53 protein-coding genes and 1 riboswitch (2 of these 54 only partly in view) are annotated in these 57257 nt (G+C 69.2%); of the genes, 37 read left to right on the top strand and 16 right to left on the bottom strand.

Annotation, left to right across the window (positions count from 1 at the left end; genetic code table 11):
• Both AC0685_RS13270 and AC0685_RS13265 read right to left on the bottom strand, forming a co-directional pair.
• Window positions 1–170, bottom strand: partial view of an MlaE family ABC transporter permease gene (locus AC0685_RS13270; protein ID WP_020630757.1) — the beginning only. It extends 625 nt beyond the left edge of the window; 170 of the gene's 795 nt are visible here — the first part of the coding sequence; it begins with the start codon at window positions 168–170; the stop codon falls past the left edge of the window.
• 441 nt (window positions 171–611) lie between these two features.
• Window positions 612–1616, bottom strand: a complete 1005-nt coding sequence (locus AC0685_RS13265) for an LLM class flavin-dependent oxidoreductase (RefSeq protein ID WP_478225729.1) — start codon at window positions 1614–1616, stop codon at window positions 612–614.
• Between the two features lie 165 nt (window positions 1617–1781).
• Between AC0685_RS13265 and AC0685_RS13260 the strand changes: the two genes are divergently transcribed.
• The gene (locus AC0685_RS13260; RefSeq protein ID WP_478225728.1) at window positions 1782–5597 is read left to right on the top strand and encodes an nSTAND1 domain-containing NTPase; all 3816 of its coding nucleotides are present in this window, start codon (window positions 1782–1784) and stop codon (window positions 5595–5597) included.
• Window positions 5598–5855: 258 nt separating this feature from the next.
• Here AC0685_RS13260 and AC0685_RS13255 read toward each other — a convergent pair whose 3' ends face one another.
• Window positions 5856–7970, bottom strand: a complete 2115-nt coding sequence (locus AC0685_RS13255; RefSeq protein WP_478225727.1) for a HelD family protein — start codon at window positions 7968–7970, stop codon at window positions 5856–5858.
• Window positions 7971–8092: 122 nt separating this feature from the next.
• On the opposite strand from AC0685_RS13255, the gene rsmD reads away from it, so the two are divergent.
• The 14 genes from rsmD (at window position 8093) to AC0685_RS13185 (ending at window position 18840) form a co-directional block, all read left to right on the top strand.
• Entirely contained in the window at window positions 8093–8647 is a 555-nt protein-coding gene (rsmD, locus tag AC0685_RS13250) for a 16S rRNA (guanine(966)-N(2))-methyltransferase RsmD (RefSeq protein WP_034323500.1), read from the top strand.
• Window positions 8648–8700: 53 nt separating this feature from the next.
• Window positions 8701–9183, top strand: a complete 483-nt coding sequence (gene coaD, locus AC0685_RS13245; protein ID WP_478225726.1) for a pantetheine-phosphate adenylyltransferase — start codon at window positions 8701–8703, stop codon at window positions 9181–9183.
• A 99-nt stretch (window positions 9184–9282) separates the two neighbouring features.
• On the top strand, window positions 9283–9975 hold the full coding sequence (locus AC0685_RS13240; protein WP_478225725.1) for a ribonuclease domain-containing protein: 693 nt from the start codon (window positions 9283–9285) through the stop codon (window positions 9973–9975).
• Window positions 9976–10044: 69 nt separating this feature from the next.
• Window positions 10045–10560: a SigE family RNA polymerase sigma factor gene (locus tag AC0685_RS13235; RefSeq protein ID WP_478225724.1), complete on the top strand. Its 516-nt coding sequence runs from the start codon at window positions 10045–10047 to the stop codon at window positions 10558–10560.
• Window positions 10560–11330, top strand: coding sequence for a hypothetical protein (locus AC0685_RS13230; RefSeq protein ID WP_478225723.1), 771 nt, complete (start codon window positions 10560–10562; stop codon window positions 11328–11330). Before AC0685_RS13235 ends, AC0685_RS13230 begins: the two co-directional genes overlap by 1 nt.
• Before the next feature lie 126 nt (window positions 11331–11456).
• Window positions 11457–12182, top strand: a complete 726-nt coding sequence (locus AC0685_RS13225) for a DivIVA domain-containing protein (RefSeq protein ID WP_034323487.1) — start codon at window positions 11457–11459, stop codon at window positions 12180–12182.
• A gap of 268 nt (window positions 12183–12450) precedes the next feature.
• Complete coding sequence (locus AC0685_RS13220) at window positions 12451–13068, top strand: YceD family protein (protein ID WP_478225722.1); 618 nt, start codon at window positions 12451–12453, stop codon at window positions 13066–13068.
• A 72-nt stretch (window positions 13069–13140) separates the two neighbouring features.
• The gene (gene rpmF / locus AC0685_RS13215; protein ID WP_005160412.1) at window positions 13141–13323 is read left to right on the top strand and encodes a 50S ribosomal protein L32; all 183 of its coding nucleotides are present in this window, start codon (window positions 13141–13143) and stop codon (window positions 13321–13323) included.
• A 15-nt stretch (window positions 13324–13338) separates the two neighbouring features.
• Window positions 13339–14085 carry a ribonuclease III gene (rnc, locus tag AC0685_RS13210; protein ID WP_034323482.1) on the top strand — a complete coding sequence of 249 codons (747 nt, stop codon included), beginning with the start codon at window positions 13339–13341 and terminating at the stop codon, window positions 14083–14085.
• Window positions 14086–14196: 111 nt separating this feature from the next.
• The gene (locus tag AC0685_RS13205) at window positions 14197–15552 is read left to right on the top strand and encodes a polysaccharide lyase 6 family protein (protein WP_478225721.1); all 1356 of its coding nucleotides are present in this window, start codon (window positions 14197–14199) and stop codon (window positions 15550–15552) included.
• A 174-nt stretch (window positions 15553–15726) separates the two neighbouring features.
• Window positions 15727–16587 carry a bifunctional DNA-formamidopyrimidine glycosylase/DNA-(apurinic or apyrimidinic site) lyase gene (mutM, locus tag AC0685_RS13200; RefSeq protein WP_478225720.1) on the top strand — a complete coding sequence of 287 codons (861 nt, stop codon included), beginning with the start codon at window positions 15727–15729 and terminating at the stop codon, window positions 16585–16587.
• A 67-nt stretch (window positions 16588–16654) separates the two neighbouring features.
• Window positions 16655–17095 (top strand): helix-turn-helix domain-containing protein, encoded by a 441-nt coding sequence (locus tag AC0685_RS13195; protein WP_034323476.1) that lies wholly within the window; start codon window positions 16655–16657, stop codon window positions 17093–17095.
• Window positions 17096–17659 carry a hypothetical protein gene (locus tag AC0685_RS13190; RefSeq protein ID WP_340683366.1) on the top strand — a complete coding sequence of 188 codons (564 nt, stop codon included), beginning with the start codon at window positions 17096–17098 and terminating at the stop codon, window positions 17657–17659.
• The gene (locus tag AC0685_RS13185) at window positions 17656–18840 is read left to right on the top strand and encodes an MAB_1171c family putative transporter (RefSeq protein ID WP_478225719.1); all 1185 of its coding nucleotides are present in this window, start codon (window positions 17656–17658) and stop codon (window positions 18838–18840) included. The genes AC0685_RS13190 and AC0685_RS13185 overlap by 4 nt, the downstream gene beginning before the upstream one ends.
• On the opposite strand, the gene AC0685_RS13180 is transcribed toward AC0685_RS13185, so the two are convergent.
• The 4 genes from AC0685_RS13180 to AC0685_RS13165 are packed head-to-tail and all read right to left on the bottom strand — an operon-like array spanning window position 18837 to window position 21162.
• Window positions 18837–19187: a DoxX family protein gene (locus tag AC0685_RS13180; RefSeq protein ID WP_478225718.1), complete on the bottom strand. Its 351-nt coding sequence runs from the start codon at window positions 19185–19187 to the stop codon at window positions 18837–18839. The two genes, AC0685_RS13185 and AC0685_RS13180, sit on opposite strands and share 4 nt — an antisense overlap.
• 27 nt (window positions 19188–19214) lie before the next feature.
• Window positions 19215–19904 carry an ABC transporter permease gene (locus AC0685_RS13175; RefSeq protein ID WP_478225717.1) on the bottom strand — a complete coding sequence of 230 codons (690 nt, stop codon included), beginning with the start codon at window positions 19902–19904 and terminating at the stop codon, window positions 19215–19217.
• Window positions 19901–20788, bottom strand: a complete 888-nt coding sequence (locus tag AC0685_RS13170) for an ABC transporter ATP-binding protein (RefSeq protein ID WP_478225716.1) — start codon at window positions 20786–20788, stop codon at window positions 19901–19903. Before AC0685_RS13170 ends, AC0685_RS13175 begins: the two co-directional genes overlap by 4 nt.
• Entirely contained in the window at window positions 20785–21162 is a 378-nt protein-coding gene (locus AC0685_RS13165) for a GntR family transcriptional regulator (protein WP_034323460.1), read from the bottom strand. The genes AC0685_RS13170 and AC0685_RS13165 overlap by 4 nt, the downstream gene beginning before the upstream one ends.
• Window positions 21163–21324: 162 nt before the next feature.
• Between AC0685_RS13165 and AC0685_RS13160 the strand changes: the two genes are divergently transcribed.
• The 3 genes from AC0685_RS13160 to aspS all read left to right on the top strand — a co-directional run bounded on the left by AC0685_RS13160 (window position 21325) and on the right by aspS (window position 24497).
• Window positions 21325–21648, top strand: a complete 324-nt coding sequence (locus AC0685_RS13160) for a PadR family transcriptional regulator (RefSeq protein ID WP_478225715.1) — start codon at window positions 21325–21327, stop codon at window positions 21646–21648.
• Complete coding sequence (locus AC0685_RS13155) at window positions 21645–22892, top strand: DUF1700 domain-containing protein (protein ID WP_478225714.1); 1248 nt, start codon at window positions 21645–21647, stop codon at window positions 22890–22892. The genes AC0685_RS13160 and AC0685_RS13155 overlap by 4 nt, the downstream gene beginning before the upstream one ends.
• 351 nt (window positions 22893–23243) lie before the next feature.
• On the top strand, window positions 23244–24497 hold the full coding sequence (aspS, locus tag AC0685_RS13150; protein ID WP_478225713.1) for an aspartate--tRNA(Asn) ligase: 1254 nt from the start codon (window positions 23244–23246) through the stop codon (window positions 24495–24497).
• Between the two features lie 51 nt (window positions 24498–24548).
• Here aspS and AC0685_RS13145 read toward each other — a convergent pair whose 3' ends face one another.
• Window positions 24549–25073 (bottom strand): YflT domain-containing protein, encoded by a 525-nt coding sequence (locus AC0685_RS13145; protein WP_034323444.1) that lies wholly within the window; start codon window positions 25071–25073, stop codon window positions 24549–24551.
• Window positions 25074–25301: 228 nt separating this feature from the next.
• On the opposite strand from AC0685_RS13145, the gene AC0685_RS13140 reads away from it, so the two are divergent.
• From AC0685_RS13140 to AC0685_RS13085, 12 genes are all read left to right on the top strand, one after another.
• Window positions 25302–26666, top strand: coding sequence for a glutamine synthetase family protein (locus AC0685_RS13140; RefSeq protein ID WP_478225712.1), 1365 nt, complete (start codon window positions 25302–25304; stop codon window positions 26664–26666).
• Complete coding sequence (locus AC0685_RS13135; protein ID WP_478225711.1) at window positions 26647–27360, top strand: gamma-glutamyl-gamma-aminobutyrate hydrolase family protein; 714 nt, start codon at window positions 26647–26649, stop codon at window positions 27358–27360. Before AC0685_RS13140 ends, AC0685_RS13135 begins: the two co-directional genes overlap by 20 nt.
• Entirely contained in the window at window positions 27357–28718 is a 1362-nt protein-coding gene (locus tag AC0685_RS13130; RefSeq protein ID WP_478225710.1) for an aldehyde dehydrogenase family protein, read from the top strand. Before AC0685_RS13135 ends, AC0685_RS13130 begins: the two co-directional genes overlap by 4 nt.
• 3 nt (window positions 28719–28721) lie before the next feature.
• Window positions 28722–29489: a 3-oxoacyl-ACP reductase gene (locus AC0685_RS13125; protein WP_478225709.1), complete on the top strand. Its 768-nt coding sequence runs from the start codon at window positions 28722–28724 to the stop codon at window positions 29487–29489.
• A gap of 257 nt (window positions 29490–29746) precedes the next feature.
• Window positions 29747–30109: a four-helix bundle copper-binding protein gene (locus tag AC0685_RS13120; protein WP_478225708.1), complete on the top strand. Its 363-nt coding sequence runs from the start codon at window positions 29747–29749 to the stop codon at window positions 30107–30109.
• A 178-nt stretch (window positions 30110–30287) separates the two neighbouring features.
• A riboswitch (glycine riboswitch) is annotated at window positions 30288–30381 on the top strand.
• Window positions 30382–30523: 142 nt separating this feature from the next.
• Window positions 30524–33355, top strand: coding sequence for an aminomethyl-transferring glycine dehydrogenase (gene gcvP / locus AC0685_RS13115; RefSeq protein WP_478225707.1), 2832 nt, complete (start codon window positions 30524–30526; stop codon window positions 33353–33355).
• An 8-nt stretch (window positions 33356–33363) separates the two neighbouring features.
• Window positions 33364–34455: a glycine cleavage system aminomethyltransferase GcvT gene (gene gcvT, locus AC0685_RS13110; RefSeq protein ID WP_478225706.1), complete on the top strand. Its 1092-nt coding sequence runs from the start codon at window positions 33364–33366 to the stop codon at window positions 34453–34455.
• Between the two features lie 17 nt (window positions 34456–34472).
• On the top strand, window positions 34473–34850 hold the full coding sequence (gene gcvH, locus AC0685_RS13105) for a glycine cleavage system protein GcvH (RefSeq protein ID WP_125673314.1): 378 nt from the start codon (window positions 34473–34475) through the stop codon (window positions 34848–34850).
• Between the two features lies 1 nt (window position 34851).
• On the top strand, window positions 34852–36120 hold the full coding sequence (glyA, locus tag AC0685_RS13100; RefSeq protein WP_478225705.1) for a serine hydroxymethyltransferase: 1269 nt from the start codon (window positions 34852–34854) through the stop codon (window positions 36118–36120).
• Complete coding sequence (gene lipA, locus AC0685_RS13095; RefSeq protein ID WP_478225704.1) at window positions 36117–37118, top strand: lipoyl synthase; 1002 nt, start codon at window positions 36117–36119, stop codon at window positions 37116–37118. Before glyA ends, lipA begins: the two co-directional genes overlap by 4 nt.
• A 16-nt stretch (window positions 37119–37134) precedes the next feature.
• Window positions 37135–38508: an L-serine ammonia-lyase gene (locus AC0685_RS13090; RefSeq protein ID WP_478225703.1), complete on the top strand. Its 1374-nt coding sequence runs from the start codon at window positions 37135–37137 to the stop codon at window positions 38506–38508.
• Between the two features lie 88 nt (window positions 38509–38596).
• Window positions 38597–39319 (top strand): FadR/GntR family transcriptional regulator, encoded by a 723-nt coding sequence (locus AC0685_RS13085; RefSeq protein ID WP_016336365.1) that lies wholly within the window; start codon window positions 38597–38599, stop codon window positions 39317–39319.
• Here the strand turns inward: AC0685_RS13085 and AC0685_RS13080 are convergent.
• Together AC0685_RS13080 and AC0685_RS13075 are read right to left on the bottom strand one after the other, a co-directional pair.
• Window positions 39293–40963, bottom strand: coding sequence for a SulP family inorganic anion transporter (locus AC0685_RS13080; RefSeq protein WP_478225702.1), 1671 nt, complete (start codon window positions 40961–40963; stop codon window positions 39293–39295). The two genes, AC0685_RS13085 and AC0685_RS13080, sit on opposite strands and share 27 nt — an antisense overlap.
• Before the next feature lie 4 nt (window positions 40964–40967).
• Window positions 40968–41297 carry an ArsR/SmtB family transcription factor gene (locus AC0685_RS13075; protein ID WP_007031391.1) on the bottom strand — a complete coding sequence of 110 codons (330 nt, stop codon included), beginning with the start codon at window positions 41295–41297 and terminating at the stop codon, window positions 40968–40970.
• Between the two features lie 100 nt (window positions 41298–41397).
• Between AC0685_RS13075 and AC0685_RS13070 the strand changes: the two genes are divergently transcribed.
• Complete coding sequence (locus tag AC0685_RS13070) at window positions 41398–43338, top strand: transglycosylase domain-containing protein (RefSeq protein ID WP_478225701.1); 1941 nt, start codon at window positions 41398–41400, stop codon at window positions 43336–43338.
• A gap of 226 nt (window positions 43339–43564) precedes the next feature.
• Here AC0685_RS13070 and AC0685_RS13065 read toward each other — a convergent pair whose 3' ends face one another.
• Both AC0685_RS13065 and AC0685_RS13060 read right to left on the bottom strand, forming a co-directional pair.
• Window positions 43565–44221, bottom strand: a complete 657-nt coding sequence (locus AC0685_RS13065; protein ID WP_478225700.1) for an O-methyltransferase — start codon at window positions 44219–44221, stop codon at window positions 43565–43567.
• A gap of 32 nt (window positions 44222–44253) precedes the next feature.
• Window positions 44254–45081 (bottom strand): ABC transporter ATP-binding protein, encoded by an 828-nt coding sequence (locus AC0685_RS13060; RefSeq protein WP_478225699.1) that lies wholly within the window; start codon window positions 45079–45081, stop codon window positions 44254–44256.
• Window positions 45082–45210: 129 nt separating this feature from the next.
• Here AC0685_RS13060 and AC0685_RS13055 point away from each other — a divergent pair, with 129 nt between their 5' ends.
• Complete coding sequence (locus AC0685_RS13055; RefSeq protein ID WP_478225698.1) at window positions 45211–46527, top strand: aminotransferase-like domain-containing protein; 1317 nt, start codon at window positions 45211–45213, stop codon at window positions 46525–46527.
• A 70-nt stretch (window positions 46528–46597) separates the two neighbouring features.
• On the opposite strand, the gene AC0685_RS13050 is transcribed toward AC0685_RS13055, so the two are convergent.
• From AC0685_RS13050 to AC0685_RS13040, 3 genes are all read right to left on the bottom strand, one after another.
• Entirely contained in the window at window positions 46598–48406 is a 1809-nt protein-coding gene (locus tag AC0685_RS13050; protein ID WP_478225697.1) for a hypothetical protein, read from the bottom strand.
• 113 nt (window positions 48407–48519) lie between these two features.
• Complete coding sequence (locus tag AC0685_RS13045) at window positions 48520–50493, bottom strand: SDR family oxidoreductase (RefSeq protein WP_478225696.1); 1974 nt, start codon at window positions 50491–50493, stop codon at window positions 48520–48522.
• Between the two features lie 58 nt (window positions 50494–50551).
• Window positions 50552–50770, bottom strand: a complete 219-nt coding sequence (locus AC0685_RS13040) for a hypothetical protein (protein WP_478225695.1) — start codon at window positions 50768–50770, stop codon at window positions 50552–50554.
• 195 nt (window positions 50771–50965) lie between these two features.
• Between AC0685_RS13040 and AC0685_RS13035 the strand changes: the two genes are divergently transcribed.
• Complete coding sequence (locus AC0685_RS13035; RefSeq protein WP_478225694.1) at window positions 50966–52195, top strand: NAD(P)/FAD-dependent oxidoreductase; 1230 nt, start codon at window positions 50966–50968, stop codon at window positions 52193–52195.
• 34 nt (window positions 52196–52229) lie between these two features.
• On the opposite strand, the gene AC0685_RS13030 is transcribed toward AC0685_RS13035, so the two are convergent.
• Entirely contained in the window at window positions 52230–53477 is a 1248-nt protein-coding gene (locus tag AC0685_RS13030; RefSeq protein WP_478225693.1) for a Bcr/CflA family multidrug efflux MFS transporter, read from the bottom strand.
• A gap of 231 nt (window positions 53478–53708) precedes the next feature.
• Here AC0685_RS13030 and AC0685_RS13025 point away from each other — a divergent pair, with 231 nt between their 5' ends.
• The 4 genes in view from AC0685_RS13025 to AC0685_RS13010 are tightly spaced (at most 38 nt apart) and all read left to right on the top strand, a layout consistent with a single transcriptional unit that may run on beyond the window.
• Complete coding sequence (locus AC0685_RS13025; RefSeq protein ID WP_478225692.1) at window positions 53709–54569, top strand: fumarylacetoacetate hydrolase family protein; 861 nt, start codon at window positions 53709–53711, stop codon at window positions 54567–54569.
• A complete protein-coding gene (locus AC0685_RS13020) occupies window positions 54569–55870 on the top strand; it encodes an enolase C-terminal domain-like protein (protein WP_478225691.1) in 1302 nt (433 codons plus the stop codon). Before AC0685_RS13025 ends, AC0685_RS13020 begins: the two co-directional genes overlap by 1 nt.
• The gene (locus tag AC0685_RS13015) at window positions 55867–56625 is read left to right on the top strand and encodes an SDR family NAD(P)-dependent oxidoreductase (RefSeq protein ID WP_478225690.1); all 759 of its coding nucleotides are present in this window, start codon (window positions 55867–55869) and stop codon (window positions 56623–56625) included. Before AC0685_RS13020 ends, AC0685_RS13015 begins: the two co-directional genes overlap by 4 nt.
• A gap of 38 nt (window positions 56626–56663) precedes the next feature.
• Window positions 56664–57257 carry the 5' portion of a sugar ABC transporter substrate-binding protein gene (locus tag AC0685_RS13010; protein ID WP_478225858.1) on the top strand. It continues 432 nt past the right edge of the window, so only the first 594 of its 1026 coding nucleotides appear in the window; it begins with the start codon at window positions 56664–56666; the stop codon falls past the right edge of the window.

The following is a 57257-nucleotide window of genomic DNA, read 5'->3' as shown; positions in this document are numbered from 1 at the left end:
GGCAGGATCGACACACTCGCGATGAACCAGAACTGCTGGATCAGCTCGCGCGCCTGGAACGGCCGCCGGAAGGTCAGGCGGACGACGTCGAGGCCGAGTGAGTAGAGCCTGCCGGTCTCCCGGATCGCACCCGCGCCGGGGAATGAGGGTGCGTTAGTCCGGACGCCCACGCCGACCCTCCCGTTTTCCGGGCACGGCGAATACACCCCAGCTTGCGCAATTCCTTTGCTCCGAATGGCGGAACGGAATCGTTGAACAGTATCAACGGGGTGTTACCGTGCTGTTTGCTACTGGTCGGTACGCTAATCACGCGCCTGCCTGGTGACAAGAACTTCGGTGTGATCAAGACGTCACGTCCTGGTAACCGGAGAATTCTTGTTCCTTTTTGACAAAGGCGGGCTCGGGCCTTGTCCGTTCTTTCGTGTCCGGTGGCGCGCTGGTCCATTCGTGGCGCGGCGGCGGCTCTCGATCGATCCTCGAGGTCGGCGGCGACCGGTGCTGCCTCGCGCGCACTGGCGGGGCGGCTGCGCACCCACGTGTCGCTTGTCCGTGAAGGCCTCCTTGCCTACCCTCAAGGTAGGCAAGGAGGCCTTCACGGCGAGACAGAAGCCTCAGCGCGCCAGTTCGGAGACCAGCTCGTACGACCGCACCCGGTCCGCCTGGTCGTGCACCATGGTCGTGATCATCAGCTCGTTCGCGCCCGTGTCGGCCAGCAGGGTCTCGAGTCCCTTGTGGACCGTCTCGGGCGAGCCGATGATGCTGCTCGCGGCCCGGTCCTCGATGAACACGCGCTCGATGTCGGTGTACGGGTAGGCCGCGGCCTCTTCCGGCGTCGGCAGCGGAATGGGGCGGCCCTTGCGCAGGCTGAGGAACGTCAGGCCGCTGGGGGCGGCGAGGTACTGGGCGCGCTCGTCGGTCTCGGCGGCCACCACGGAGACGCCGAGCATCACGTACGGCTCGTCGAGGACGTCCGACGGTTTGAACGAGTCGCGGTAGAGCGCCACGGCGGGGAGCGTGTTCTCGGCGCTGAAGTGGTGCGCGAACGAGAACGGCAGGCCCAGTTCGCCCGCCATCCGCGCGCTGAAGCCGCTCGACCCGAGCAGCCACACCGGCGGCTTGTTGCCTTCGGCGGTGACGGCGGTGACGGCGTTGACGGCGCGCTGGTCGGAGTGCTCGAAGTAGGCCAGCAACTCCGCGAACTGCTGCGGGAAGTTCTCCGCGGTGAGCCCGCCGGGGCCGCGCAGCGCCAGGGCGGTCCGCTGGTCGGTGCCCGGGGCGCGCCCGATGCCGAGGTCGATCCGGCCGGGGTGGAACGCCTCCAGGGTGCCGAACTGCTCGGCCACCACCAGCGGCGCGTGGTTCGGCAGCATGACCCCGCCGGAGCCGACCCGGATGCGTTCGGTGGCGGCCGCGACCTGGCCGATCATCACGGCGGTCGCGGAGCTCGCGATACCGGGCATGTTGTGGTGCTCGGCGAGCCAGTACCGGTGGTAACCGAGGGCTTCGGTCCGGCGCGCGAGGTCGAGAGTGTTGCGCAGCGCGTCCGCGACACCGCCTCCGGCCACGACGGGCGAGAGGTCGAGCACGGACAGCGGGATGTCAGGCAAGGAGGTCACGCGTCGGTACAACGCCGCGGACCCGCGATCCCTTCCCGCACCTGTCGGTCGATCGAAATTAACCGACTCGATGTACCCGGTACGCGGCGGAGTCCTCCTGTTTCCAGGGTACGGTTGCCCCCTAATACGAGCGTGGGAAAACCACTGAAAAGAAAGGATTAAAGGGTGCCGCGTCCGGAACGACCGTTGGACCCCGGGGACGATCCGTTGCTGGGGTTCGCCGCCGATCTCCGGCGTCTGCGGGAGAAAGCCGGGAATCCGACGTACCGGGAGCTGGGCAGGCGCGCCCACTACTCCGCCGGCACCCTCTCCGAGGCCGCCGGCGGGAAGAAGATGCCCAGCTTGGCGGTCACGTTGGCCTATGTCCGGGCGTGCGACGGCCCCGAGGAGGAGTGGGAGGCCCGATGGCACGACGTGACCGAGCGGACGCGTGCCGGAGTCGGTGATTCACCGATTGTCCCGGCGAATGGGGAATCGGTCCCTTATATTGGTCTGGCCGCATTCGGGCCGGAGGACGCGAGCCGATTCTTCGGGCGCGAACGACTTGTCGAAAAACTCGTCAGCAGACTTTCGGGTCAACGATTCTTGGCCGTTCTGGGTGCTTCGGGTTCGGGTAAGTCGTCCTTGCTCAGGGCAGGCCTCCTTCCCGCGCTCGCCGAGACCTCCGTCACCCTGCTGATGACCCCGGGTTCACGGCCGTTGCAGGAGTGCGCCGTCCAGTTCGGCGCCGCGCTCGGGCTCGCACCCGGCGGGCTGCTCACCGAGTTCACCGACCATCCCCGCAACCTCGGCCTCGCCGCCCGTCAGCTGGTCGCCGACCGCGAGGGCGACGTCGTGCTGGTCGTCGACCAGTTCGAAGAGGTCTTCACACTCTGCCAGGACGCAGACGAACGGACGGCGTTCCTGTCGGCGCTGCTCACCGCGACGACCGAGCCGGAGAGCCGGGCCAGGGTCGTCCTCGGCATCCGCACCGACTTCTACACCCACTGCGCGCGGCATCCCGAGCTGGTCGAGGCCATGCAGGACGCGCAGATCCTCGTCGGCCCGATGAGCACCGAGGAGCTGCGGCAGGCCATCTCGCGGCCGGCGATCGACGCCGGGTACCGCGTCGAGAACGCGCTGGTCTCACGGCTCGTCGCCGACGCGACCGGGCAGCCCGGTGTGTTGCCGCTGCTCTCCCACGCACTGCTGGAGACCTGGCGCCGCCGTCATGGCAACACCCTCACCCTCACCGGCTACGAGTCCACCGGCGGGATCGAACGGTCGGTCGCGCAGACCTCCGAGCACACCTTCACCGCGCTGACCGAACACCAGCAGCGGCTGGCGAACCAGATCTTCCTGCGGATGACCGCGCTCGGTGAAGGCACCGAGGACACCAAACGCCGCATCACCCGCGACGAGGTGGACGCCGACGACCCGGACGTCGCCGTCGTGCTGGACAGGCTGGCGTCTTCGCGGCTGGTCACGCTCGACGACAACGGCATCGAGATCGCGCACGAGGCGCTGATCCGGGGCTGGCCGCGCCTGCGCGAGTGGCTCGCCGAGGACCGTGAAGGCCTGCGTGTGCACCGCCAGCTCACCGAGGCGACCGACGCTTGGGAATCCGTCGGCCGCGACGACGGCTGGCTCTACCGCGGCGCGCGGCTGGCCATCGCCAGGGAGTGGGCGGGGGAGCACGACAGCGCGCTTTCCCAGCGTGAGCGCCGGTTCCTCGAGGCGAGCGTCGCGATCGAGAACCACGAGCAGGCTGTCGCCCGGCGCCGCACCCGGCGGCTGCGTCAGCTGGTCGCGCTCCTGGCCGTGCTGCTCGTGCTGGCGACGGCGGCGATGGTGTACGCGGTGCGCGCCGAGCAGACCGCGACCAGCCAGCGCAACAGCGCGCTCGCGCAGAAGGTCGCCGGGCAGGCCATCGAGATGCGGACGACGAATCCGGCGCTGGCCGCGCAGCTCGCGCTGGCGGCGTACCGCGTCGATCCGAGCGTGGACACCCGCGGCAGCGTGCTCGGGATGTTCGAGTCGCCCTACTCGACCAGGGTCCGCGGGCACGGCCACCGCGTCAACGCGACCGCCCTGCGCGGCGACGGCCAGGTGATGGTCACCGGCAGCTGGGACCAGACGGCCAAGCTGTGGGACATCAAGGATCCCCACCGCCCGAACGAGCTGGCCACGCTCTCCGGGCACACCGCCAACGTCAACTCGGTGTCCTTCAGCGCCGACGGCGCGACGGTCGCGACGGCGGGCTGGGACAAGACCGCGCGACTGTGGAACGTCGCCGAACCGGCGAAACCCGGGCCGGGCGTACTGGTGGGGGAGCATCCGAGCCGGGTCAACGCGGTGGCGTTCAGCCCGAAGGCGGCGGTGCTCGCCACCGCGGACGGCGATGGCACGGTGCGCCTGTTCGACGTCCACGGTCCCGCGAAACCGGTGCTCGCGGCCACCCTCACCGGGCACACCGGCAACGTCAACGGTCTCGCCTACGCCCCCGACGGGCGGACGCTCGTCTCGACCGGCGCCGACAAGACCGCGCGGTTGTGGGACGTCGCCGACCCGCTCAAGGCCAGGCCACTCGGCGTGGTGAGCGGGCACACCGCGGGTATCCACTCCGCGGCGTTCAGCCCGGACGGCCGGACGCTCGCCACCGCGAGCATCGACCAGACCGCGCGCCTGTGGAACGTCGCCGATCCGATGGCGCCGTCACCGCTGGGGACGACGGCCGCGCACAAGACCATCGTGCGGTCCGTGGCGTTCAGCCCCGACGGGACGACGCTGGCCACGACCGGTTTCGACCGCGCCGCGCGGTTGTGGGACATCGCCGATCCGGCGAAGCCGCGCGAGAAGCCGGCGCTCGTCGGGCATACCGCGGCCGTGGTCTGGGCGGTGTTCTCCCCGGACGGCCGCACGCTGGTGACGGCGAGCGACGACCAGACGGTACGGATGTGGGATCTGCCGGGTCCCGCGATCAGCGGTCCCGCGAGGTCGGCGTGCCGGGCGGTGTTCAGCTCCGACGGGAAGCTGCTGGCCACCGGCAGCCAGGACGGCGTGGTGCGCCTGGTCGACGTCTCCGACACCCGGAATCCGCGTGAGGTGGGCAAGGTCGCGGGCTTCGGCCAGGGCGTCTGCGGTCTCGCCTTCAGTCCGGACGGGCGGACGCTCGCCGCCGGCTCCTGGGACCACACCATGCGGCTGATCGACGTCACCGACCCGCGCAAGCCGGTCGACACCGGCGTCTTCTACCGCCCGTCGGACGAGATCGACCCCGTCGCGTTCAGTCCGGACGGCCGGACGCTCGCGACCGCGGGCAGCGGGCACACCGTGAAGCTGTGGGACGTCGCCGACATCCGGCGGCCGGTCGAACTCGCGACCCTCACCGGACACGAGGACGACGTCCATTCGATCGCGTTCAGCCCGGACGGCCGCATCCTGCTCAGCGGTGGCTGGGACCACACCGCCCGGCTGTGGGACGTCTCGATGGCGAAGGCGCCGAAGTCGCTTTCGGTATTGAAGGGGCACTCCGACACGGTGTTCTCGGTCGCCTACAGCCCGGACGGCAAACTCGCCGCGACCGGGAGCGCCGATCGCACCGGCAGGCTGTGGGACGTGGCGAATCCGGCTGCCCCGCGGGAGGCGGCGCTGCTGGCCGGGCACACCGACAACGTCATCTCGGTCGCCTTCAGCGGGGGCGGGAAGACCTTCGCGACCGGCAGCTACGACCGGTCCGTGCGACTATGGGACGTCTCCGATCCGGGAGCCGTCCGCGAATCGGCGAACCTGACCGACGACGTCGACCGGGTCAACGCCGTGGCGTTCGCCCCCGACGGGCACACTCTCGCGGGCTCGGTCGCGGACGGCAGTGTGCGGTTGTGGGAGACCAGCCCCGAACGGGCCGCCGAACGCATCTGCGCGACCGTGTACCCGCGGATCACGGCGGAAGAGTGGGAACAACACCTGCCGGGGCTCGATTACCGGCCTCCGTGCCCGTGACCACGGCCGATTCGTTGTTCGGCGTTGTTGTTCGGTGAGATCGCCGTGACACCGAACAACGAACAGGCGCTAGAAATACCCCTGGACGTGCGATGCGTCCCCACATCGTTCACTCACCGGGGGTCTGAAGGGCTCCTTCAGGGCATTCACCAGTGTCCTGAAGGAGCCCTTCAGCTTTTTCGCGCACGCGTTTAGTCCTCTGGATGCGGTAGTTGCACGCGCAACTACCGCATCCAGAGGACTAAACGCGTGAGGGGGTCAGGCGGCCGGGATCCAGTCCGGGTTCGAGGCCAGGACGGTCAGCTGCTGGGTCGCGCGGGTCAGCGCGACGTACAGCACCCGGCGTCCGGTGGTCGACTCCGTGATGAGATCGTTGGGCTCCACCAGGACGACGGCGTCGTACTCGAGGCCCTTGGAGTCGAGGCTGCCGACGACCTTGAGCCGCTCGTCCGACAGCCCGTCGAGCCAGCCCTCGACCTCGGGCACCCGGTCCATGGCGGTGATCACGCCGACGGTGCCTTCGACGACACCCAGCATTTCCTTCACCGCGGTCTGCGTCGCCGCCTCCAGCCCGGCGGCCTCGACGGGCCGGACCTCCGGCGTGATACCGGTCTGCCGCACCGCGCGCGGGAGCTCGTCGGCCTCCGCGTGCCCGGCGACGACCTTCGCGGCCAGGTCGAAGATCTCCGCCGAGTTCCGGTAGTTGGTGCGCAGGGTGAACCGGCGCCGCGTCGTCTTGAGCCCGAAGGCCTGGTCCCGCGCCATCGCGGCCTCGGCCGGATCCGGCCACGAACTCTGCACCGGGTCGCCGACCACGGTCCAGCTCGCGTACTTGCCGCGCCGCCCGACCATCCGCCACTGCATGGGCGAGAGGTCCTGCGACTCGTCGACGACCACGTGCGAGTACTCGTCGTAGTGCTCGGGCCGGGTCGGGGCGCCGCCGCGTTCCGGGTTGACCTCGACGTTCTGGCGGGTCCGGCGGCTCTTGGGCGGCGGGCCGATCAGGACGCGCAGCTCGTCGAGGAGCGCGACGTCCGCGATCGTCCAGCCGCGCGAGCGATCGGCGAAATCGGCCGCGAGCATGCTGATCTCGCCGCGGTTGAGCAGGCCTTTCGCCGCGGACGCGAGCCGCTTCTCGTCGCCGAGCCACCGCAGGATCTGCGCCGGGTACAGGATCGGCCACCAGACCACCAGGAACCGGTGGAATTCGATGCGCTCACCGAGTTCGGTGATCAGCTCGGCCTTGTCGATCTGACGGCCGTCGTCCTTCGCGTGCTGCTCGGCCTTCGCGGCGAGCGCGTCGAGCAGTAGTTCGGCGGCGCGGATCCGCGACCGGTTCGGCGGCCCGCCCGCGGTGTGCACCTTGCGGCGAACCTTGTCGAGCTCGCGCGCGTTGAGCCGCAGCACCTCGCCGCGGTAGACGATCTTCATGTCCTCCGGCGCGGCTTCCGGCGTGTCCCGCAGCGCGCGCAGCAGGATCTTGCGCATCCGCAGCGATCCCTTGATCGCCGCAAGCGGCGCCGGGTCCTGGCGGGTCGCTTCGAGACCGTCGAGGACCTCGCCGAGCGCGCGCAGTTCGACGTTCGTCTCACCCATCGACGGCAGCACCCGCGAGATGTAGCTGGTGAACACCCCGGACGGGCCGATCACCAGCACGCCCGCGCCGCCGAGCTGGCGCCGGTGGCGGTAGAGCAGGTACGCCGCGCGGTGCAGCGCGACCGCGGTCTTGCCGGTGCCGGGGCCGCCGGTGATCTCCGTGACCCCGCGCCACGGCGCCCGGATGACCTCGTCCTGCTCCTTCTGGATGGTGGCGACGATGTCCCGCATCTTCTCGCCACGCGACCGCCCGAGCGCGGCCATCAACGCGCCTTCGCCGACGATCTGCATGCCGTCGGGGACCGCGTCCGCGATCAGGACGTCGTCGTCGACGTCGAGCACGGTCTGGCCGGAGCACCGGATCACCCGGCGCCGGACGACGTCCATCGGCTCCTCGGCCGTCGCCTGGTAGAACGCCGCGGCCGCGGGCGCACGCCAGTCGGTGACGAGGTTGTCGAACTCGGCGTCGCGGATGCCGAGGCGGCCCACGTAGATGTGGTCGTTGTCGAGGTGGTCGAGCCTGCCGAACACCAGCCCCTCGTACTCCGCGTCGAGGGTCTGGAGGGTCTGATTGGCGTGGTACACCATCATGTCCCGTTCGAACAGCATGGACGCCTGCTCGAAGATGGCTTCCCGCCCGGCGCCATGGCCGATCTCATAGCCCTTGGTACGCATGGCCTCAGCCTGGGCTCGCAATTCGGCGAGCCGGGTGTAGACGGTGTCCACATGGGCTTGCTCGATGGCGATCTCGGCCCGTCTGACCCGAGGTTCGGACACGCAACGCTCCTAAACGCTTCTATCGCCTCCGAGGGCGAAGGACGACTCTACGCGAGCTGGGCGGCGGCTTCACCAAGTCCCGGCCAACGTCACGGCGGAAGGCGTTGAGGCACGATGCACGCATGACCAGGATCGTGGCGGGGACCGCGGGCGGCAGGCGGCTGAAGGTCCCGCCGAAAGGCACGAGGCCCACGTCGGAACGCGTGCGCGAGGCGCTGTTCAACGCGCTGGAGGTCGCCGGCGAGCTTCAGGGTGCCCAGGTCCTCGACCTTTACGCCGGTTCGGGCGCGCTCGGGCTGGAGGCGTTGTCCCGCGGCGCGTCCGGCGCGCTGTTCGTCGAGTCGGACCGGCGCGCGGTAGAAGTGCTCAAGGGGAACGTCGCCGCGCTGGGGCTCGGCGGCGCGGTCCGGGCCGGGGCCGTCGAGTCCGTCGTGGCCGCGCCGGCGCCGGAAACGTTCGACATCGTCCTCGCCGATCCGCCCTACGCTGTGGATTCCACCCGTCTGGGGGAGGTCATGGCCGCGCTCGCGGCGGGCCGGTGGGTCACGGACGGCGCGCTGGTGGTGATCGAGCGGGCCGCTAGGGACGGCGAGCCGGACTGGCCGCCGGGCTTCGAGCCGATGCGGACGAAGCGCTACGGCGACACCGCGCTCTACTGGGCCGAATATCAGGTGTGACGCAGAACGCGCAGAACGCGCAGGACGATCCTCGCCTTGGTAGCGTCCGCGCCATGCGGCGTGCGGTCTGTCCCGGGTCCTACGACCCGGCCACCAATGGACATCTCGACATCATCGAGCGGGCGGCGAAGCTGTTCGACGAGGTCGTCGTCGCGGTGGGGGTGAACAAGAGCAAGAAGGGCCTGTTCACCACCGAGGAGCGGATGGACATGCTTCGCGAGATCACCGCGAAGCTGCCGAACGTCCGCGTCGGCTCGTGGCAGGGACTCCTGGTCGACTACTGCCGCGAGAACGACATCATCGCGGTCGCGAAGGGGCTGCGATCGGTCAGCGACTTCGACTACGAGCTCCAGATGGCGCAGATGAACCGCGAGCTGACCGGGCTCGAAACGCTGCTGATGGCCAACAACCCGGCGTACGGATTCGTGTCGAGTTCGCTGGTCAAGGAGGTCACCGCGCTCGGCGGCGACATCGAGCACCTGGTGCCGCCGATAGTGTTCAAACGCCTCTCGGAGAAGTACTCCGAACGAGGTTGACCCGAACGGCCGAAGCCGTTGGTCGGGCGTTGGTGAGCGGGGATGAAGAGTTCATCTCGGCGCCTTCTGGTGAATACACGATCGGGTTACGGTCCGAAAATGACCAACAAACGATCGCGGATCGCCGCCGCGCTGCTCGTTCTGCTTGTCACGTTCTTCGGCGGGCTGAGTGCCGCGCAGGCCACGGCCGCCCCCGTCTCGGTCCAGCAGAACCCGTGCGGGGATCTCACCGGGTTCAAGCACGTGTCGCTGTCGTCGCTGCCCGCCGAGGCGACGACGACCTACGACCTCATCCAGAAGGGTGGCCCGTTCCCGTACCCGGACAAGGACGGCACGGTCTTCTCCAACCGCGAGAACATCCTCCCGAAGTGCGCGTCGGGCTACTACCGCGAGTACACGGTCCCGACACCGGGCTCGCCCGATCGCGGTGCGCGCCGCATCGTCACCGGTAACGCCGGTGAGCACTTCTACACCGCCGACCACTACAAGACCTTCTCCGTGATCGACGCCGACGGCACCCCGGCGCCGTCCTGCGGCGACACCTCGAAGCTGACGAAGATCGGCTACTCGACGCTGTCCTCCGCGGCGAAGTCCGTGGTGGACAAGGCTCGCGGCGGCGCGACCGGCACGGTCTACGAGAACCGCGAAGGTGTCCTGCCGTCGTGCGCTTCCGGCTACTACCAGCTGTTCCCGGTGGGCACGAGCGACCGCGTGATCTCCGGCAAGGGCGGTGAGATCGTCTATACGCCGGACCGCTACGCGACCTTCAAACTGGTGAACCTCGCCGGCTGATCCGCCCCCGTGCAACATTTCGTGCCTCCCCGTCCGTGAGATACACCGGAACACGGACGAGGAGGCACGATGCGGTCTGGGGATGACGCGAGCTTCAGGGAGTTCGCCAGGGGCAAGGCGCTACCGCTCAGGCGGACGGCGTATCTGCTCTGCGGCGACTGGCATCTCGCGGAGGATCTGGTCCAAACCGCGCTCATACGCCTTTACCGGGTCTGGCCGAAGGTCCGCCGGAAAGGGCCCGTCGACAACTACACGAGGCAGATCCTGATGCGCTGCTGGCTCGACGAGCGGCGACGACCATGGCGGAGCAGAGAGAACCGCGACGGCGTCGTCCCCGAAGAGCCCGTGGCCCCGGCCGATGCCGGGATCTCGGATTCGCTGCTTCGCGCCCTCGCCGAAGTTCCCCCGAAACAGCGCGCCGCCGTCGTGCTGCGCTACTGCGCCGATCTCCCGGTCGCGGAGGTCGCCGTCGCGCTGCGCTGTTCGGAAGGGACGGTCAGGAGCCAGGCCGCGCGAGGACTCGACGTCCTGCGCGCGGCCCTGCAGAGACAGCACGACGAGGCTGTCTCCGGGAGGAGCGCGTGATGGACGAACTCGAAAACAGGCTGCGCGGGATCACATTGGCCGAGCCCCCGCTCGGTTTCGACCCGGACGAGGTCGCCGGGACGGCGGCGAAGAAGGCGCGGAATCGGCGAGGGATCCTCGCCACCGGGGCCGCGACGCTGGCGGTGATCGCGGCGGCGGTGGTGTTCGTGGCGCCGGCGAACGAGCCGGTGGAAGTGGCGCCGGCCGCCGCGCCGCTCAGCCGGGTGGAGCAGAAGGCGCGTGATCTCCGGCATCTGAAGGAAGTGCTGCCGGGCATCCTGGTCGACGCCAAGGACATCGACGTCCGTGACTTCGTGCAGGTGAACGACTGGGACCTGATGACATCGGAGGTCAGGTACACCGACGCCGCCGGGGTGAAACGGCAGCTCAACCTGACCATCAGCGGTCCGGTGACCACAAAGGAGGGCTATCCCCGCGAAGGCCGCTGCGATCTGGGGAAGAGGGCCGATGCCATCGGGCCCGACCGGAAGCCGACGCGGTGCGAAGAGCTCGTGACCCCGGCCGGGATACCGGTGGTCATCTCCGAGACCACGCGCAAGAACCCGGATCAGGTGGGGGAGCCGACCGTGGTCGGCCAAGGCTTTTCCACCGGGAAGGTGGTCGGCCGCAGCGCGATCGCCTGGCCGTCGGGGGGAGGTTCGGTCAACGTGATCGACCTCGGTTCGTGGGATTCGCCGGACGCCGGACCGGCGCTCACCGACGAGCAATTGATCAAGCTCGTCACCGACCCGGCCTTCACCTTCCGGTGATCATGGCGCGCGGTACCGGCGGGGACACGCCCGGTACCGCGCGCTTTCACCCCTTACGGCGGTGATGAGGGCAAACTGATCTCAGGGAATGTGGGGATCGCTGTAGCAGTAGGTAGGGAGTGGGCCGTGTACCGGGTTTTCGAGGCGCTCGACGAGCTCGTCACCATCGTGGAGGAAGCCCGCGGCGTGCCGATGACCTCCAGTTGTGTCGTCCCGCGTGGGGACACCCTGGAACTGCTCGACGACATCCGCGACGCGCTGCCGGGCGAGGTGGACGACGCCCAGGACGTCCTGGACAAACGTGATCAGCTGATCCAGACCGCCCGCACCGAAGCGGCGGAGACGATCACCACGGCGAACACCGAGGCCGACCGCACGGTCGCCGACGCGCAGGCCGAGGCCGAGCGCATCCTCGCCGACGCCCGCGCCCGCGCCGAGCAGATGATGAGCGACGCGCACGCCGAGGCCGAGCGCATGGTCGCCGCCGGGCAGGCCGAGTTCCAGAACCTCACCGACCGCTCCCGCGCGGAGTCGGAGCGGATGATCCAGGCGGGCCGCGACGCCTACGAGCGCGCCATCGAGGACGGCCGCGCCGAACAGGCCCGGCTCGTCGCCCAGACCGAGGTCGTCCAGGCCGCGCACGGCGAGGCGGCCCGCATCGTCGACGAGGCGCACGTCGAGGCCGACAAGCAGCGCGGCGACTGCGACGCCTACGTCGACGGGAAGCTTGCCGAGTTCTCCGAACTGCTGGCGACCACGCTGCGGACGGTCGACTCCGGGCGCAACCACCTCCGGTCCCCGGTCAACCTGCCGGGCAACAGCCGGACGTCGCTGTACGACTACCAGTCCTGATCGCTCAAGTACTTGAAGGCTCCCTCCACGCGCTAGAGCCGGCTCGGGAACCCTGCGACACCAGTTCGACAGCTGTTCATCGCCCATGCCAGCGGCGGCGCTCGACGAACTTTCGCCACCGCACCGCGCCGCGCTGCTGGTTCATTTGGCAACGGAGGTGGTGAAGGCCTCCTTCCTTACCTTGAGGGTAGGTAAGGAGGCCTTCACGGCACTTCCGAGCTCCGGCCGCCCGAAAGTGAGTGGCGGTACCTGCGTACCCTGGTGACCGATGTCTGAGAACAAGTCGCCGCAGGCCAGGCCTGCGCAACTGGACGACCGGAACCCGTGGGTGCTCGACACCCGCGAACTCGGCCGTCATGCCGGCCTGAGCAAGGCCGTCCAACGGTCGATCCCCGTCGAGACCGCGCTCGGTGTGCCCGACGTCATCACCATCGACGCCGGTTCCACCCTCGGACTCGACCTGATGCTCGAGTCCGTCGTCGAGGGTGTGCTCGTCAGCGGCACGGCGTCCGCCGTCGCGACGGGGCACTGCTCGCGGTGCCTCGACCCGATCACCGAGGACGTCGAGGTCGACCTGACCGAGCTCTTCGCCTACCCCGGCTCCGCGACCGAGGAGACCACCGACGAGGACGAGATCCCGCGCCTGGTGGACGACCGGATCGACCTCGAGCCGACGGTCCGTGACGCGGTGGTGCTGGCACTGCCGCTGGCCCCGCTGTGCGCCGAGGACTGCCGGGGACTGTGCACCGAATGCGGTGTCAAGTGGGCCGATCTCGAGCCCGGGCACGGGCATGAGAAGATAGACCCTCGGTGGGCCGCGCTGGTCGATCGTTTCGATGACGAAACGGGCGATGACCAGGCCGATGGCCCCGGAAAGCAAGCCTGACGAGCACCAGCTCGTTCCGGAGAAGCAAGTTCGCTCGCGACCGCGGGCAGACCGTCTGAAGGAGATCTACTCGTGGCCGTCCCGAAGCGGAAGATGTCGCGATCCAACACCCGCGCGCGCCGCAGCCAGTGGAAGGCGGCTCCGGTTCAGCTGGTGCCCTGCTCCAACCGCGCCTGCAAGCAGCCGAAGCTCCAGCACATCGCGTGCCCGGCCTGCGGCCAGCACAACGGTCGCCAGGTCGTCGAGCCCGCCTGATCGGCAGCTGACGACATGGGGGGCAAATCTGCCGGTGGACCACCCGCGGACCCCGCACCACTGCTCGAAGCTCTCGGGATCACGATCGAACCCGAGCTGCTGACGCTGTCGCTGACCCACCGTTCTTATGCCTATGAGAACGGTGGGTTGCCGCCGAACGAGCGTTTGGAGTTCCTCGGCGACGCGGTGCTGGGCCTGGTCGTCACCGACCACCTCTACAACACCCATCCCGAACTGGCCGAGGGACAGCTCGCGAAGCTCCGGGCCAGCGTGGTCAACATGCACGCGCTGGCCAGGGTCGCGCGCGGCCTCGGTGAGGGCGGGCTGGGCAAGCACCTGTTGCTGGGCAAGGGCGAAGAGCTCACCGGCGGCCGGGACAAGGCGAGCATCCTCGCCGACGGGCTCGAAGCCGTCATCGGCGCCGCGTACCAGCAGCACGGCATCGACGTCGCGCGCAAGCTCGTGCACCACCTGTTCGACGACCTGCTCGCCGAGGCGCCGCTGCGTGGCGCCGGCCTGGACTGGAAGACCAGCCTCCAGGAGCTGACGGCGTCGGCCGGGCTCGGCGTGCCCGAGTACAAGGTCGAGGACACCGGGCCCGATCACCGCAAGGAGTTCAGCGCCACCGTCCTCGTCGGCGGGCGTGAACTCGGCTACGGCTCGGGAACGACCAAGAAGGAAGCCGAGCAGAAGGCCGCCGAGACGGCCTGGCGACAGCTTTCGGCCGAGCTCGACGTCGACCAGCCGCCGAAGACGACCTGAGTCCTCCTCAGCGGGACGGTTCGTTGACGCACGAGCCGGTGAATCAGTAACGTCATCGCAGTCCGCCGCCACTGACGCGACCGTTCAGGTCGCCCGTCGAGAGGTCGGCGGATGCGTGTTCTCTGCCTTGTCACAGCGACGGCTTTGGCGCTGGTGACAGGTCCTGCCACTGCTTCGGGTGCTCAGGTCGTCCGGGTGACGTCGCTGAGCGCGTTGCAGTCCGCGATCGACAAGGCCGCTCCCGGCGACGAGATCCGGCTGGCCGACGGCAGCTATTCGGCGGGTTCGGCCATCGCGATCAAACGGTCGGGGACGGCGAACGCGCCGATCACGATCACCGCGGAACACGTCGGCAAGGCCGAGATCAAGGGATCGATGGGGTTCTCGTTCTCCTCCGGGGCCTCGCATGTCGTGCTGCGCGGGTTCAAGCTCCGGCACGGTGGATCGCTGAGCGTGCCGGTGGGCAGCACGCACAACCGGCTGACCAGGCTCGACGTCCAGCTCACCGGCGGCGGCAACTGGGTCACCCTCAACGGCGACGACACCGAGTTCGACCACAACGTGCTGCAGAACCGCACCACCCAAGGTGTCTTCCTCCAGGTGCTCGGCCCGGCGAAGGACATGGCGAAGCGGGTGCATGTGCACCACAACCACTTCTCCAACCACGGGTTCACCGGTGCGAACGGTGGCGAGTCGATCCGGTTCGGGCTGAGCCACCACCAGAAGTACAAGGCGGGCGGGATCGTCGAGTACAACCTGTTCGAGAAGGCCGACGGGGATTCCGAGGCGATTTCCGTGAAGTCGTCGGACAACGTCATCCGGTACAACACGATCCGCGACAGCCGCGGTTTCCTCGTGCTGCGCCACGGCGATCGCAGCGTGGTGGAGGGGAACATCCTGCTGGGCCGGTCCGGGATCCGCTTCCACGGCAACGACCACAAGATCGTCAACAACTACGTGCACACCACGGCGAACCGCGGGATCGTCTTCGGCTCGGGCAACGAGGCGGACAGCGGACCGGACAGCAAACTCCACGACCGGCCCGACCGGGTCGTGGTCGCGTACAACACCGTCGTCGGGACCACGGACGTCGTCCACGGCGACGGCGGTGACTTCAAACCCAAGGACTGCGTGCTCGCGAACAACGTCCTGCAGGGGACGGGAAAGCTCGTGACCATGCCGGGCGGTTCGGTCGTGAAGTACGAGGGGAACATCGCCTGGGGCGGGCCGGCGGGGATGCCGTCCGGGTACCGGTCGGTCGACCCGAAGCTGGTGCGGGACGGGTTGTACCGCCTGTCGTCCGGGAGCCCCGCGGTCGACGCCGGTGTCGGTTCCTACCCGTACGCGGGCATGGATTTCGATCTGCAGAAGCGATCCGGGAAGTACGACGTCGGGGCCGACGAGCTGCTGCCGGGCGGGGCGCGGAAGGCACTGACGAAGGCGGATGTCGGGCCGCTCGCCCCCTGACCCCGCTCCATACCGGTACCTCGCCCGCTTTACGCGCCGCGGTGGCGACCGTGGCGGCGGCGAAGGTAGCGAAGGCCTCCTTCCCTACCTTCAGGGTAGGTAAGGAGGCCTTCACGGACCGACCCCACGAGCCACTTACGAGGTGATACGAGGGCCGATGGGAGAATCGACGGCATGCCCGAACTCCCCGAGGTCGAGGTGGTCCGTGCCGGGCTCGAGGCGCATGTCTCCGGCCGGACGATCACCGAGGTCGAAGTTCTCCACGCCCGCGCGATCCGCCGCCACGAACTCGGCGCCGAGGACTTCGGCGGACGGCTTTCCGGGGTGAAGATCACCGCCGCCCGCCGACGCGGCAAGTATCTCTGGCTGGAGCTCTCCGACGGCCAGGCCATGCTCGCGCACCTCGGCATGAGCGGTCAGATGCTCGTCCAGCCCGAGGGCGCACCCGACGAGAAGCACCTTCGCGTGCGGTTCCGCTTCGCCGACAACGGGCCGGAGTTGCGCTTCGTCGACCAGCGGACCTTCGGAGGGCTCGCGCTCGCGGAACTCACCGAAGTCGACGGGACGGCCTTGCCGGGCACCATCGCGCATATCGCCCGCGACCCGATGGATCCGCGGTTCGACCTCGATCAGGCCGTCCGCGCGCTGCGGTCGAGGCGGACCGAGCTCAAACGCGCCCTGCTCGACCAGACCCTCGTCTCCGGGATCGGCAACATCTACGCCGACGAGGCACTCTGGCGCTCCAAGCTCCACTGGGCCCGCCCGACCGACAGGCTCACCGCCGCCCATGGCCGCGCCGTGCTCACCGCCGCCAGCGACGTGATGGCCGAGGCGCTGGTCGCCGGCGGGACGTCGTTCGACGCGCTTTACGTCAACATCAACGGCGAGTCCGGCTACTTCGACAGGTCACTCGACGCCTACGGCCAGGAAGGACTGCCCTGTGGCCGGTGCGGGACGGCCATCCGGCGCGACCCCTTCATGAACCGGTCGTCGTTCTCCTGCCCGCGATGCCAGCCGAAGCCGCGCGCGAGGTGAAAACTGTCGTGTACGCCGTGGGCGTCGCGTCAACTAGCATGAACGGGCACGACATGTAGGGAGTGGGATGGTGGCCGCGACCGAGCCCGGTAAGACGACGCTCGCCGAGAAGATCGACAAGCTGTTCCAGATCGTGCTGAGACCCGATCGCGAGCCGTACAGCCACGAGGAGGTCGCCAAGGCCTGCCGCGAGGCGACCGGCGAGAGCTTCTCGACGACGTACCTGTGGCAATTGCGCACGGGGCGTCGCGACAATCCGACGAAACGCCATCTCGAGGCGCTCGCGCAGTTCTTCGGCGTCTCGCCCGCGTACTTCTTCGACGACGAGCAGAGCGCCAAGATCGCCGAGGAACTCGCGCTCCTCGGCGCCCTTCGCGACGCCGGTGTCCGCGACGTCGCGCTGCGGGCCGTAACGCTTTCCCCCGACGGACTCGACACCATCAGCGACATGATCGACGCGATCGCCCGCAGGGAATCCGGACGGGGCGGCCCGAAGAAGGAGTCGTGAGTGGACCGCCGTCGTAAGGAGTTGTGGCGCCGCTGCCGGAGTCTCGCCGACGGCGTCACCCTTCCCGAACCCTTCGACGCCGAGTCCTTCGTCGCGGACCTGGCGGCCGAACGCGGCCGCCCCATCGAATTGATGCAGGTCAGCGTTCCTTCCAGCGGCCCGTGCGGGCTGCTGATGAGCACGGAACGCGCGGACTACATCCTGTATCCGACCAACACCACCGCGCTGCACCGGCGGCACATCCTGCTGCACGAGGTCGGCCACCTCTTGTGCGGCCACGTCGGCTCGGACGCCGGGGCCGACGGGATCGTGCTCGACGCCGCCGCGGGAAAGACCCTCATGCCGAACCTGTCACCCGAACTCGTCCGCCGTGTCCTCGGCCGCACGAGCTACAGCGCCGTCGAGGAGCAGGAGGCCGAACTGCTCGCCAGCCTCCTCGCGCACCGTGTCGCGCGGACCGTGATGCGCGGCGCCGCGCGTCCCGACGAGAGCGGGAGCGATCTCGCCGGCGGGATGGCGAGGGTCGACGACCTCTTCGGCAGCCGGAAACGGCGCCTGCCGTGACCGAAACCATCGCGTACCTCTGCTGCGTGGTGGCTTTCGCGGGCTTCGGCTACAAGCTGATCCAGGCCCGCCACACCCAGCCGGCGCGGCGGATGTGGTTCCTCTCCGCCTTCGGGATGTGCATCGCGGGCGGCATCATGCTGCTCACCCCGGCCATGGAGAACGCCGTCGGCGTGGAAGAACCCATGGGCAGCCTCCTGAACCTCGGGGCGGACCTGCTCAAGATCGGCGCGATGGCGTTCGCGGTCGCGTTCGCGCGTTCGCTGAAACTGGGGGAGGGCAAGCGGATCGGGTGGCACGCGGTGCTTTCCTGGGCCGTGGTGGTCGCCGAAACCGCGCTCTTCTTCCTGTCCGACAGCTACCGGGTAGGCGACCACACCGCAGCCGGTCCGGGCAGGCTCGGCTGGTTCGTCGCGTACAACGTCCTTTTCCTCGTCTACGGCCTGATCAGCCTGCTGACCTTCTCCATCGTCTTCGCCCGTTTCGCGCGTCATGCCGATCCCGGCCCGCTTCGCATCGGGCTGTGGCTGCTCGTCGGTGGCGGGGTTTCCGCGCTGGGCTGGACATTCTGGGACGTCGACGACATCTGCATCCTCGCCACCACCGGTGCGGTCGACGCCGGTGAGGACACGTTCTCGGCGATCCTGGCGGCGCTGAGCGTCGGGCTCGCCGGGGCGGGCGCGACGCTCAGCGTGTGGGGGCCCGCGCTGGCCACGCCGTTCCGGCTGATCGGCGCGTACCGGACGTATCGCCGGATCGAACCGCTGTGGGCCGCGCTGCGCGAAGCCGTCCCGGGAATCGCGCTGGATCCAGGCCCCGGTATGCCGGGTGGCGTCGAATTCGCCTTGTACCGCAGGGTCATCGAGATCCGGGACGGCCATCTCGCGCTGCGGCCCTACTTCGATCCGGACGTCCCGCCGGTCGCGGAAGCCGAAGCACGCGAGGCGAAGATCCCCGAAGCCCGGATCGCCGCGACGATCGAGGCCGCGGCCTTGGCCGCCGCGCTCGTCGCCGCCGAGGCGGGCCGCCGGTACGCCCCCGACGACGTTCCGGCGACCTACCTCGACGAGCCGGACATCGCCACCGAAGCGGCGTGGCTGGTGGAGGTCACGCGAGCCTGGCGGCGGTCCATTGTGGTCGGACGCATTCGCGAACGGACCCGGGAAACCCTTACGGTCTAAGCAATGATCGCGGTGACGGCGGCCGCCGCCGAGACCAGCGCGAGCCAGCCCGGCGGGGCGACGTCCTTGATCCCGTCGCCCGCCCGCACGTGGGAGACCACCGCCCCGATCAGCAACGCCACCAGGCCGATCGCCGCCGCGACCCCGAGCGGCCGCCAGAAGAACCCGGCCACCAGACCCGCCGCCCCCGCGAGTTCGAGCGCGCCGATCCCCTGGATCGCCCGGACCGAGAAGCCGAGCCTCTCGGTCCGGGAGACCAACGCCGGCTGACGCAGGACCTTCGCCACCCCCAGTACGGCGAAGATCGCGGCCAGCAGCACCGACAGCACCACATGAGTCACGGCCATTACGGAACTCCTTGGTGTTGAAGGACTTCAGACGGTGACGCGGCGCATCGTCGCGAACCCGCCCGCCCCGGCGAGGCAGACCAGCAGCGCGATCACCCCGGTCACGCCGCCGACGGTCAGCGTGCTGAAGAACGTGCCGAGTTTCGGCCAGGAATCGGTCCAGCTGAGCAGCAGCACCCCGCCTACCAGCATCAGGACCTGCGCGGCGGTGAACAGGGTCACGCCCAGGACCGCGGCGCGCCGGTAGATCAGGCCGTACCACATGCCGTAGACGAACATCAGCGTCAGCAGCACGAACGACGTGAGCAGGGTCAGGTACCAGGAACCGTCGAGCAGCCAGGGCACCCGGAAGTAGTTGAGGCCGAGTCCCCAGCCGCCGGTCGCGTTCTCGATCGCCTGGAACACGACGATCCCCACCGCGTACAGCGCGGACAGCCCGGCGACCAGGAGGATCGTGCCCAGATAGTACGACCGCCTCGACACGCCCAGCGCGAGCCCGAACGGCAGCGACTTCGTCATGCTCAAGGCACCGCAGACGAACATGAACACGTACAGCGTGAACAGGCCGCCGGAGTAGTTCTCCTCGGGTGTCTCGGGGATCACCGCGAAGATGGTGAGATTCACCAGGAACGCGAAGAACGTGACGCCGACCGGGAGGACCAGGAACTGGAGCCGGTCCACCAGGTGGTAGCGCGCGACGTTGACCAGGGTGTTCATGCGGACGCCTCCTCTGCGGCCTGTCCGTTGGAGGTGTGCACCATCAGTTGCTGCAAGGAAAGCGGCTCGAGTTTCAGGTGCAGGGCCGTCGCCTTCGCCTTCGAAGCGGCGTCGAGCGCGTCGGCGACGGTGACCGAAGCCCGCGAACCGATCTTGCGGCGGTGCAACACCCGGCGCCCGGTGACGAAGTCGTCCACCGCGAGGGCGGGACCCGAGACCGTGACGGCCGAGCCGCGCAGTTCGTCGGCCGCCGCGTCGAGGACGACGCGGCCCTTGTCGATCATCACCACGTGCTCCAGCAGATCGGCCACTTCGTCGATCAGGTGCGTGGAGAGCAGGATCGTGCGCGGATGGGCCGAGTAGTCGTCGAGCAACCGGTCGTAGAACAGTTGGCGCGCGACGGCGTCGAGACCCGCGTACGGCTCGTCGAGCAGCGTGAGTTCCGCTCGCGCCGCGAGTCCGATCGTGATGGACAGCGCCGAGCGCATCCCTCGCGAGAGCTTCTTGATCGGGCGCTTCGTCGGCAGGTCGAAATCGCGGAGCAGCGTGTCGGCGAGTTCCGCGTCCCAGTTCGGATAGAACCACGACGCGGCCGAAAGCGCGTGCCGCACCTTGAAATCCGGGAACTGCTGGTCTTCGCGGACGAGCACCAGGCGCTTCAGCACCCGCTCGTTTTCCACCGGGCTCTCGCCGAACACGCGGACCGAGCCCGCGGTGGCGAACTCCTGCGCGGTGACGATGCGCAGGAAGGTGCTCTTGCCCGCGCCGTTGCGGCCCAGCAGGCCGGTGATCTTGCCTTCTTCGATGTCGACCGAGACATCGCCGAGCGCGAGATGGTCGCCGTAGCGCCGGGTCAGGCCGGTGGTCGAAATGGTCGGCGTCATGCGGCGGGTCCTCCGTTCCGGTGTCCGTTCCCGCGGATGAGCGAGATCAGGGTTTCGTCGTCGATGCCGAGGCGTCGCGCTTCGCTGAGCATCGGGTCGAGGTACTGCTCGGCGAACCGTTGCCGCCGGTCGGTGAGCAGCTTCTGCCGCGCCCCGGCGGCGACGAACATGCCGATACCGCGCCGCTTCTCGAGCAGGCCGTCATCGGCGAGCACGTTGATCCCCTTGGCCGCCGTCGCCGGATTGATCCGGTAGAAGGCGGCGAGTTCGTTGGTTGACGGCACGCGTTCCCCCTCGGCCAGGCTTCCCTCGGCGATGTCGTCGGCGATCTGTTCGGCGATCTGCACGAACAGGGGTGTTCCTTCGTCGAGCACGACACCTCCGTCCCCAGTCTTCGAGCACCTCATTGGTGCGGTGGTTCATTACTGGACTAAGTAACCCATGAACCACCCCTTCGACGCAAGTCGCCTCCGCCGTGCGCACTACTGTGCAATGCGTGGTACCTTCTGTTGCGTAAGACTGGGAGGGACGCGACTGTGGAGATCAGTCAGCTACTAAAAGGCGTGCTGGACCTCGCCGTTCTCGCGGTGCTTCGCGGAGAGGACGGCTACGGCTACGACGTGCTCCGAAGACTTCGCATCGCGGGGTTGCAGGAAGTGGGCGACGCTTCGGTGTACGGGACTCTTCGGCGCCTGTACAAGGCAGGCCTGCTGACGTCCTATGTGGTGCCGAGCGAGGAAGGCCCGCACCGCAAGTACTACAGCCTCAACGAGCCGGGTCGCCAGCGGCTCGAAGAGTCGGGGCAGACCTGGCGCACTTTCGCCACGACGATGAACAGCCTGTTGGGAGAGGCAGTATGAGCACGCAGAATCCGACCGCCGTGCGGGTGTATCTGGCGAGGGTCAGGAGCGCGCTCGCCGACCTGCCGGAGAGCGAAGTCGAGGAGATCCTTGAAGACGTCCGGCCTCATCTCGCCGAGATGGAGGCGGAACTGGGGGACAATCCCAAGGTCGAAGCCTTGATCGAGCGTCTTGGCAGCCCGGAGAGCTACGCCGCCGAGCTGCGGGCCTCCGGTGGCTACCCGCCGCGTCCGCCCGACGCGGGCGGCAAAACCACCGTGCTGAAGGCGAAGACCGGGATCGGCGGAGCGCGGTTCGCGTTCTGGGGCCTGCTGTTCTCGGTCTGCGGCTTCGCGTTGTTCGGCTTCGCGGCCGCGGTGTGGGTGCGGGTGGATCCGTTGCTGGGCCTGCTTTTCGTCGCGCCCGTGCTCGCGATCAGCGTCGCCTACGTGGTCCGCAACGGCGTCGCCCCCATCGCGGAACTGCCTGAAGTGGCCAAGCTCCGCGAGATCGCGAACTCGTTCCAGAACGACCGGAACAGCAAGGGGCTCACCTACTTCCGCATGCTCAAGCCGGCGTGGTGGCTACTGTGCGCGGCGGTACTGGTCATCTTCGGCTTGTTGCTCGTGCTCCGCGACACCGAAGCCGTGCTGCTCATGCCGCTGATGCTGTTGGCGGCCGTGGCGGTGGTCTGGGCAGGCTCGAAGCTGAAGACCGACCGGCGGCTGCTGTGGCTGGCCGTGCCGATTTCGGCGTTCGTCGTCGGCAGCATGCTCGGCGGTGCGGGCGCGGCGGTCGACCTGATCGCGAAGCGGTCCTACGGTGGCGGCTCCTACAACAGCGGTTACACGCCCAACTACAACGACAACTATGGCAATCCGCAGTTGATGTACGGCAGCCAGGAGGTGGAGAACATCTACGCGTTCGACGCCGAGGGCAAACCGCTGACCGAGATCTACCTCTACGACGAGGACGGCCGTCCGCTCAGCACGACCAGGTACGCCTGTGAGCGCAGCACGGGCGAGAAGCGGAAGGCCGGCGACGACAACCGCTACCCGCGTCCGCGGGTCGAGCGAGGAGTCCGGGACAGCGAAGGAAACCTCGACGGCTACAACGGTTCGCACGGTTACTGTCTGGAAAGGACGGACGTGCCCTTCAGCGCGGCGATCCCCAAGGCCGTGCCGGTGCCGCCGACTTCTCAGGCCGCTCCGCCGTCGTCCACCTCGGTGGCACCGCCGTCGAACTCCACCCAGCCGACGCGCTAGGTGGCCCGGGTGGAGGCGGACGCCGGGGGCCGCCTCCACCCGAAATGCGGATGCGGGGGAGACCCCGGGAGACGTAACCTCCGGGGCAACGCGTCGACGGAGACGAGTAGCCGAGGGACCACGCGAGCCCCAGAGAGCCGCCGGTAGCTGGGAAGGCGGCCTCGTGCCTTCGGTGAAGACCCTCCCGAGTGCGGGGAGGAACGGCGTCCGCGCCCCATGCCCCGCCGTCCGGCCCTCGTCACGGGCCTTCGAGGCCGCCGTTCCCTGGCGGCGGCGAAAGTGCGGTGGTACCGCGAGTTCCCTTCTCGCCCGCACTCCCAAGGGGTCGCGCACATCCGTACAGGAGTTGTGATGATCTCGCGTGTCCTCGCCGCCGACCTGCCCCGGCACGTCGGCGGCCGTGTCCGCATCGCCGGCTGGGTGCACCGCCGGCGCCGCCTGAAAACCGTCACCTTCCTGGTGATCCGGGACCGTTCCGGACTCGTCCAGGTGGTCCTCGCCGAATCCGGTGGCCCGCCCGAGGAAACCGTCGTCGAGGTCGAGGGGCTCGTCACCGCGAATCCGCAGGCGCCGGGCGGCGTCGAACTCACGGAGCCGTCCGTCAGGCTGCTTTCCGAACCGGCCGAACCACCGCCGTTCGACCTCTACCGGCCCTCGGTCCCGGCGGCGTTGCCCACGGTACTGGACAACGCCGCCGTCGCGCTGCGGCATCCGCGGCTGAAGGAGGCTTTCACGGTCGCGGCGGCGAGCGTCGCCGGGTTCCGGTCGGTACTGGACGGACTCGGGTTCACCGAAACCCATACGCCCAAGATCGTTTCGTCGGCCACGGAATCCGGCGCGAACGTCTTCGGTATCGACTACTTCGGCGAACGGGCCTTTCTGGCGCAGTCGCCCCAGTTCTACAAGCAGGCCCTGGTCGGGGTCTTCGAACGGGTCTACGAGGTCGGCCCGGTCTTCCGCGCCGAACCGCACGACACCGCGCGGCATCTGGCGCAGTACACCAGCCTCGACGCCGAACTCGGTTTCATCGACGACCACCACGACGTCATGACGGTGCTGCGGGAGGCCATCGCCGGGATGGCCGCCGCGGTTCCGCAGGCGGAAGTCGTGGTGCCGGAGGAGATTCCGGAGATCCACTTCGCGGAAGCCCAGGAGCTGATCGCATGGCTGTCGGGCGAGGACCCTTGTGGCGAGCCCGACCTCGCGCCCGCGCACGAGCGGCTGCTTTCGGAGTGGGCGCTGCGCGAACACGGATCGGAATTCCTGTTCGTCACCGGCTATCCGATGGTGAAGCGGCCGTTCTACACGCATCCGGACCCGGCGCGGCCCGAGTACTCCAACAGTTTCGACCTGCTTTTCCGTGGGCTGGAACTGGTGACCGGCGGGCAGCGGCTGCATCGGCACGCGGACTATGTCGCCGCGCTGGCGGCGCGCGGTGAGTCCGCCGAGCCGTACCAGGACTACCTGGCGGTTTTCGCGTATGGGATGCCGCCGCACGGCGGGTTCGCGCTCGGTCTCGAACGCTGGACGGCCCGGCTGCTCGGGCTGCCCAACGTCCGCCAGGCGACGCTGTTCCCGCGTGACCTGCACCGCCTGACCCCGTAAAGCCACGAGCCGGCACCTCGTGCTGAGGTGCCGGCTCGCGTGGGGTGAGGCTCAGTGGTTGAACGCGCTCCTGGCGGCCAGGTCGGCCAGCAGGGCGCGGCCCTTCTCGGCGTTGCGCGGCTGGGCCAGGACGTCGTAACGCCGGGCGACCAGCTGGCTCTGCGAGATGAACCCGCGCTTGTTCTTCGAAGCCGCGTATCCCAGCGCGCCGAACAGCAGGTTGAACCCGATACCGCCGACGAGGCCGACGAGGATCGGCACCAGCCCGGCGCCCGGGTTCAGCAGGCTCAGCACGAGGCCGAGGAACATACCGAACATCGCGCCCGACAGCGCCGAGCTGGTCAGCACCTTGCTCCAGCCCATCCGTCCGGCGATCCGCTCGACCAGGACCGGCTCGACACCGACGATCGTGACGTCCGTGATCGGGAAGTCCGTTCCCGCGAGGTGGTCGACGGCACGCTGCGCTTCGGAGTACGACTCGTACGAGCCGATCGGCCACCCACTGGGCATCGTCGGGAGCTGAGCCCGCCCCTGGGGCTCGGTGAACGTGGTCTGCTGCGTGAATGCCTGTGTCATTCCTTCTCACCTCTCTTGATCCGTACAACGTCCCGGATGCGCGGATCTCCTCCCGGTGCGGCGGGATTCACAGCATCTTCTCAGCCGGGCATCGCAGACAATCCGCCCAGGGATCAACTACGGTGAGCAATGGATAACGAATCAGACCATTGGACGAGTTGACCGCATCCGGTCGACCCGGTAGGAAGAACCCTCAAAGGTACCGCTTCGAACCTTTAGGTGAGGCTGATGGCGAACAGGCGCGGCATGCTCACGCTGGAACGGCTCCGGGAACTGGTCGAGGACGGCACCGTCGACACGGTGCTGGTGGCGATCACCGACATGCAGGGCAGGCTGCAGGGCAAACGCTGCGCCGCCGAGTACTTCCTCAACGAGGTCGTCGAGCACGCCACCGAAGCGTGCAACTACCTGCTGGCGGTCGACGTGGACATGAACACCGTCGACGGCTACGCGATGTCGTCCTGGGAGACCGGCTACGGCGACTTCGTCATGCGCCCGGACTTCGGCACGCTGCGCCTGCTTCCGTGGCAGGAGGGCACCGCGCTCGTCCTCGCCGACCTCGAACGGGTGGAAGGGGGCGCCGTGGCCCCTTCGCCGCGCCAGATCCTGCGCGGTCAGCTCGATCGGCTCGCCGCACGCGGTCTCGCCGCGTATGTCGGGACCGAACTGGAGTTCATCGTCTTCGACGACACCTTCGAGTCGGCCTGGGACAAGCGGTACCAGGACCTTCGCCCGGCCAATCAGTACAACGTCGACTACTCGATGCTCGGCACCGCGCGGATCGAACCGCTGCTGCGCCGTATCCGCAACGACATGGGCGGAGCGGGCCTGTACGTCGAGTCCGCCAAGGGCGAGTGCAACCCCGGCCAGCACGAGATCGCGTTCCGCTACGCCGACGCGCTGACCACCTGCGACAACCACAGCGTCTACAAGACCGGCTCCAAGGAGATCGCCGCGCAAGAGGGCAAGAGCCTCACGTTCATGGCGAAGTACAACGAACGCGAGGGCAACTCGTGCCACATCCACATCAGCCTGCGCTCCGCCGAGGGCGAACCCGTCCTGGTCGGCGACGGTCCCGGCGGGTTCTCGCCGCTGATGGAGCACTTCCTCGCCGGCCAGCTCGCCGGGCTGCGTGAGCTGACCTACTTCTTCGCGCCGAACATCAACTCCTACAAGCGGTTCGTCCCCGGCAGCTTCGCGCCGACGGCCGTCGCGTGGGGCACCGACAACCGGACGTGCGCGCTCCGCGTCGTCGGGCACGGGGACTCGCTGCGCACCGAGAACAGGGTCCCCGGCGGCGACGTGAACCCGTACCTCGCGGTGGCCGCGCTGATCGCGGCCGGGTTGCACGGCATCGAGAACGAACTGGAGCTGGAGCCGGAGTTCCAGGGCAACGCCTACGGTTCCGGCAAGCCGACCGTGCCGACGACCCTGCGGGAAGCCGCGGCGCTGCTGGATGGGAGCGGGCTCGCGAGGTCCGCGTTCGGAGACGAGGTCGTCGACCACTACCTGAACGCGGCGAAGGTCGAACTGGCCGCGTACGACGCCGCCGTCACCGACTGGGAGAGGATCCGTGGCTTCGAACGGCTCTGAGCCCCTGATCGGGCTCACCTCCTATCTGGAACCCGCGAAGTTCCTCGTCTGGGAGACCGAAGCCGCGCTGCTGCACCGCGTCTACGTCGACGGGATCGTCGCGGCGGGCGGCGTCCCGGTCCTGCTGCCGCCGGTGAGCGGGGCGCACGATCGGCTGATGTCCGCCGTGGACGGGCTCGTGCTGGTCGGCGGCGCCGATGTCGACCCGGCCCGCTACGGCCAGGAGCAGCACGCGACGACGTACACGAGGCCGAACCGCGACGCCTTCGAGTTCGGCCTGCTTCGGTCCGCTTTGGACAGTGGAAAACCGGTGCTGGGTGTGTGTCGCGGGCTGCAGGTGCTCAGCGTCGCGCTGGGCGGCACGCTCGCGCAGCACCTGCCGGACACTTTGGACAGCGTGGATCACCAGCCCGCGCCAGGGACCTTCGGCACCACTACGGTGAGGCTTGCCGAGAGCAGCCGCGTCGCGTCGATCCTCGGCGCCGAGAGCAAGGTGCCGTGTTACCACCATCAGGCGATCGACAGGCTCGGCGACGGGCTGGTCCCGGTCGGCTGGGCCGCCGACGGGACCATCGAGGCGGCCGAACTGCCCGGCGACGGGTTCGTCCTCGGCGTCCAATGGCATCCCGAACAGAACCCCGACGACATCAGGCTTTTCGAGGCACTCGTGGAAGCAGCTAAGGAGCGCGCATGACGTTCGAGGTGATCAACCCCGCCACCGAGGAGGTGGTGAGGTCGGTCGAGCCGACCTCGGCCGAGGAGACCGACGCGGCGATCGCCCGCGCGCACGCGGCGTTCCCCGCCTGGCGCGCGGTGGCCCCCGGCGACCGGGCGCGGCTGCTGCGCCGATTCGCCGACGCCGTCGACGCCGACATCGAGAATCTCGCCCAGCTGGAGGTCGCCAACGCGGGCCACACGATCGGCAACGCGCGCTGGGAAGCGGGCAACGTCCGCGACGTGCTGACGTACTACTCGGCTTCGCCCGAACGGTTGAGCGGCAAGCAGATCCCGGTACCCGGCGGCGTGAACATGACGTTCCACGAGCCGCTCGGCGTGGTCGGGGTGATCGTGCCGTGGAATTTCCCGATGCCCATCGCGGGCTGGGGGTTCGCGCCCGCGCTCGCCGCAGGGAACACCGTCGTGCTCAAACCCGCCGAGCTCACCCCGCTGACCGCCATCCGCCTCGGCGAACTCGCCCGTGAGGCGGGGATCCCCGAAGACGTCTTCCAGGTGCTTCCCGGCAAGGGATCCGTGGTGGGGCAGCGCTTCGTGGACCACCCGGCGGTGCGGAAGGTGGTGTTCACCGGCTCCACCGAGGTCGGCAAGCAGATCATGGCCGGGTGTGCCGCGCAGGTGAAGCGGGTGACGCTGGAACTCGGCGGCAAGAACGCGAACATCGTCTTCGCCGACGCCGACCTGGACAAGGCCGCGGCGACCGCGCCGTACGGCGTCTTCGACAACGCCGGGCAGGACTGCTGCGCGCGGTCGCTGATCCTCGTGCAGTCGAGCGTGTACGAGAAGTTCATGGAGCTGCTGGAACCGGCGGTGAACGGCGTCGTCGTGGGGGATCCGCGGCTGGAAGTGACCGAGATGGGTCCGCTGATCTCGGCCGGGCACCATGCGAAAGTGTCGTCCTATGTGGACGACGCGGCGCCGGTCGCCTTCCGGGGCAACGCGCCCGTCGGTCCCGGATACTGGTTCGCGCCGACCGTCGTCACCCCGCCGGACCTGCGGCATCCGCTGGCGTCGGACGAGATCTTCGGCCCGGTCGTCGCCGTGGTCCCGTTCGCCGACGAGACGGACGCGGTGACCATGGCCAACCACACCGAGTACGGCCTGTCCGGCTCGATCTGGACCCGCGACGTCGGCCGCGCCTTCCGCGTCGCGCGTGGCGTCGAAGCCGGGAACCTGTCGGTCAACTCGCATTCGTCCGTCCGGTACTGGACGCCGTTCGGCGGGTTCAAGCAGTCCGGACTGGGCCGCGAACTGGGCCCCGACGCCGTCGACGCCTTCACCGAGACCAAGAACGTCTTTATCAGCACGGAGGAATAAGGAATGGTTCAGCGTTTCGAAGGCCGCGTCGCGGTCATCACCGGCGGCAGCAGCGGCATCGGCCTCGCCACCGCGCGGCGGCTGGCGAGCGAGGGCGCGAAGGTCGTCATCGGCGACATCTCCGCCGAGGCGGGCAAAGCCGCGGCCGACGAGGTCGGCGGCCTGTTCGTGCAGGCCGACGTCACCGACGCCGAGCAGGTCGAGGCCCTGTTCCAGGCCACTGTGGACACTTTCGGCTCGGTCGACGTCGCGTTCAACAACGCGGGCATCTCCCCGCCCGAGGACGACTCGATCCTCACCACGGGCATCGACGCGTGGGAGAAGGTACAGAAGGTCAACCTGACCTCGGTCTACCTGTGCTGCAAGGCCGTGCTGCCGCATATGCGGCGGCAGGGCAAGGGCTCGATCGTCAACACGGCGTCGTTCGTCGCGGTCATGGGCGCGGCGACGTCGCAGATCTCCTACACCGCGTCCAAGGGCGGGGTGCTGGCGATGAGCCGGGAACTCGGCGTGCAGTTCGCGCGGGAGAACATCCGGGTCAACGCGCTGTGCCCGGGTCCGGTGAACACGCCGCTGCTGAAGGAACTGTTCGCGAAGGACCCCGAGCGGGCGGCACGGCGGCTGGTCCACGTGCCGGTCGGGCGGTTCGCGGAGCCGGAGGAGATCGCGGCGGCCGTCGCGTTCCTGGCGAGCGACGACGCCTCGTTCATCACGGCGTCGCAGTTCCTCGTCGACGGTGGGATCTCCGGCGCCTACGTCACGCCCGTCTGACCGCCACGCATTTAGTCCTCTAAATGCGCGCCGTTGGGTCGCGATGTCCGTGAAGGCCTCCTTCCCTACCTTGAGAGTAGGGAAGGAGGCCTTCACGGACTTGGGCCCGGCGCGAACCGTGGCTGTACTTCCGGCCGCCGTCACTCGTCCCGGTGGCTGGGATGGCGGGCCGCTGACCTGCGCTGTAGTCCTGAGACGCGGGACCACCCGGTTCCGTGATCCGAACAGCGCGGGAGGCCCGACGAATGACCCGGCAGATGAGCACCGCCATGCGTGACTGCATCGACCTGTGCAACGAGTGCCACGTCAGGTGCGAGGAGATGATGACGCGCTGCATGGAGATCGGCGGCGCGAAGCTCGGGATGATGATGGTGACCTGCGCGGACATGTCCCGCATGTCCGCCGACATGATGATGCGCTGCTCCGCCATGGTCGCCGACCTCGAGATGATGCGCATGTGCGCGAAGACGTGCGGCCTCGCCTCCCAGATGATGCGCATGTGCGCCCAGGAGTGCGCCAAGACCGGCGACGCCGAGCTCGCCGACGCGGCCGACATGATGATGCGGTGCGCCGAGCTCTGCGGCACGATCACCGCCGAAATGATGATGGAAAACGCGTAACTCGCGTGTCTGGAGCCGTGACTCGCGTGCTTGGAGGCGGAACTCACGAGTTACGTCTCCAAGCACGCGAGTTCCGGCTCCAAGCACGCGAGTGCGGGTCAAGTGACGTGCTCGGCTGGAAGTAGACGCGCGTCGAACACGCCAGGTACGGTGTGCGCACAACTTCAGACAGGGCCGTCGAGCTGGAGCGGGAGAGCCCCCACGAACGTGGTGGGGCACCGAAGGAGCAAACTCCCCGGAATCTCTCAGGTACCCACTACCGCTTCACGCGAGGCCACTCTGGAAAGCAGGCGCGCAAGTGCGTCTCACCCAAGGTGAAAGCCACCCTCAACGGTGGTGAAACTCTCAGGTGCCATGACAGAGGGGGAGTTCCCAGCGCACCGGTCTATCCGGCGCCTGACCCAAGGAGCTCCCTTGACCAGTACGTCCTTCGACGACCGGCACATCGGCCCCTCGGAGTCCGAGCAGGCCAAGATGCTCGCCGAGGTCGGCTACGGCAGTCTCGATGCCCTGGTGCAGGCCGCCGTGCCGTCCGCGATCCGGGTCACCCGCGACCTCGAACTTCCCCCCGCCGCGTCCGAAGAGGACGCCATCGCCGAGCTTCGCGCGCTCGCCGCGCTCAACAAGCCGATGACGCAGATGATCGGTCTCGGCTTCCACGACACGGTCACCCCGGCGGTCATCCGCCGCAACGTGCTGGAGAACCCGGCCTGGTACACGGCGTACACGCCGTATCAGCCGGAGATCTCGCAGGGCCGTCTCGAAGCCCTCCTCAACTTCCAGACCATGGTCTCGGAGCTGGCCGGTCTCGCCACCGCGAATGCCTCCCTGCTCGACGAGTCCACCGCCGTCGCCGAGGCCGTCATGCTGATGCGCCGCGCGTCGAAGGCGAAGTCGAACAAGGTCGTCCTCGACGCCGAGTGCCTGCCGCAGACGATCGCGGTCGTCCGCACCCGCGCCGAGGCCATGGGCGTCGAGGTCGAGGTCCGTGACCTGCTCACCGGCCTGCCGGAGGAGTTCTTCGGCGTCGTCGTCCAGTACCCGGGCGCTTCCGGCGTGCTGCGCGGCGCGGGCTTCTACTCCGCCATCTCCGAGACCGCGAAGGCCGCCGGCGCGCTGTACGCCGTCGCCGCCGACCTGCTCGCCCTCACGCTGATCACCGCGCCGGGTGAGTTCGGCGCCGACATCGCCGCCGGTTCGACCCAGCGCTTCGGCGTCCCGCTCGGGTACGGCGGTCCGCACGCCGGGTACATGGCCGTCCGCGCCGGGCTCGAACGTTCGCTGCCGGGCCGCCTGGTCGGGGTCTCGGTCGACGCCGACGGCAACCCCGCGTACCGCCTCGCCCTGCAGACGCGTGAGCAGCACATCCGCCGCGAGAAGGCGACCTCCAACATCTGCACCGCGCAGGTGCTGCCCGCCGTGCTCGCCGCGATGTACGCGGTCTACCACGGTCCCGACGGCCTCAAGCGCATCGCGACCCGCGTCCACGGCCTCGCCGCGGGCCTGGCGGACGCCCTCCGAGCGGCAGGCGTCGAGGTCGTGCACGAGGGCTTCTTCGATACCGTCCTCGCCCGCATGCCCGGACAGGCCGAAGCGGTCGTCGCGGTCGCGCGGGAGAACGGGATCAACCTCGGCCCGGTCGACGCCGACCACGTCCGCATCGCGGTCGACGAGGTCACCACGCCCGCGATCATCGCCAAGGTGCTCAACGCGTTCGGCGTCGACACCCCCGCCGCCGACGCCCGTGCGCTGCCCGCCGGCCTCGGCCGCGAGAGCGAGTACCTCACCCACGAGGTCTTCCACTCGCACCGCTCCGAGACCGCGATGCTGCGCTACCTGCGCGGTCTGTCCGATCTGGACTACGCGCTCGACCGCGGCATGATCCCGCTCGGCTCCTGCACGATGAAGCTCAACGCCACCACCGAGATGGAGCCGATCAGCTGGCGCGAGTTCGCGGGGATCCACCCCTTCGCGCCCGCGGACCAGGCCGAGGGCTACCACGTGCTGGTCGAGCAGCTGTCCGGCTGGCTGGCCGAGGTCACCGGGTACGACAAGGTTTCGCTGCAGCCGAACGCGGGCAGCCAGGGCGAGCTCGCCGGTCTGCTCGCGATCCGCGCGTACCACCACGCCAACGGTCAGACCGAGCGCGAGGTCTGCCTGATCCCGTCGTCCGCGCACGGCACGAACGCCGCCTCCGCGGTGATGGCCGGGATGCGCGTCGTCGTGGTCAAGTGCACCGACGAGGGCAACGTCGACCTCGAAGACCTGCGGGCCAAGGTCGAGGCCAACCGCGACACGCTGTCCGCGATCATGGTCACGTACCCGTCCACGCACGGCGTGTACGAGAACGGCATCGACGAGCTGGCCAAGATCGTCCACGACGCGGGCGGCCAGGTCTACGTCGACGGCGCGAACCTCAACGCCCTGCTGGGTCTCGCCAAGCCGGGAGAGTTCGGCGGCGACGTCTCGCACCTGAACCTGCACAAGACCTTCTGCATCCCGCACGGAGGCGGCGGCCCCGGCGTCGGCCCGGTCGCGGTCCGCGCGCACCTCGCGCCGTACCTGCCCAACCACCCGATGCTGGAGAAGGCCGGTCCGGAAACCGGTGTCGGCCCGATCAGCGCCGCACCGTACGGCTCGGCGTCGATCCTGCCGATCTCGTGGGCGTACGTCCGCATGATGGGCGCGGGCGGGCTCACCGCCGCGACGCAGGTCGCGGTCCTCGCGGCGAACTACGTGGCCAAGCGCCTCAACCAGCACTACCCGGTGCTCTACACCGGCCAGGACGGCCTGGTCGCGCACGAGTGCATCCTCGACCTGCGCGGGCTCACCAAGGAGACCGGCGTCACCGTCGACGACGTCGCGAAGCGCCTGATCGACTACGGCTTCCACGCTCCGACCATGTCGTTCCCGGTCGCGGGCACGCTGATGGTCGAGCCGACCGAGTCCGAGGACCTCGGCGAGATCGACCGCTTCATCGCGGCGATGATCGCCATCCGCGCGGAGATCGACGCCGTCGCGCAGGGCAAGTGGGCCGCGGACAACAGCCCGCTGCGCAACGCCCCGCACACCGCCGAGACCCTCGTCGGCGACTGGGACCTGCCGTACGACCGCGAACTGGCGGTGTACCCCGCCGGGGTGAACCGCAAGTCCAAATACTGGCCTCCGGTGCGCCGCATCGACGGTGCGCGCGGGGACCGTAACCTCGTCTGCTCCTGCCCGCCGCTCAACGCCTACGAGAACTGAGGCACTTGATGTCGAAAGAGACGTCCCTGCACGGAGTCCACAAAGGACTGGGTGCGCTGTTCACCGATTTCGCGGGCTGGTCGATGCCGATCCGCTACTCCAGCGAACTGGCTGAGCACAAGGCGGTCCGCGAGGCCGCCGGCCTGTTCGACCTCTCGCACATGGCCGAGATCGAGGTGACCGGCCCGCAGGCCGCCGACACCCTCGACTACGCGCTGGTCGGCAACCTGTCCGGCGTGAAGCCGGGCCGGGCGCGCTACACGATGATCTGCGACGAGAACGGCGGCGTGCTGGACGACCTGGTCGTCTACCGCCTCGCCGACGAGAAGTTCCTGGTCGTGGCCAACGCGGGCAACGCCGGCGTGGTCGCGGAGGCGCTGGCCGAGCGGGTCTCGGGTTTCGACGCGGTCGTCGAGAACAAGTCCGAGGACGTCGCGCTGATCGCCGTCCAGGGCCCGAAGGCCGTCGAGATCCTCGGCGCCGTCACCGACGCCGACCTGGGCGCGCTCAAGTACTACGCGAGCGTCCCGGCCGTCGTGAAGGGGCACGACGTCCTGCTCGCCCGCACCGGGTACACCGGTGAGGACGGCTTCGAGCTGTACGTCCCGGCCGGTGAGGCTCCCGCCGTCTGGCGCATCCTGACCGACGCGGGCGAGCCGCACGGCCTGCTCCCGGCCGGTCTCGCCTGCCGCGACACCCTGCGCCTCGAAGCGGGAATGCCGTTGTACGGCAACGAGCTCAGCCTCCAGCTGAGCCCGTTCGAAGCCGGCCTCGGGCGCGTGGTCAAGTTCGAGAAGCCGGGCGACTTCGTGGGCAAGGCCGCCCTCGAAGAACTGTCCAAGAAGGACGTTCCCAGGGTCCGCGTCGGGCTCAAGGGCTCCGGCCGCCGCGCCCCGCGCCACGGCTACACCGTCCTGGCGGGTGACACCGAGATCGGCGAGGTCACCAGCGGTGCCCTCTCGCCGACGCTGGGTTACCCGATCGCCATGGCCTACGTGGACCGGGAGCACTCCGAGCCCGGCACCGAGCTTTCCGTCGACATCCGGGGCCGTATCGAGCCCGTCGAGGTCGTCGCCCTGCCCTTCTACTCCCGCGCCTGAAAGGCCCTCCTCTGATCATGAGCATCCCCCAGGACCTGAAGTACACGAAGGAACACGAGTGGCTGAGCGTCGCCGACGGCGTCGCCACCGTGGGCATCACCGCCTTCGCCGCCGAGTCGCTCGGTGACATCGTGTTCGTCCAGCTTCCCTCGGTCGGCGACACCGTCACCGCGGGCGAGGTGTTCGGCGAGGTCGAGTCGACCAAATCGGTCAGCGAGCTGTACGCACCCGTGGACGGTGAGGTCGTCGAGGTGAACGAGGCCACAACGGACACCCCCGAGCTCATCAACTCGGACCCGTACGCCGAAGGATGGCTCCTGAAGGTGCGTCTGTCCGGCGACGTGCCCGCCCTGCTCGACGCCCAGGCGTACGCCGTCCTGACCCAGGAGAACTGACATGTTCAATGCTGCCCTGTCCGAAGTGGACCCCGAGGTCGCCGCGGCCGTCGCCGCCGAACTCGACCGGCAGCAGTCGACCCTGGAGATGATCGCCTCGGAGAACTTCGCCCCGGTGGGCGTGCTCGAGGCGCAGGGTTCGGTGCTGACGAACAAGTACGCCGAGGGCTACCCCGGCCGCCGCTACTACGGCGGTTGTGAGCACGTCGACGTCATCGAGCAGCTGGCGATCGACCGCGCGAAGGCCCTGTTCGGCGCCGAGCACGCCAACGTCCAGCCGCATTCGGGCGCGCAGGCCAACGCCGCCGCCATGGTCGCGGTGCTCAACCCCGGCGACACCATCCTCGGTCTCGACCTCGCGCACGGCGGGCACCTGACCCACGGGATGAAGATCAACTTCTCCGGCAAGCTCTACAACGTCGTCGCCTACCACGTCGACAAGGAGACCGGGATCGTCGACGTCGAGGAGATCGAGCGCCTCGCCAAGGAGCACAAGCCGAAGCTGATCATCGCCGGCTGGTCGGCGTACCCGCGTCAGCTCGACTTCGCCGAGTTCCGCCGCATCGCCGACGAGGTCGGCGCGAAGGTCATGGTCGACATGGCGCACTTCGCCGGTCTGGTCGCCGCCGGGCTGCACCCGAGCCCGGTGCCCTACGCCGACATCGTCACCACGACCACGCACAAGACCCTCGGCGGCCCGCGCGGTGGCATCATCCTGTCCCGCCAGGAACTCGCCAAGAAGATCAACTCGGCGGTGTTCCCCGGCCAGCAGGGCGGTCCGCTGGAGCACGTCATCGCGGCCAAGGCCGTCGCGCTGAAGATCGCCGCGAGCGAGGAGTTCCGCGAGCGCCAGCAGCGCGTGCTCGAAGGCGCGAAGATCCTGGCCGACCGCCTTTCGCGCACGGACTGCACCGAGGCCGGAGTCCGCGTGCTGACCGGTGGCACCGACGTGCACCTGGTGCTCGTCGACCTGGTCAACTCCACTTTGGACGGTCAGCAGGCCGAGGACCGGCTGCACTCGGTCGGCATCACGGTCAACCGCAACGCCGTCCCGTTCGACCCGCGTCCGCCGATGGTCACCTCCGGCCTGCGGATCGGCACCCCGGCGCTCGCGACCCGCGGCTTCGGGGCCGAGGACTTCGCCGAGGTGGCCGACATCATCGCCGAGGCGCTGCGCCCGGACTTCGACGAGGCCCTGCGCCAGTCGCTGTCCGCCCGGGTCGAGCTGCTGGCGAAGAAGCACCCGCTGTACGCGGACCTCAACCGATGAGCGCGCTCCCCGAGGGGCGCAAACTTCTCCGGCTCGAAGTCCGCAACGCGCAGACCCCGATCGAGAAGAAGCCGCCGTGGATCAAGACCCGCGCGCGCATGGGTCCGGAGTTCACGGAGCTCAAGGGACTGGTCAAGCGTGAAGGCCTCCACACCGTGTGTGAGGAGGCCGGGTGTCCCAACATCTACGAGTGCTGGGAAGACCGTGAGGCCACGTTCCTGATCGGCGGGGACCAGTGCACGCGGCGCTGTGACTTCTGCCAGATCGACACGGGCAAGCCGGCGGCGCTGGATCGCACCGAGCCGCGCAAGGTGGCGGAGTCGGTGCAGGCCATGGGTTTGCGTTACTCGACGGTGACCGGTGTCGCGCGTGACGACCTGGAAGACGGCGGCGCGTGGCTGTACGCGGAGACCGTCCGTCAGATCCACGCGTTGAACCCGGGCACCGGTGTCGAGCTGTTGATCCCGGACTTCAACGCGGATCCGGATCAGCTGGCCGAGGTGTTCGGTTCGCGGCCGGAGGTGCTGGCGCACAACGTGGAGACGGTGCCGCGGATCTTCAAGCGGATCCGGCCGGGCTTCCGGTACGCGCGCTCGCTGGAGGTCATCACCCGGGCTCGTGAGGCCGGTCTGGTGACGAAGTCGAACCTGATCCTCGGCATGGGTGAGACGCCGGAGGAGGTGGCTCCGGCGATGAAGGATCTGGTCGACGCGGGCTGCGAGATCCTCACGATCACCCAGTATCTGCGGCCTTCACCGAGGCATCATCCGGTGGACCGGTGGGTCAAGCCGGAGGAGTTCGTCGAGCATTCGAACGCCGCCGAAGCGATGGGTTTCGCTGGTGTGATGGCCGGGCCGCTCGTACGCTCGTCGTATCGGGCCGGTCGCCTGTTCGCCCAGACGAAGGCCCACCGCGGCGAAGCGCTGTCGGAGAACTTGGCCCATCTCGCCGCCGAAGGGCCCGCGGCCCAAGAAGCCAGCTCACTGCTGGCCAGATAGGAAGGAGGGCAGATCAATGGCGATCAGCGTCTTCGACCTGTTTTCGATCGGCATCGGCCCCTCCAGCTCCCACACGGTGGGCCCGATGCGTGCCGCACTGACCTTTGTGGACGGTCTGGCGGCGGACGGTGACCTCGCCGCCACGACCCGCGTCCAGAGCGAGCTTTTCGGCTCGCTCGGCGCGACCGGGTTCGGGCACGGCAGCGACAAGGCCGTGCTGCTCGGGCTGTCCGGGGAGCGTCCGGAGGAGATCGACACCGATACGGTGCCCGGAAAGATCGCGGAGATCCGGGAATCTTGCCGGTTGAAGGTGCGTGGTGAGCACGAGATCGTGTTCACCGAGGACACCGACCTGACCATGCACCGGCGGAAGTCGCTGCCCGCGCATCCGAACGGGATGATCTTCCGCGCGTTCGGCGCCGACGGGAAGGTGCTGCGCGAGCGCACCTACTACTCCGTCGGCGGCGGGTTCGTGCGCGACGAGTCCTACGAGACCGACACTGTCGTCGTCGAGGACTCGACGAAACTGGAGTTCCCGTTCCGCACTGGCGCGGATCTGCTGAAGCACTGCGAGGACACCGGGCTGCCGATCAGCGAGATCATGCTGCGCAACGAGCTTTCGTGGCGCACGCGCGAGGAGATCCGCGAAGGACTGCTGGAGATCTGGCAGGTCATGGCGGAATGTGTGCGCAACGGATGCGAGCACGAGGGCGTGCTGCCGGGCGGGCTGAAGGTGCCTCGGCGCGCGAAGGCGTTGCACGAGAAGCTGCTCGCCGAGGACGGCGTCGGTGACCCGCTGTACGCGATGGACTGGGTGAGCCTGTACGCGCTGGCGGTCAACGAGGAGAACGCCGCGGGCGGCCGCGTCGTCACCGCGCCGACCAACGGCGCGGCGGGGATCATCCCGGCGGTTCTGCACTACTACCAGCGGTTCATCAGGGGCTCGTCGGACGACGGCATCGTGACGTTCATGCTCACCGCGGGCGCGATCGGCTCGATCCTCAAGCAGACGGGCTCGATCTCGGGCGCCGAGGTCGGCTGCCAGGGCGAGGTCGGTTCGGCCAGCGCCATGGCCGCCGCCGGGCTCACCGAGGTCCTCGGCGGTTCACCCGCGCAGGTGGAGAACGCCGCCGAGATCGGCGTCGAGCACCACCTGGGGCTGACCTGCGACCCGGTCGGCGGGCTGGTGCAGATCCCGTGCATCGAACGCAACGCCGTCGGCGCGTCCAAGGCGATCCACGCCGCGCGGATGGCGATGCGCGGCGACGGTTCGCACGTCGTGACGCTGGACAAGGCGATCAAGACGATGCGCGAGACCGGCGCCGACATGAGCGTGAAGTACAAGGAGACCGCGCGCGGCGGCCTCGCCGTGAACGTCATCGAGTGCTGACCCCTCGCATTTAGTCCTCTGGATGCGGTAGTTGCACACGCAAGTACCGCATCCAGAGGACGAATTGCGGGCCGCCTAAACTCGAAGGGTGGAGTCGAGCACGGTCGCGAACGCGGGTGACGCGCTGTTCCGCCCGGTGCGCGCGGGCAACGCCTTCGAGGAGACCGTCGAAAGGCTGCTCCAGGCGATCCGGCTGGGCGTGGTGGGCGCGGGGGAGCGGCTGCCCTCGGAGCGTGAGCTCGCCGAGCGGCTCGGGGTCAGCCGGGTGACGCTGCGCGAGGCCATCCGCGCGCTGTCCGACGCGGGTTACGTCGAGTCGCGGCGCGGGCGGTACGGCGGCACGTTCGTCAACGACGTCCTGCCCGACCCGCCCGCCGCCGACGGGCGGAAGGTCGACAACGCCACGCTGGAGGACGCGCTCGGCCTCCGGCACGTGCTGGAGACCGGCGCCGCCGAGATGGCGGCGTCGCGTTCGCTCAGCCCGGCCGACCGGCAGCATCTGACCAGCACGCTCGCCGAGGCCGCGGCGGCCGATGTCGGCGACTACCGGCGCAAGGATTCGCGGCTGCACCTGGCGATCGCCGAGGTCACCGCGTCCGGCTCGCTGACCACGGCGATGGCCGACGCGCGGATGCGGGTCAACCAGCTGCTCGACATGATCCCGCTGCTCGAACCGAATCTGGAGCACTCCAACGCCCAGCACGAGGCCATCGTCGACGCGATCCTCGCCGGAGACTCCGAGGCGGCCCGCAGAGCGATGACGGAACACGTCGAAGGGACCGCTTCACTGCTTCGCGCGTTCCTCGCTTGAGGTCAGCAGCGCGTGCGCGAAGTCGATGGCGTGCGGCGTATCCGGGAACACCCGCCCCTCCGCGCGGAGCCGATCCGCGACGCCGAGCTCGTCGAGCACCTTCTCGTGCCCGGGTTTGATCCCCGACACCAGGACCGTGATCCCGCGATGTTCGAGACGTTCGATGGCGTCCCTCAGGACGAGGGCGCCGGTGGCGTCGATGGCCGACACCCGTGACATCCGGAGGATGACCACCCGCACCTCGGCCACCTCGGACAACTCCAGCAGGAACTGGTGGGCCGCGGCGAAGACCAGCGGGCCGTCGAGCCGGAACGCGACGATGTGCTCGTCCAGCAGCGCCCGTTCCTCGGCCGCGTGATCGGCGTGGTCGAGCGGGACCTCTTCGATGCGCGCCGCCTTCGCGATCGCCCGCAGTGCCAGTGCGCCTGCCACGACGAGGCCGAGGATGACCGCGGTGACCAGGTCCAGGATCAGGGTCGCGGCCGCGGTGAGCACGAGGACCAGCGCGTCACGCCGGGTGGAACGCAGGAGCGCGCGGACCGAGCCCGCCTCGACCATGCGGACGGCGGTGGCCAGCAGCACCCCGGCGAGCGCCGCGATCGGGATCGTGGCCACGAGCGGCGCCGCCGCGAAGACGATCACCGCCAGCACCATCGCGTGGGTGAACGAGGCCAGCCGGGACTTCGCCCCGGCACGGACGTTGACCGCGGTGCGCGCGATCGCCGCGGTGGCGGGCACGCCGCCGAACAGCGGGGTGACGAGGTTCGCGAGGCCTTGCCCGAACAGTTCCCGGTCCGGGTCGTGGCGTTCGTTGACGCTCATCGCGTCGGCGACCGTGGCCGAAAGGAGGCTCTCGAGTGCGGCCAGCGCCGCGACGGCGACGGCGGAGGGCGCCAGCGCGCCCAAGGTCGACAGATCCAGGAAGTCCAGCGAAGGTGCGGGAAGACCGTTGGGCAGGGCGCCGATGCGAGCGACCGGCAGCTGCGCGAAATGACTCACGAGGGTCGCGATGGCCACCGCGACCAGCGAGAACGGGATCGACGGCCGCCACCTCGCGCCGAGCAGCATCAGGGCGGCGACCCCGACGGCGATCGCGATCGACGGCCAGGCCGGATGCCCGGCGAAATCGGCCACCGCCTTCGCCGCGACGACGGCCACCTTCTCGCCTTCCGGGGTGGCGACGCCGAGCGCGGCGGGGACCTGCTGCAACGCGATCACCCCGGCGATGCCCAGCGTGAAGCCTTCGACCACCGGCGTCGGCACGTAGCGCATGTACCGGCCGGCGCGGGCGACCGCGAGCAGGAGCAGCAAGACCCCGGCGAGCAGGCCCACCGTCAGCACGCCGCCCGCTCCGTGCGTGGCCATGATCGGAACCAGCACCACGGTCATCGCGCCGGTCGGCCCGGACACCTGGAGGTTGGAGCCGCCGAAGATCGCGGCCAGCGCGCCGGCGACGATCGCGGTGACCAGCCCGGCTTCGGCCCCGAGGCCGGACGAGATGCCGAAGCCCAGCGCCAGCGGCAGGGCGACGATCGCGACGGTCAGGCCCGCCGTGAGGTCGCGCCGGGGAGCGCGTTTGAGCGTCCGCAGGTCTTCACGTCCGGGCAGGAGCGAGCGCAGCTCCGAAAGCTTCAGACCCGCCACGGCTTCACTCCGCGTCGCGCAGCTGGGCGAGCAAGGCGTTCTGGTCGGCCAGCAGCTCGGTGAGGATGCGCCGGGCCGCGCGCAGGAGCTCGACGACGTCGCCACCGGCGAGCGCGTACACGACCGTCGAGCCCTCGCGGGTCGAGGTGACGATCCCCGACCGGCGCAGGACTGCCAGCTGCTGCGAGAGGTTGGAGGCCTCGACCTCGATCTCGGCGAGCAGTTCGCGGACGGCCTTCGGGCCTTCGGCGAGCAGTTCGAGCACACGGATCCGGACCGGGTGGCCCAGCATGCGGAAGAACTCCGCCTTGGCCTGGTACAAGGGGACGGGCATCTGACCACATTATCAAATGAAGAATTCTTCAATTCATGAACCGGATGCCATCCGGTGACTTTCCCACAACCTTTTCACTCGTTCGGGCGTCTAACTTGGCGTGGAAAACCCGGATGAGGCAGACGCACCCGAGTCGGAGACCACGGCCACCCCGGAGCCGAAACGGAAGAAGCGCAGGTGGCGCAAGATCGCCGCCTGGACGTTCGGCCTGGTGATCGGCATCCCGGTCGTCGCGTTCGGGCTCGCGTACGTCCTTCTCGACGTCCGCAGCCCGCAAGAGGTCCTCGCCGACCTCGACAAGACCGTCGTCCTGCAGAACGCGGACGGTTCCGAACTGCTCAAGGTGGTCCCGCCCGGCGGCGACCGGCTGTTCGTGCCGTACGACGCCGTCCCCGCGAAACTGCGCGACGCGATCGTCGCGACCGAGGACCCGACCTTCTGGGACAACGAGGGCTTCGACCTCACCGGTCTCGGCCGCGCGCTGGTGACCGGCGTCGGCGGCGGTTCGGGGATCACCCAGCAGTACATCAAGAAATCCACCGGCAACGAGGACGCCACCCTCGCCCGCAAGTTCTCCGAGCTGGTGCTCGCCACGAAGATCACCCAGCAGCAGACCAAGAAGGAGATCTTCGAGAGCTACGTCAACATCATCTCGTTCGGCCGCGGCACCTACGGCCCGGCGTCGGCGATGAACGCCTACTTCGGCCGCAAGCTCGACGACTCGATGACCTGGAGCGAGGCGGCGTTCCTCGCGGGCATGATCCAGTCGCCGTCGGTGCACGACCCGTACGCCTCCAGCCACGAGCACGCGAGGAAACGCTGGTCCTACGTGGTGAACAAGCTGGTCTCGCGCGGCTACGTCGGTCAGGCCGAAGCGGTCGCCATGACCTATCCGGAGGACGCGATCCAGGCGCCGTCGGAGACCAGGGCCGGTCGCGTGACCTACGAGCAGTACCACATCAAGCAGCAGGTCCTCGCGGAACTGGAACAGGTCGGCTACCCGCTCGACCGGCTCCGCGGCGGTGCGATGAAGGTCGAGACGACCATTGATCCGCGGGCGCAGGCCGAAGCCGAGAAGACGGTCAAGGAGCGGTTGCGGGGACAGCCTGAGCACTTCCGGGCGTCGCTGGTCGCCGTCGAACCCGGGACCGGCGCCATCCGCGCCTACAACGGCGGTGGCTGGAGCGTGCACGACTACGCCGGCACCCCGTACGGCACCGGCTCCGCCTTCCAGCCGTTCATCCTCGCCGCCGGCCTCGAACGGGGCGTCGGCGTGGACGAACCCCTCAAGGTGCCCGCGGCGGTCGACTTCCTCGGCGAGACCTTCGAGTTCCAGGACCAATGCGGCGAAGCCGGGAAGTGCACGCTGCGCGAGGCGATGGCGCGGGGCGCACGAGGCCCGTTCGTCGACCTGGCGAAGAAACTCGGCGCGGAAACGGTCCGCGAAGGTGCCCGCGCGGCAGGGATCCCCGAGGCCGTCGACGGCGCGGTGACGTTGCGGGAGAAGGACGGGTTCCTGATCGGTCCCGGGATCGCGGTCGGCCGATATCCCTTGCGCCCCAGCGACATGGCCGGCGCCTACGCGACCTTCGCCGCCGACGGCCTGCGCGCCACCCCGCATCTGGTGTCGAAGATCCGGGACGAGAACGGCGAAATCGTGTGGGAACGGCCGTCGGACAGGGCACCCGCGTTCAAGGACGACGAGGCGCTGAGCCGCCGGATCGCGGGCACGATGAGCCAGGTGCTGGCCACCGGACTGAAAGACCGCCCGGCCGCGCTGAAGGCCGGCGACTTCCAGTACAACGAGACGGACGACAACGCCGGCGGCTGGGCGGTCGGGTACACCCCCCAACTCGCGACCGCGGTCTGGGTCGGCTCCGACGAGCCGCGCCGGATGCGGGACACCGCCGGGGAGAAACTGACCGGGCGGACGATCCCGGCCGACATGTGGCAGCGCTTCATGATCGGCTTCCATCAGGGACTGCCGGTGCGGTGGCCGGACGGCTCCGGCCCGCGGCCCGCCACGACGGCGCCGCGGTGAGGCATCGGTCCAGGTGGTGGTGAAGGCCTCCTTGCCTACCCTGAAAGTAGGGAAGGAGGCCTTCACTCCCCTCCTCCGACGCAGCCTGGGCGAGCCCATGGTCTGGGCGTGTGCCGCGAAAGCCACTTTCGCGACACGATCGCCGACCGGGCCACGAGCGGACCGCCCACCGCACCCGAGACCAGCAGACCCGAAGAGAACACGAATCGCCGGCCGAGTGGTTCCTTCAGGGCTTCACGAGCACGACGGTGAGCCCGTCGTAGCCCTTGCTGCCGACCGTCTGGATCGCCGTCGCGTCGACGCGGGGTTCGGCGGCGATCATCTCGTGCAGCCGCCTGATCCCTTGGATGTTCGGGTCTTCGCTGGCGGCGTCGGTCACCGCGCCACCGCGGACGACGTTGTCGACCACGATCACGCCGCCGGGCCGGACGAGCTTCAGCGACGCTGCGAAGTAGGCCGGGTTGTTGGCTTTGTCTGCGTCGATGAACGCCAGGTCGATCGGGCCCTCGACCGAGGGCAGCAGGTCCAGCGCCTTGCCGACACGGACGTCGACCAGCCCGCCGAGCCCGGCCGCTGCGATGTTTCCGCGCGCGACCTCGGCGTGTTTCGGGTCGAATTCGAGGGTGACGAGCCTGCCCTGCGGTGGCAGGGCGCGGGCGAGCCAGATCGTGCTGTACCCGCCAAGCGTGCCGATCTCCAGGATGGACCGGGCGCCGATCATCCTCGCCATCAGGTTGAGCAGTTTGCCCTGATTCGGCGCGACGGCGATCGACGGCAGCCCGGCCTCGTCCGACGCCTGCCGCGCGCCTTCGAGGGCGGGATCGGACGGGACGAGCACTCCGGACAGATAGTCGTCCACTTCGGACCACAGTTGCTGTGACATGGCACCTCCGCGGCCAACCTACTCCGGGACCATCAGGCGGCGCGGCGTCCGGCTTTCGGGATCACCAGCGGGGTACCGGTTTCCGGGCACGGCATGACCCGGCATGGCAGCTCGAAGATCTTCTCGACGTTGGCCGCGGTCACGACCTCTTCGGGCGAGCCGGTCGCCAAGACCTCTCCGCCGCGCATCGCGATCATGTGCGTCGCGTAGCGGGCGGCGTGGTTGAGGTCGTGCAGCACCGCGACCAGTGTCCGGCCCTGTTCCTGGTGCAGCTGCGCGCACAGATCGAGGATGTCCATCTGGTGTGCGATGTCCAGATAGGTCGTCGGCTCGTCGAGCAGCAGGAGATCGGTCTCCTGCGCGAGCGCCATCGCCATCCACACGCGCTGCCGCTGGCCGCCCGACAGTTCGTCGACCAGCCGCTCGGCGAGGTCGTCGACCCCGGTGGCGCGCATGGACTCCGCGACCACGGTGGCGTCCTCACGGGACCATTGGCGCAGCAGGCGCTGGTGCGGGTACCGGCCCCGCGCGACGAGGTCCGCGACGGTGATGCCGTCGGGCGCGATCGAGCTCTGCGGAAGCAGGCCGAGCCGCCGGGCGACTTCCTTGGCGGGGAAGGAGCTGATCGCCTGTCCGTCGAGGAACACCGAACCCTGGCGGGGTTTGAGCATCCGCGCGAGCGCGCGCAGCAGGGTCGTCTTGCCGCAGGCGTTCGGGCCGACGATGACGGTGAACGACCGGTCGGGGATGACCACCCCGAGGTCTTCGGCCACGGTCCGGCCGTCGTAGGCGAGCGTCAGCGCGTCCGCGTGCAGGCGGGACGTCGTGCTCTGCTCGGTGAGGGTTTCCACGGTCTCCACGCAGGTTAGGCTAACCTAGGAGTCCGCCGTTGTGGTGTTCCGTAGGTCGCAGTCGGCTCACGACGCTCGTCGATGGCATCATCCCCAGTGCAATCCCGCGAGCGGTCTCGGAGCGATCGAAGGAACGGCATGGAGGACTACCGGATAGTCGCGGACGAGATCTCCGCCGACGTCGAGGCGGGAAGGCTCCGCCCTGGCGACCGGCTGCCCCCGCAGCGGCGGTTCGCCCGCGAACGCGGGATCGCGAACTCGACCGCCGCGAGGGTCTACGGCGAACTCGTCCGGAGAGGCGTCGTGGTCGGCGAGGTCGGCCGGGGCACGTTCGTCCGCGCCGGAAGGCCGCCGCTGGAGACCGCCCTCGCCGAACCCGGTGGCGCGACGGTCGACCTCGAGCTCAACTTCGCCGTCCTCCCGGAACAGTCGGCGCTGGTCGGGAAGGCGCTGGAGCCGTTGCTGCGCGAAGACGTCCTGACAGCGGCGCTGCGGCCGGGAAGCGTCTCCGCCTCGAAGCAGGCGCGTGACGCCGTCGCCGGTTTGCTCGCGAAGGACGGCTGGACGCCGGAAATCCTCTTCGCCGGGAGCGGGCGCCAGGCCATCGCGGCCGCCATCGCCGCCTTCGTGCCGATGGGGGAACGCCTCGCCGTCGAAGCCATCACCTATCCCGTGGTCAAGGCGCTCGCCGGACGGCTCGGCGTCCAGTTGGTGCCCATCGAGACCGACGACATGGGTCTCATTCCCGAGGCGCTCGAAGCCGCGTCCGTCCGCGCGCTGTACGTCCAGCCGACGCTGCACAACCCGCTCGGGTCCACAATGGACGAAGCGCGGCGCGTCGAGCTGGCGGAAACGGTGCGCCGGATGGACATCCCGGTGATCGAGGACGGCATCTACACCTTCCTCTGGCCCGAGGTCCGCCCGTTCGCGGCGTACGCGCCGGAACGCACGGTGTTCACCGACAGCATGTCCAAACGGCTCGCCCCGGGGCTGACCACCGGATTCCTCGCCGTCCCGGCGGAATGGAAGGAACGGCTGGCCGCGTCCGTGCGCTCGGGCGGCTGGGTCGCGCCCCGGTTCGCCGTCGAAGCCGCCACCCGGTGGATCACCGGCGGGACACTGGAAACCGTCGAGCGGGCGAAACGGCTCGACGCCGCGGAACGCCAGCGGGTGACGGCGGCGCGGCTGGCCGGGTTCACCCTGCGCGCCGATCCGCGGGCGTATCACTGCTGGTGGGAACTCCCCGAACACTGGCGCGCCGAAACCTTCGTCGCCGCGGCCGCGCGACGCGGGATCGCGGTCACCCCGGCGGCCGCGTTCGCCGTCGTCCCCGGCCACGCGCCGAACGCGGTCCGCCTCGCCGTCTCGTCGCCGCCGCTCGAGACGCTCGGGGCCGCTTTGGACGTCCTCGCCGGTCTCGCTTCCGGCCGCCCCGAGGACGCCGGCGTCGACTGACCCCACGCGTTTCGTCCTCTGAATGCGGTAGTTCGCACTACGAACTACCGCATTCAGAGGACGAAACGCGTCAGGGGCGCGGCGCCCACTTGCCGATGAAGCTGCCGCAGGTGACGGTCTGCCCGGTGAGCCGCGACCGCAGCGCGTTCTCCAGCCCGAGGTAGTCGAAGATCGGCGCGTCCGCGGCGACCTCGGCGGGCACCGGCCCGCCCTTGGCGAGGGCGGGCATGCTCACGGTCTGGAACAGCACCAGGTAGTCGCCTTCGCGGTTGAGGACGTCGGCCGTCGCGAGCATGCGTTCCGGAGCGTCGGCGACGATCTCCAGCGGCAGCGGCCATTCCAGCGGGAACGGGTTGCGCAGGCCGAAGGCGGGATAGGCGAACGGGTTGTCCGGCAGGACGGCCGTGCGTCCCGCGGGGAATCGCGTGACACAGTCCTGGATCTGGGAGATGTAGGTGAAGGTGCCCGGATTCGTCCGGATCCCGCGCATCGACGGCGTCACCTTGCCGAGGTCACCGGTCAGCTTCTCGTGCGCCATGTCGAGATACGCGGCCTCGTCGTGGTGCGCGACCACGGCCCAGCCCGACGCCAGCACCGCGACCAGGCCCATCGCGGTGGCGCCCACCAGCCTCAACCGGCGAGACGGCTCGGGCAGCGGCGGCAGCGCGTCCGACAGCAGCAGGATCGCCGTCAGCGCCAGTGTTCCGGTGAACAGCGTCGGCGTGTCGTTCCCCCAGGACAGGCTGGTCATGAAGCCGGTCGCGAAGACCAGCGCGCCCATCCGCGGGAATCGCCGCGTCGCCGCCCAGTGCACCAGCAGTGCGACACCGAGGATCCACCAGAGGACGTCCGCCCAGCGCGACGCGCCGGTGAAGTGCCCGTCGACGACGGTGCCGACCACCACCGCCACGCCGGCCAGGAGCAGCAGCCGCGCGAGGACCGCCCCGGCGAAACCCGCGCGGTCGCGGAAGATCCCGAGCAGGGCGAGGAACACCCCGGCGATCACGAAGAAGGTCAAGCCCCGCACCGGCGGCCGCAGCAGGGACGCGGGATTTTCCAGCCACAGCCCGAGAAGCCGCTCGCCGTACGCGGGCAGGCCGCCGGTGAGCTGCTCGGCCATCGCGCCGAGCCCGCCGTCGAGTGTGATGATTCCGAAGTAGAACACCAGAAAAGCGCCCAGTGCCAGCAGATCCCAGCCCAGCCGGGCCCACCAGCGGCCGGTGCGGAACGCGCCTTCCCGCAGCGACGGGTGCAGCAGCAGCCAGCACAGCGCGATCAGCGGCACGGGCGCGAAACTCTGCTTGACGAACACCGCGGTGCCCACTAGCACCAGACCGAGCCGCCGCGGCCACGCCTTGCCGTTGCGCAGCCCCGAATCCAGTGCCCAGGCACCGCAGGCGGTCAGGAAGATCCCGTCGATCGTGTGCCAGGCCATCAGCGGGAAGGCGTTGAGGTTCAGCAGCGACGCGGCCGCCGTCAGTCCGGTGAGCCCAGGACCCCAGTCACGGACGCGGCGCCGGGTGACCAGTACGGCGAAGGCGATGGTCGCCAGGATGATCTCCAGCATGCTGAGCACACTTGAGACGAAGAAGAGCGGCCCCGGCAGCACGAAGTCGACGATGTGCAGGTACGCCGAACCCAGCGGCCGCGCGGAGATGATGTCGGAATGCGGGACTTCGCCGTGCAGTACCCGCCACGCCTGGGCGAGGATGAAACCCTGGTCCGACGGGTGGAAACCGAAGCGCCCCACCCGGAGTTCGGTGGCGACGGCGAGCGCGAGCACCCAGGCCACGTGCAGGGAAAGCCGCAGCACTGTCCTGGACGGACGTACCACCGCCGCGTCCGGTCCGGTCGACAGCGGGGGACTGGCGACGTCCACACTGCCCCTTCCCGGTCGTCCTGCCTCGGCCCGTGCCCGCCGACCCCCCGGCGTATCGGAAACCGATGGTAGCGGCCGGGGGCGTCCCCCGATCGAGCCCTGGCGGCGGGACGTCAGGGACGGCGGCGCCAGACCAGCCGGGTGACGGCTCCCGCCACCGACGCGAGCGGAGCCTTCCTGGGCAGGCCACGGGATTCCGGCGCTGACTCGGGCATGGCGCGGTAGACGAGATGGGCGAAGAACCGTGCCGTCCGAGGTGCGACGAGCGTCACCAGTTCGGCGGCCGTGCCTTCGGGCAGGTTCAGGATCTCGGGTCGTTTCTCCAGCGCCTTCACCACCAGCGCGGCAGCGCGTTCGGGAGAACTCGACGGCATACCGCGGTAGGACCCGGTCGGCGTGATCATGTCGGTGCGCACCAGCGGCATCCGGACCGAGGTGAAGGTGACGCCGTCGGAAAGCGTTTCCCGGCCGGCGGTCAGCCCGAACTCCTCCAATGCCGCCTTCGAGGCCAGGTAAGCGGAAAACCTCGGCGTGTCCGTTTGCAGTCCTTGGGTCGTCACGTTGACGACGTGCCCGAATCCGCGCGCGGTCATCGACGGCAGCAGGCCCAGCGTCAGCCGCACGGGGCCGAAGTAGTTGATCGCCATCGTCCGCTCGAAGTCGTGGAACCGTTCGGTGGACAGCGAAAGCGACCGCCGGATCGACCGGCCCGCGTTGTTGACCAGCATGTCGACGGCGCCGTGCGCGGCGAGCACGTCCTTGACCAGAGCGTCGACGGCACCGCCGTCGGTGAGGTCGCACGGATACGCCGACGCCTTCCCGCCCGCCGCGACGATCTGCTCGCGGACCTGTTCCAGCTCATCGGCGCGCCTGGCCACGAGGATCACTTCGCCGCCCTTCGCGGCGACGGCCAGCGCGGAGGCGCGACCGATGCCCGACGACGCGCCGGTGATCAGCACCTTGCGGCCGTCGAGGGGTTCCGGCCCCGGACGGCGGCGGCCGCGGTCGGGATCGAGGTGTTCCAGCCAGTATCGGTAGAGCGGACCGGCGTACTCCTCCAACGGCGGCAAGGTGATCCCGCTGCCTCCGAGCGCGGCCGTGGTCGCGCTCGTGTCGAAGTCGACCTCCATGCTCAGATGCGGCAGGACTTCCAGCGGGATGCCGAGTTCCGCCAGCACCGCCGCGCGGGCCGAACGCCCGCCGGGGACGCGGTCGAATCCGGCGGCCGCGGATTTCGCCAGCCGGGTTCCGGCCCGCTTCAGCGCTCCGGACGGCAGGGGAGGAAGGACCGCGGAGATCTTCGGCCCGCCCGCGGCCCGCGCGAAGGCGTTGTAGACCTCGTGAAGCGGCTGTGGCCGGGGCGACGCGAGGTGGTACGTGCTGCCGCTGGGCGCGTCGACGTGCATGAGGTGTTCCATCGCTTCGACGACGTAGTCGACCGGAACGATGTTCGTGGCGCCGAGATCCGGGGCGGCGAGAGGGAGACGCCGGGGCAACGCGGCGAGCCGCGAAATGGCCGGGAGGAAGTAGTACGGGCCGTCGATCTTGTCCATCTCGCCGGTCCGCGAATCGCCGGCCACGGCGGACGGCCGGTACACGCGGAACGGCGTTTTCCCGTGCTGCCGCACGAGTTTCTCCGCCTCGAACTTCGTCGCGTGGTACGGCGACGCGAAGCTCTGTCCAAGGTCGAAATCGGCCTCGGTGAACCGCCCGGCGTACTGCCCGGCGACCGCGATCGACGAGACGTGGTGGAAGAGCCCGGCCTTCGCGGCGACGGCGAACTCCAGGACGTTGCGGGTGCCGTCGACGTTGGCCGCGCGGTTCGCCGCTTCGTCCGCGGTGAGGTCGTAGATCGCGCCGAGATGCACGACGTGGTCAAGGGGCGCCAGATGGGCGGGATCGATGCCCAGCAGGGGTTCGGTCAGGTCGCCGGTGACGGGAACGAGCTTCTCGTGGCTCGGGAGCTTCCCGCGTGAGGTCTCCCTCACGAGAACATGGACGGCTACGGTCTCAGGTCGCCGTAGTAGGCGCGCGACCAGGCGTTTTCCCAGGAAACCCGTCGCGCCCGTCACGAAGTAGGTGGTCATGGCCGGCTCCTTCCGAACGGAGCCGACTCTACCTACTCGGAAGTAGGAACGGTAGTTGTCATTCCTTGTGGTCCGGATGTTCGGCCACCGCGACCACGGCGTCGCGGAGCGCGGCGCGCAAGCGCCCCACGTCCAGCGGCCCCAGTACGGCGGCCTCTCCGGGCGGTGCCACGAGCACGATCTTGTCGCTGCTCACGAACACCGTCACGTCCCTGCGCCTGCCCGCGAGATCCCGGCAGCCGACCGACCATTCGTCCCGGGGTGCCAACGTCCTCATCCTCCCGTATCCCATGATCTCCCTTTCTCGTCCGAGGCTGGGACGAGGCGCTTTCGGGGGCGTGACGCGGGTTACCCGACATTCCTACTGATGGGTTAACCGATCCCTCGTATCGTGATCGACTTCCGCCTTCACTGAGCCGGACGAGCACGAACGGGAGTAGCGTCCGGGGGAGGACTGCTTGGGAGGTCATCGATGTCCGAACCCAGGAAGATCGTCATCGTCGGAGCCGGTCTCGCCGGAGCGACGGCGGCCGGGACGCTGCGAGAGCGCGGTTACGCGGGAGAAATCCTGCTGCTCGGCACCGACACGCATCGCCCGTACGAATTACCGCCCTTGTCCAAAGGGCTCCTGATGGGCAAGGCCGATGAACCCGACTGGGTGCACGACGAGGGTTTCTACGGAGAGAAGGACATCGCGTTCGAGAGCGGCGTGACCGCGACCAAGGTCGAACTCGGCGCGCGGCTCGTGCACGACGACGCGGGCGGTGAACACCGTTTCGACCGGCTCGTGCTTGCGACCGGCTCGGGGGCGCGCTCGCTGCCGGTGCCCGGCGGGGACCTGCCGGGACTGCGGACCCTGCGCACCCTCGACGACGCGCTGGCGCTGCGCTCGGCGTTCAAGGATGCCGGACGGGTGGTGATCGTCGGCGCGGGCTGGATCGGGACCGAGGCCGCGGCGGCCGCCAGGGAACACGGTGCCGAGGTGACCGTGGTCGACCAGGTCGGCTCACCCTTGCTCGCGGTGCTGGGCGAGCAGGTGTCCGGGGTGTTCAAAGGCCTGCACACCGAGCACGGCGTGAACTGGCGTTTGGGTGAAGGCGTCGCCGGATTCACGGGCGGCCCGGACGGGGTGACGGGTGTTCGCCTGAAGAGTGGTGACGAGCTTCCCGCGGACGTCGTCCTGGTGGCCGTCGGCGCCGCGCCGCGGGTCGACCTCGCGCACGCCGCCGGGCTGGAACTGTCCGACGACGGAGGCGTCTGCGCCGACGCCGGCCTGCGGACGGCGGCGCCCGACGTCTACGCCATCGGCGACATCGCCGCGCATTTCCATCCCCGCTACGGAAAACGTGTCCGCGTCGAGCACTGGTCGAACGCGAAGTGGCAGGGCGAGCACGTCGCCGGGAACCTGCTGGGGGAGAACAAGCCGTACCTGCGGAGTCCCTATTTCTTCTCGGACCAGTACGACCTTGGCTGCGAATACCGGGGTCTCGCCGATCCCGAACGGGGTGAGCTCGTGGTGCGGGGCGATCTCGCGGCGCGGGACTTCACGGCGTTCTGGCTGCGGGACGGGCAGGTGACCGCCGCGATGAACGTCAACCAATGGGACGACGGGGACGCGTTGAAGGCCCTGGTCGAGGGGCGCGCGGCGGTGACCGCGGAGCAGTTGAGGGCCGCTGACCTCAAGGGACTCGTGAGTGGCTAGGACGGTAAGAACCGTCCTAGCCACTCACGAGCCTCTACGCCCGCGCGGCCGCCAGTGCTGGTGTCGCGGACCGCGTCATGGTCCCGAAGGCCAGCAGCGCCAGTACGCCGAAGGCCGCCATCACGATCCCCATCGGGACCGCGGTGCCCGCGCCGCCCAGTCCGACCAGCGGAGTCGCCAGCCCGCCGACGACGAACTGCAGCACGCCGAGCAGCGCCGATGCCGAACCGGCGGACCGCGCCTGTTCGGCGAGCGCCAGGGAGCTCGCGTTCGGCGCCACCATGCCGATGCTCGACACCAGGATGAACAGCGGGATCAGCAACCCGGCCAGGCCGAGGTCCAGCACCGCCGCGGCCAGGACGCCGAATCCGGCGACCGCCGCGATGACGAGACCGACGGTCAGCAGGGTCCGTTCCGGGAAGCGGCCGACGATACGCCCGTTCAGCTGGCCGACGGCCACGATGCCGATGCCGTTGAGCCCGAACACCAGGCTGTACGCCTGCGGGCTGAGCCCGTAGACGCCTTGCAGCGCGAAGGACGAGCCGGAGATGTAGGCGAACAGGCTCCCGAACATCAGCCCGGAGGCCAGCGCGTAGCCGAGGAAGCCGCGGTCGCGGAGCAGGCTCGCGTACTTCCGCAGCACCGAGCCGAACCGCGCGGGCGTGCGGCGTTCCTCGGGCAGCGGTTCCGGCAGCAGGAAGAAGACGACGGCGAGCAGGATCGCGCCGAACACGGTCAGGCAGACGAACACGCCGCGCCACGAGGTCCAGTTCAGGATCTGGCCGCCGATGATCGGCGCCAGGATCGGGGCGAGCCCGTTGACCAGCATGAGCAGCGAGAAGAACTTCGTCATCGCGGTGCCGGAGTAGAGGTCGCGCACGGTCGCCCTGGCGATCACGATGCCCGCCGCGGCGCCGAAGGCCTGGACGCCTCGTGCGGCGATGAGCAGCTCGGCGGTCGGGGCGACGGCGCACAGGATCGAGCCGACCATGTAGAGCGCGAGGCCCGCCACGAGCGGTTTGCGGCGGCCGATCGCGTCGGACAGCGGTCCGAGGATCAGCTGGCCGAGGGCGAGCCCGATGATGAACGCGCTCAGTGTGAGCTGCACGGTCGCGTCCGCCGCGCGCAGTTCGCCCGCCATCCGCGGCAGCGCGGGCAGGTACATGTCGATGGACAGGGGCCCGAAGGCGGACAGGCCGCCGAGGATCAGGACGAATCGGGCGCGTCCGCTCGTGCGGGGCCGCGCGACGGGTTCTTCCACTCGCTCGGGCGCGATGGTCATGCTCTTCCCTTCCCCAGTCATGGTTCCGCGACGAATAACTTGCTTAGAGTAGGTAACTATTCCCTCTGTGACCCATCGCACTTCCTCGTCCGACTACTGATCCGATCAATTTTCGATCCAAATCCGAACGGACCCTAGATCTTGGCGAAGCTCGTCGGGTATACATCGGATGTCTGTTCGTTGCTGTGGGAGCCGTTGATTGTTGGCGGTTCGGCTTGAAGGGAAAAATCCGTGCAGCTGTTGCGACTCGGGGAGCCGGGAAGTGAGCGTCCGTTCGTACGTGCCGGGGACGGCACGCTGCGCGACCTCTCGGGGCTGACCACCGACATCGATGGCGGCTTCTTCGCGAGCGACGGCGTGGCCAGGGTCGCCGCCGCGCTGGCCGCCGGTGAGCTGCCCGAAGCCGGCCCCGAATCCGCGCGGGCCAGGGTGGGCGCGCCCATCGCGCGGCCGGGCAAGGTCGTCTGCATCGGCCTCAACTACCGGCAGCACGCCGAGGAGTCCGGTGCCGCCGTCCCGACCGAGCCCGTCGTGTTCATGAAGGCCTCCGACGCCGTCGTCGGCCCGGAGGACGACGTGCTCGTGCCGCGCGGTTCGACCAAGACCGACTGGGAGGTCGAGCTCGGCGTCGTGATCGGCAAGACCGCGCGCTACCTCGAAAGCGCCGAAGAGGCCCTCGGGTACGTCGCCGGCTACACCGTCTCGAACGACGTGTCCGAGCGCGAGTTCCAGCTCGAACGCGGCGGCACCTGGGACAAGGGCAAGTCGTGCGAGAACTTCAACCCGCTCGGCCCGTGGCTGGTCACCGCCGACGAGGTGCCCGATCCGCAAGCCCTCGGCCTGCGGTTGTGGGTCAACGGCGAGAAGAAGCAGGACTCCTCGACCAAGGACATGATCTTTCCGGTCGCCGAGATCGTGCACTACCTGAGCCGGTTCATGGTGCTGCGCCCCGGCGATCTCATCAACACCGGCACTCCGCAGGGCGTCGCCCTCGGCCAGCCGGATCCCAAGCCGTACCTGCGCGAAGGGGACGTCATCGAGCTCGAGATCGACGGCCTCGGCCGCCAGCGCCAGAACGTCAGGCAGGCGTGATGGCGAAGATCGTGGGCATGGAGGTGCTCGACGTCCGGTTCCCCACGTCGCGGGAGCTCGACGGTTCGGACGCCATGAACCCGGACCCGGACTACTCGGCCGCGTACGTCGTGCTGCACACCGACGGCGGTCCGGACGGGTACGGACTCGCTTTCACCATCGGCCGCGGCAATGACGTCCAGGCCGCGGCGATCCGCGCGCTGGAACCGCACGTCGTCGGCATGGACGTGCCGACCGACGCCGCCGCTCTCGGCGCCCTGTCGAGGACGCTGGTCGGCGATTCGCAACTGCGGTGGCTCGGCCCGGAAAAGGGTGTCGCGCATATGGCGATCGGCGCGGTGGTCAACGCCGCCTGGGATCTCGCGGCGCGCGTCGCCGGCCTCCCGGTCTGGCGATTCGCCGCCGAAATGTCGCCCGAGGACCTGGTCTCCCTCGTCGACTTCCGCTACCTGACCGACGCGCTGACCGAGCAGGAAGCGCTCGACATCCTCCGCGCCGCCGAGCCGGGCCGCGCCGAGCGGATCGCCCGGATCGAGCGTGACGGATACCGCGCGTACAGTACTTCTCCCGGCTGGCTCGGCTACTCGGACGCGAAACTGGTCCGGCTCGCCGAGCAGGCGGTGGCGGACGGCTTCGAGATGATCAAGCTGAAGGTCGGCGGGAATCTGGAGGACGACGTTCGCCGGATGAAACTCGCCCGCGAGACCGTCGGCCCGGACATCCGGGTCGCCGTCGACGCGAACCAGCGCTGGGACGTCTCGACCGCGATCACCTGGATGACCGCGCTGGCGCCGTACGACCCGTACTGGATCGAGGAACCCACCTCGCCGGACGACGTGCTCGGGCACGCCGCGATCGCCAAGGCGCTCGCCCCGATCCGGGTGGCCACCGGCGAGCACGTCCAGAACCGCGTGGTGTTCAAGCAACTGTTGCAGGCGGGCGCGATCTCGGTGCTGCAGCTGGACGCCGCCAGGGTCGGCGGGTTCAACGAGAACCTGGCGATCCTGTTGCTGGCGGCCAAGTTCGGGATCCCGGTGTGCCCGCACGCCGGCGGTGTCGGGCTGTGCGAACTCGTCCGGCACCTGTCGATGTTCGATTTCGTGGCGGTATCCGGCTCCGGCACCGACCGGTCCATCGAGTGGGTCGACCACCTCCACGAGCACTTCACCGATCCGGCCGCCGTCGTCGACGGCCGCTACGTCGCCCCGTCCGCGCCGGGCTTCTCGGCACGGATGCACGACGCGACGCTGCGCCGGTTCACTTTCCCCGACGGTCCGGAATGGACGGAGAAAAGCAAGTGAGTGAGTTCGAAGGCCTCGTCGCGGCGGTCACCGGAGGCGCGTCGGGAATCGGCCGGGCCACCGCGGACCTGCTCGCCGCACGCGGGGCGAAGGTCGCGGTCCTCGACCTGAATCCCGGCGACCTTCCCGAAGGTCTCACCGGATTCCGCTGCGACGTCGGTTCCGACGAAGAGGTCCGGTCGGCGATCGACGCGGTCGCGGACCGGTTCGGCGGGATCGACGTCCTGGTCAACAACGCGGGTATCGGCGCGCAGGGCGACGTCACCGCCAACAGCGACGACGAATGGCACCGCGTGCTCGACATCAACGTCGTCGGCATGGTGCGGCTGGCGCGGGCGGCGTTGCCGCACCTCAAGAACTCGCCCTCGGCCGCGATCGTCAACACCTGTTCGATCGCCGCGTGGGCGGGCCTGCCCAACCGCGCGCTGTACTCGGCCAGCAAGGGCGCGGTGCTCTCGCTGACCCTGGCGATGGCGACCGACCACCTCGCCGACCGGATCCGGGTCAACTGCGTCTGCCCCGGCACCGCGGACACCCCGTGGGTCGGCAGGCTGCTCGACGCGGCCGGCGATCCCGAGGCCGAACGCGCCGCGCTGGCCGCACGTCAGCCGATGGGCAGGCTGGTCACCGCGGACGAGGTCGCGAACGCGGTCGTGTACCTGGCCAGCCCGCTGTCGGCTTCGACCACCGGCACGGCGCTCGCTGTCGACGGAGGTATGTACGGGTTGCGTCCGCGCGGCCCGGTCCAGCAGTAGTTTTCGCTGTCGTCAAGGAGGATGCGGTGCGTACGAGGGTGATCAAGGTGGCCGCCGCGGCCACCGCGTTCGGGCTGGCCCTGTCGGCCTGTGGGTCCACGAAGGACAACGCCCCCCAGCCGGGTGCGGGCGGGGGCGGCAAGGTCGGTGCGACGATCCCGTTGCTGACTTCGCCGTTCTGGCAGGCCTACAACAACTACGTACCGCTGAAGGCGAAGGAACAGGGTGTCGAGGCGCTGCCGACGGTCAACGCGGACAGCGACTCGGCGAAGCAGATCACCGACATCAACACCTTGCTCAACCAGGGCGTCAAGGGCCTGGTCGTGACACCGCTGGACTCCGCCGCCGTCGTGGCGGGCCTCAAAGCGGCGGAGAACAAGGGGGTCCCGGTGGTCGCCGTCGACGTCGCGCCGGAGAGCGGCAAGGTCGCCATGGTGGTGCGCGCGGACAACAAGGCGTACGGCACCAAGGCCTGCGAGGCGATCGGCGCGAAGGTGACGTCGGGCAAGGTCGTGCAGGTCATGGGCGACCTGGCCTCGGTCAACGGCCGCGACCGCTCCGAGGCGTTCCGGCAGTGCATGAAGACGAAGTACCCGGACGTCCAGGTGCTGGAGGTCGCCGCCGAATGGAAG

The organism is Amycolatopsis sp. NPDC043889, assembly GCF_056435645.1.
Note: the sequence above shows the minus strand (reverse complement) of the source record. Positions and strands in the feature narration are given on the sequence as shown.

Bases quoted from the DNA above. Each gene is read 5' to 3' on its own strand.
- rsmD (WP_034323500.1), top strand. From the start codon at position 8,093: ATGACCAGGATCGTGGCGGGGACCGCGGGCGGCAGGCGGCTGAAGGTC.
- coaD (WP_478225726.1), top strand. From the start codon at position 8,701: ATGCGGCGTGCGGTCTGTCCCGGGTCCTACGACCCGGCCACCAATGGA.
- AC0685_RS13240 (WP_478225725.1), top strand. From the start codon at position 9,283: ATGACCAACAAACGATCGCGGATCGCCGCCGCGCTGCTCGTTCTGCTT.
- AC0685_RS13235 (WP_478225724.1), top strand. From the start codon at position 10,045: ATGCGGTCTGGGGATGACGCGAGCTTCAGGGAGTTCGCCAGGGGCAAG.
- AC0685_RS13230 (WP_478225723.1), top strand. From the start codon at position 10,560: ATGGACGAACTCGAAAACAGGCTGCGCGGGATCACATTGGCCGAGCCC.
- AC0685_RS13220 (WP_478225722.1), top strand. From the start codon at position 12,451: ATGTCTGAGAACAAGTCGCCGCAGGCCAGGCCTGCGCAACTGGACGAC.
- rnc (WP_034323482.1), top strand. From the start codon at position 13,339: ATGGGGGGCAAATCTGCCGGTGGACCACCCGCGGACCCCGCACCACTG.
- AC0685_RS13205 (WP_478225721.1), top strand. From the start codon at position 14,197: ATGCGTGTTCTCTGCCTTGTCACAGCGACGGCTTTGGCGCTGGTGACA.
- mutM (WP_478225720.1), top strand. From the start codon at position 15,727: ATGCCCGAACTCCCCGAGGTCGAGGTGGTCCGTGCCGGGCTCGAGGCG.
- AC0685_RS13195 (WP_034323476.1), top strand. From the start codon at position 16,655: ATGGTGGCCGCGACCGAGCCCGGTAAGACGACGCTCGCCGAGAAGATC.
- AC0685_RS13180 (WP_478225718.1), bottom strand. From the start codon at position 19,187: ATGGCCGTGACTCATGTGGTGCTGTCGGTGCTGCTGGCCGCGATCTTC.
- AC0685_RS13175 (WP_478225717.1), bottom strand. From the start codon at position 19,904: ATGAACACCCTGGTCAACGTCGCGCGCTACCACCTGGTGGACCGGCTC.
- AC0685_RS13170 (WP_478225716.1), bottom strand. From the start codon at position 20,788: ATGACGCCGACCATTTCGACCACCGGCCTGACCCGGCGCTACGGCGAC.
- AC0685_RS13155 (WP_478225714.1), top strand. From the start codon at position 21,645: ATGAGCACGCAGAATCCGACCGCCGTGCGGGTGTATCTGGCGAGGGTC.
- aspS (WP_478225713.1), top strand. From the start codon at position 23,244: ATGATCTCGCGTGTCCTCGCCGCCGACCTGCCCCGGCACGTCGGCGGC.
- AC0685_RS13145 (WP_034323444.1), bottom strand. From the start codon at position 25,073: ATGACACAGGCATTCACGCAGCAGACCACGTTCACCGAGCCCCAGGGG.
- AC0685_RS13140 (WP_478225712.1), top strand. From the start codon at position 25,302: ATGGCGAACAGGCGCGGCATGCTCACGCTGGAACGGCTCCGGGAACTG.
- AC0685_RS13130 (WP_478225710.1), top strand. From the start codon at position 27,357: ATGACGTTCGAGGTGATCAACCCCGCCACCGAGGAGGTGGTGAGGTCG.
- AC0685_RS13125 (WP_478225709.1), top strand. From the start codon at position 28,722: ATGGTTCAGCGTTTCGAAGGCCGCGTCGCGGTCATCACCGGCGGCAGC.
- AC0685_RS13120 (WP_478225708.1), top strand. From the start codon at position 29,747: ATGAGCACCGCCATGCGTGACTGCATCGACCTGTGCAACGAGTGCCAC.
- gcvT (WP_478225706.1), top strand. From the start codon at position 33,364: ATGTCGAAAGAGACGTCCCTGCACGGAGTCCACAAAGGACTGGGTGCG.
- gcvH (WP_125673314.1), top strand. From the start codon at position 34,473: ATGAGCATCCCCCAGGACCTGAAGTACACGAAGGAACACGAGTGGCTG.
- glyA (WP_478225705.1), top strand. From the start codon at position 34,852: ATGTTCAATGCTGCCCTGTCCGAAGTGGACCCCGAGGTCGCCGCGGCC.
- lipA (WP_478225704.1), top strand. From the start codon at position 36,117: ATGAGCGCGCTCCCCGAGGGGCGCAAACTTCTCCGGCTCGAAGTCCGC.
- AC0685_RS13090 (WP_478225703.1), top strand. From the start codon at position 37,135: ATGGCGATCAGCGTCTTCGACCTGTTTTCGATCGGCATCGGCCCCTCC.
- AC0685_RS13075 (WP_007031391.1), bottom strand. From the start codon at position 41,297: ATGCCCGTCCCCTTGTACCAGGCCAAGGCGGAGTTCTTCCGCATGCTG.
- AC0685_RS13065 (WP_478225700.1), bottom strand. From the start codon at position 44,221: ATGTCACAGCAACTGTGGTCCGAAGTGGACGACTATCTGTCCGGAGTG.
- AC0685_RS13055 (WP_478225698.1), top strand. From the start codon at position 45,211: ATGGAGGACTACCGGATAGTCGCGGACGAGATCTCCGCCGACGTCGAG.
- AC0685_RS13045 (WP_478225696.1), bottom strand. From the start codon at position 50,493: ATGACCACCTACTTCGTGACGGGCGCGACGGGTTTCCTGGGAAAACGC.
- AC0685_RS13040 (WP_478225695.1), bottom strand. From the start codon at position 50,770: ATGAGGACGTTGGCACCCCGGGACGAATGGTCGGTCGGCTGCCGGGAT.
- AC0685_RS13035 (WP_478225694.1), top strand. From the start codon at position 50,966: ATGTCCGAACCCAGGAAGATCGTCATCGTCGGAGCCGGTCTCGCCGGA.
- AC0685_RS13030 (WP_478225693.1), bottom strand. From the start codon at position 53,477: ATGACCATCGCGCCCGAGCGAGTGGAAGAACCCGTCGCGCGGCCCCGC.
- AC0685_RS13020 (WP_478225691.1), top strand. From the start codon at position 54,569: ATGGCGAAGATCGTGGGCATGGAGGTGCTCGACGTCCGGTTCCCCACG.